This is a genomic window from Pseudomonas sp. LG1D9 (assembly GCF_002949995.1).
Taxonomy (GTDB): Bacteria; Pseudomonadota; Gammaproteobacteria; order Pseudomonadales; family Pseudomonadaceae; genus Aquipseudomonas; species Aquipseudomonas proteolytica.
This window is the reverse complement of the sequence record NZ_CP026881.1, coordinates 2223770-2278224: the sequence shown is the minus strand read 5'-3', so window position 1 is coordinate 2278224 and position 54455 is coordinate 2223770. Positions and strand designations below refer to the sequence as shown.

Annotated in this window: 58 protein-coding genes (2 of these 58 running past the window's edge); 31 read left to right on the top strand and 27 right to left on the bottom strand. The window is 62.4% G+C overall.

Annotated elements, in window-relative coordinates:
* A protein-coding gene (locus C5F71_RS11005; protein ID WP_104911131.1) for a coniferyl aldehyde dehydrogenase crosses the window boundary here: on the bottom strand, window positions 1-1221 show its 5' portion. The gene continues 207 nt to the left of window position 1, outside the view; only the first 1221 of its 1428 coding nucleotides appear in the window; it begins with the start codon at window positions 1219-1221; its stop codon lies beyond the left edge, outside the window.
* Between the two features lie 147 nt (window positions 1222-1368).
* Between C5F71_RS11005 and C5F71_RS11000 the strand changes: the two genes are divergently transcribed.
* Window positions 1369-2040 carry a TetR/AcrR family transcriptional regulator gene (locus tag C5F71_RS11000; RefSeq protein WP_029300622.1) on the top strand — a complete coding sequence of 224 codons (672 nt, stop codon included), beginning with the start codon at window positions 1369-1371 and terminating at the stop codon, window positions 2038-2040.
* Window positions 2041-2065: 25 nt separating this feature from the next.
* The gene (locus C5F71_RS10995) at window positions 2066-2920 is read left to right on the top strand and encodes a sulfurtransferase (RefSeq protein WP_104911130.1); all 855 of its coding nucleotides are present in this window, start codon (window positions 2066-2068) and stop codon (window positions 2918-2920) included.
* 51 nt (window positions 2921-2971) lie between these two features.
* Here the strand turns inward: C5F71_RS10995 and C5F71_RS10990 are convergent, their stop codons facing one another.
* From C5F71_RS10990 to C5F71_RS10975, 4 genes are all read right to left on the bottom strand, one after another.
* Window positions 2972-3967 (bottom strand): hydrolase, encoded by a 996-nt coding sequence (locus C5F71_RS10990; protein ID WP_104911129.1) that lies wholly within the window; start codon window positions 3965-3967, stop codon window positions 2972-2974.
* Between the two features lie 136 nt (window positions 3968-4103).
* Window positions 4104-4718 carry a 16S rRNA (guanine(966)-N(2))-methyltransferase RsmD gene (gene rsmD, locus C5F71_RS10985; RefSeq protein WP_070993981.1) on the bottom strand — a complete coding sequence of 205 codons (615 nt, stop codon included), beginning with the start codon at window positions 4716-4718 and terminating at the stop codon, window positions 4104-4106.
* A complete protein-coding gene (locus C5F71_RS10980) occupies window positions 4718-6208 on the bottom strand; it encodes a pitrilysin family protein (RefSeq protein WP_092231143.1) in 1491 nt (496 codons plus the stop codon). Before C5F71_RS10980 ends, rsmD begins: the two co-directional genes overlap by 1 nt.
* The gene (locus tag C5F71_RS10975) at window positions 6201-7556 is read right to left on the bottom strand and encodes a pitrilysin family protein (protein WP_029300738.1); all 1356 of its coding nucleotides are present in this window, start codon (window positions 7554-7556) and stop codon (window positions 6201-6203) included. Before C5F71_RS10975 ends, C5F71_RS10980 begins: the two co-directional genes overlap by 8 nt.
* Before the next feature lie 341 nt (window positions 7557-7897).
* On the opposite strand from C5F71_RS10975, the gene ftsY reads away from it, so the two are divergent.
* The 4 genes from ftsY (at window position 7898) to rpoH (ending at window position 11981) form a co-directional block, all read left to right on the top strand.
* Window positions 7898-9325 carry a signal recognition particle-docking protein FtsY gene (gene ftsY, locus C5F71_RS10970; protein WP_104911128.1) on the top strand — a complete coding sequence of 476 codons (1428 nt, stop codon included), beginning with the start codon at window positions 7898-7900 and terminating at the stop codon, window positions 9323-9325.
* Window positions 9322-9993 (top strand): cell division ATP-binding protein FtsE, encoded by a 672-nt coding sequence (gene ftsE / locus C5F71_RS10965; protein WP_003213784.1) that lies wholly within the window; start codon window positions 9322-9324, stop codon window positions 9991-9993. Before ftsY ends, ftsE begins: the two co-directional genes overlap by 4 nt.
* Window positions 9990-11012, top strand: a complete 1023-nt coding sequence (ftsX, locus tag C5F71_RS10960) for a permease-like cell division protein FtsX (protein WP_029300742.1) — start codon at window positions 9990-9992, stop codon at window positions 11010-11012. The genes ftsE and ftsX overlap by 4 nt, the downstream gene beginning before the upstream one ends.
* A 114-nt stretch (window positions 11013-11126) precedes the next feature.
* Window positions 11127-11981 carry an RNA polymerase sigma factor RpoH gene (gene rpoH, locus C5F71_RS10955; protein ID WP_003176698.1) on the top strand — a complete coding sequence of 285 codons (855 nt, stop codon included), beginning with the start codon at window positions 11127-11129 and terminating at the stop codon, window positions 11979-11981.
* A gap of 92 nt (window positions 11982-12073) precedes the next feature.
* Here rpoH and mtgA read toward each other — a convergent pair whose 3' ends face one another.
* Window positions 12074-12796, bottom strand: coding sequence for a monofunctional biosynthetic peptidoglycan transglycosylase (gene mtgA / locus C5F71_RS10950; protein ID WP_104911127.1), 723 nt, complete (start codon window positions 12794-12796; stop codon window positions 12074-12076).
* Between the two features lie 74 nt (window positions 12797-12870).
* On the opposite strand from mtgA, the gene C5F71_RS10945 reads away from it, so the two are divergent.
* From C5F71_RS10945 to trmB, 4 genes are all read left to right on the top strand, one after another.
* Window positions 12871-13251 carry a DUF423 domain-containing protein gene (locus C5F71_RS10945; RefSeq protein WP_029300746.1) on the top strand — a complete coding sequence of 127 codons (381 nt, stop codon included), beginning with the start codon at window positions 12871-12873 and terminating at the stop codon, window positions 13249-13251.
* Between the two features lie 71 nt (window positions 13252-13322).
* Window positions 13323-13523 carry a sulfur carrier protein ThiS gene (gene thiS, locus C5F71_RS10940; protein WP_029300748.1) on the top strand — a complete coding sequence of 67 codons (201 nt, stop codon included), beginning with the start codon at window positions 13323-13325 and terminating at the stop codon, window positions 13521-13523.
* Window positions 13524-13578: 55 nt separating this feature from the next.
* Window positions 13579-14373, top strand: a complete 795-nt coding sequence (locus tag C5F71_RS10935; RefSeq protein ID WP_017845016.1) for a thiazole synthase — start codon at window positions 13579-13581, stop codon at window positions 14371-14373.
* A 9-nt stretch (window positions 14374-14382) separates the two neighbouring features.
* Window positions 14383-15108 carry a tRNA (guanosine(46)-N7)-methyltransferase TrmB gene (trmB, locus tag C5F71_RS10930; protein WP_029300750.1) on the top strand — a complete coding sequence of 242 codons (726 nt, stop codon included), beginning with the start codon at window positions 14383-14385 and terminating at the stop codon, window positions 15106-15108.
* Window positions 15109-15260: 152 nt separating this feature from the next.
* On the opposite strand, the gene C5F71_RS10925 is transcribed toward trmB, so the two are convergent.
* The 9 genes from C5F71_RS10925 to C5F71_RS10885 form a co-directional block, all read right to left on the bottom strand.
* On the bottom strand, window positions 15261-15584 hold the full coding sequence (locus C5F71_RS10925; RefSeq protein WP_029300493.1) for a DUF3392 domain-containing protein: 324 nt from the start codon (window positions 15582-15584) through the stop codon (window positions 15261-15263).
* 18 nt (window positions 15585-15602) lie between these two features.
* Window positions 15603-16805: a radical SAM family heme chaperone HemW gene (gene hemW, locus C5F71_RS10920; RefSeq protein WP_029300492.1), complete on the bottom strand. Its 1203-nt coding sequence runs from the start codon at window positions 16803-16805 to the stop codon at window positions 15603-15605.
* Entirely contained in the window at window positions 16802-17398 is a 597-nt protein-coding gene (gene rdgB, locus C5F71_RS10915) for an RdgB/HAM1 family non-canonical purine NTP pyrophosphatase (RefSeq protein WP_029300489.1), read from the bottom strand. Before rdgB ends, hemW begins: the two co-directional genes overlap by 4 nt.
* Window positions 17395-17829: a DUF4426 domain-containing protein gene (locus tag C5F71_RS10910; RefSeq protein WP_029300487.1), complete on the bottom strand. Its 435-nt coding sequence runs from the start codon at window positions 17827-17829 to the stop codon at window positions 17395-17397. The genes rdgB and C5F71_RS10910 overlap by 4 nt, the downstream gene beginning before the upstream one ends.
* A gap of 21 nt (window positions 17830-17850) precedes the next feature.
* Window positions 17851-18471, bottom strand: a complete 621-nt coding sequence (gene metW, locus C5F71_RS10905; protein WP_029300485.1) for a methionine biosynthesis protein MetW — start codon at window positions 18469-18471, stop codon at window positions 17851-17853.
* A gap of 7 nt (window positions 18472-18478) precedes the next feature.
* Window positions 18479-19618, bottom strand: coding sequence for a homoserine O-acetyltransferase (locus C5F71_RS10900; RefSeq protein ID WP_092231136.1), 1140 nt, complete (start codon window positions 19616-19618; stop codon window positions 18479-18481).
* A 162-nt stretch (window positions 19619-19780) separates the two neighbouring features.
* Window positions 19781-20371: a YggT family protein gene (locus C5F71_RS10895; protein ID WP_029300481.1), complete on the bottom strand. Its 591-nt coding sequence runs from the start codon at window positions 20369-20371 to the stop codon at window positions 19781-19783.
* Window positions 20372-20380: 9 nt separating this feature from the next.
* Window positions 20381-21199 carry a pyrroline-5-carboxylate reductase gene (gene proC, locus C5F71_RS10890; RefSeq protein WP_029300480.1) on the bottom strand — a complete coding sequence of 273 codons (819 nt, stop codon included), beginning with the start codon at window positions 21197-21199 and terminating at the stop codon, window positions 20381-20383.
* Window positions 21200-21232: 33 nt separating this feature from the next.
* On the bottom strand, window positions 21233-21919 hold the full coding sequence (locus tag C5F71_RS10885; protein WP_029300479.1) for a YggS family pyridoxal phosphate-dependent enzyme: 687 nt from the start codon (window positions 21917-21919) through the stop codon (window positions 21233-21235).
* 57 nt (window positions 21920-21976) lie between these two features.
* Here C5F71_RS10885 and C5F71_RS10880 point away from each other — a divergent pair, with 57 nt between their 5' ends.
* Window positions 21977-23011 (top strand): type IV pilus twitching motility protein PilT, encoded by a 1035-nt coding sequence (locus C5F71_RS10880; protein ID WP_104911126.1) that lies wholly within the window; start codon window positions 21977-21979, stop codon window positions 23009-23011.
* Window positions 23012-23139: 128 nt separating this feature from the next.
* On the opposite strand, the gene C5F71_RS10870 is transcribed toward C5F71_RS10880, so the two are convergent.
* Complete coding sequence (locus tag C5F71_RS10870; RefSeq protein WP_029300475.1) at window positions 23140-23775, bottom strand: C40 family peptidase; 636 nt, start codon at window positions 23773-23775, stop codon at window positions 23140-23142.
* Between the two features lie 249 nt (window positions 23776-24024).
* Here C5F71_RS10870 and C5F71_RS10865 point away from each other — a divergent pair, with 249 nt between their 5' ends.
* Window positions 24025-24453, top strand: a complete 429-nt coding sequence (locus tag C5F71_RS10865) for a TM2 domain-containing protein (protein ID WP_104911124.1) — start codon at window positions 24025-24027, stop codon at window positions 24451-24453.
* 144 nt (window positions 24454-24597) lie between these two features.
* Here C5F71_RS10865 and C5F71_RS10860 read toward each other — a convergent pair whose 3' ends face one another.
* The 7 genes from C5F71_RS10860 to gshB form a co-directional block, all read right to left on the bottom strand.
* On the bottom strand, window positions 24598-25869 hold the full coding sequence (locus tag C5F71_RS10860) for a dihydroorotase (protein WP_104911123.1): 1272 nt from the start codon (window positions 25867-25869) through the stop codon (window positions 24598-24600).
* A complete protein-coding gene (locus C5F71_RS10855; protein WP_029300469.1) occupies window positions 25866-26870 on the bottom strand; it encodes an aspartate carbamoyltransferase catalytic subunit in 1005 nt (334 codons plus the stop codon). Before C5F71_RS10855 ends, C5F71_RS10860 begins: the two co-directional genes overlap by 4 nt.
* 24 nt (window positions 26871-26894) lie before the next feature.
* The gene (gene pyrR, locus C5F71_RS10850) at window positions 26895-27401 is read right to left on the bottom strand and encodes a bifunctional pyr operon transcriptional regulator/uracil phosphoribosyltransferase PyrR (RefSeq protein ID WP_029300467.1); all 507 of its coding nucleotides are present in this window, start codon (window positions 27399-27401) and stop codon (window positions 26895-26897) included.
* Window positions 27402-27483: 82 nt separating this feature from the next.
* On the bottom strand, window positions 27484-27921 hold the full coding sequence (gene ruvX, locus C5F71_RS10845; protein ID WP_005792259.1) for a Holliday junction resolvase RuvX: 438 nt from the start codon (window positions 27919-27921) through the stop codon (window positions 27484-27486).
* The gene (locus C5F71_RS10840) at window positions 27921-28490 is read right to left on the bottom strand and encodes a YqgE/AlgH family protein (protein WP_029300463.1); all 570 of its coding nucleotides are present in this window, start codon (window positions 28488-28490) and stop codon (window positions 27921-27923) included. Before C5F71_RS10840 ends, ruvX begins: the two co-directional genes overlap by 1 nt.
* Window positions 28491-28680: 190 nt before the next feature.
* A complete protein-coding gene (locus C5F71_RS10830; RefSeq protein ID WP_029300459.1) occupies window positions 28681-29580 on the bottom strand; it encodes an energy transducer TonB in 900 nt (299 codons plus the stop codon).
* A gap of 77 nt (window positions 29581-29657) precedes the next feature.
* Complete coding sequence (gshB, locus tag C5F71_RS10825) at window positions 29658-30611, bottom strand: glutathione synthase (RefSeq protein ID WP_076963168.1); 954 nt, start codon at window positions 30609-30611, stop codon at window positions 29658-29660.
* A gap of 239 nt (window positions 30612-30850) precedes the next feature.
* Between gshB and pilG the strand changes: the two genes are divergently transcribed.
* From pilG to C5F71_RS10795, 6 genes are all read left to right on the top strand, one after another.
* A complete protein-coding gene (gene pilG / locus C5F71_RS10820) occupies window positions 30851-31258 on the top strand; it encodes a twitching motility response regulator PilG (protein ID WP_029300456.1) in 408 nt (135 codons plus the stop codon).
* Window positions 31259-31302: 44 nt separating this feature from the next.
* Window positions 31303-31668: a twitching motility response regulator PilH gene (gene pilH / locus C5F71_RS10815; RefSeq protein WP_029300454.1), complete on the top strand. Its 366-nt coding sequence runs from the start codon at window positions 31303-31305 to the stop codon at window positions 31666-31668.
* A gap of 12 nt (window positions 31669-31680) precedes the next feature.
* A complete protein-coding gene (locus C5F71_RS10810; protein WP_029300451.1) occupies window positions 31681-32217 on the top strand; it encodes a chemotaxis protein CheW in 537 nt (178 codons plus the stop codon).
* Window positions 32214-34265, top strand: a complete 2052-nt coding sequence (locus C5F71_RS10805) for a methyl-accepting chemotaxis protein (RefSeq protein WP_029300448.1) — start codon at window positions 32214-32216, stop codon at window positions 34263-34265. Before C5F71_RS10810 ends, C5F71_RS10805 begins: the two co-directional genes overlap by 4 nt.
* A gap of 158 nt (window positions 34266-34423) precedes the next feature.
* Window positions 34424-40279, top strand: a complete 5856-nt coding sequence (locus C5F71_RS10800) for an Hpt domain-containing protein (protein ID WP_104911122.1) — start codon at window positions 34424-34426, stop codon at window positions 40277-40279.
* Window positions 40272-40727 carry a chemotaxis protein CheW gene (locus tag C5F71_RS10795; RefSeq protein ID WP_029300444.1) on the top strand — a complete coding sequence of 152 codons (456 nt, stop codon included), beginning with the start codon at window positions 40272-40274 and terminating at the stop codon, window positions 40725-40727. Before C5F71_RS10800 ends, C5F71_RS10795 begins: the two co-directional genes overlap by 8 nt.
* 174 nt (window positions 40728-40901) lie before the next feature.
* Here the strand turns inward: C5F71_RS10795 and C5F71_RS10785 are convergent, their stop codons facing one another.
* A complete protein-coding gene (locus tag C5F71_RS10785) occupies window positions 40902-41189 on the bottom strand; it encodes a HigA family addiction module antitoxin (protein WP_029300442.1) in 288 nt (95 codons plus the stop codon).
* Window positions 41190-41203: 14 nt separating this feature from the next.
* The gene (locus C5F71_RS10780; protein WP_256588156.1) at window positions 41204-41419 is read right to left on the bottom strand and encodes a type II toxin-antitoxin system RelE/ParE family toxin; all 216 of its coding nucleotides are present in this window, start codon (window positions 41417-41419) and stop codon (window positions 41204-41206) included.
* Between the two features lie 400 nt (window positions 41420-41819).
* Here C5F71_RS10780 and C5F71_RS10775 point away from each other — a divergent pair, with 400 nt between their 5' ends.
* The 11 genes from C5F71_RS10775 (at window position 41820) to madM (ending at window position 50784) form a co-directional block, all read left to right on the top strand.
* Window positions 41820-42449 (top strand): transcriptional regulator, encoded by a 630-nt coding sequence (locus tag C5F71_RS10775; RefSeq protein WP_104911119.1) that lies wholly within the window; start codon window positions 41820-41822, stop codon window positions 42447-42449.
* Between the two features lie 255 nt (window positions 42450-42704).
* Window positions 42705-43415, top strand: coding sequence for a hypothetical protein (locus C5F71_RS10765; RefSeq protein ID WP_104911118.1), 711 nt, complete (start codon window positions 42705-42707; stop codon window positions 43413-43415).
* Window positions 43416-43624: 209 nt separating this feature from the next.
* The gene (mdcA, locus tag C5F71_RS10760; RefSeq protein WP_104911117.1) at window positions 43625-45295 is read left to right on the top strand and encodes a malonate decarboxylase subunit alpha; all 1671 of its coding nucleotides are present in this window, start codon (window positions 43625-43627) and stop codon (window positions 45293-45295) included.
* On the top strand, window positions 45296-46153 hold the full coding sequence (locus tag C5F71_RS10755) for a triphosphoribosyl-dephospho-CoA synthase (protein WP_104911116.1): 858 nt from the start codon (window positions 45296-45298) through the stop codon (window positions 46151-46153).
* Window positions 46153-46452: a malonate decarboxylase subunit delta gene (locus C5F71_RS10750; RefSeq protein WP_029300430.1), complete on the top strand. Its 300-nt coding sequence runs from the start codon at window positions 46153-46155 to the stop codon at window positions 46450-46452. Before C5F71_RS10755 ends, C5F71_RS10750 begins: the two co-directional genes overlap by 1 nt.
* Window positions 46445-47287, top strand: coding sequence for a biotin-independent malonate decarboxylase subunit beta (locus tag C5F71_RS10745; protein WP_070993967.1), 843 nt, complete (start codon window positions 46445-46447; stop codon window positions 47285-47287). The genes C5F71_RS10750 and C5F71_RS10745 overlap by 8 nt, the downstream gene beginning before the upstream one ends.
* Window positions 47284-48063, top strand: a complete 780-nt coding sequence (gene mdcE, locus C5F71_RS10740; protein ID WP_104911115.1) for a biotin-independent malonate decarboxylase subunit gamma — start codon at window positions 47284-47286, stop codon at window positions 48061-48063. Before C5F71_RS10745 ends, mdcE begins: the two co-directional genes overlap by 4 nt.
* On the top strand, window positions 48057-48653 hold the full coding sequence (locus tag C5F71_RS10735; protein WP_104911114.1) for a malonate decarboxylase holo-ACP synthase: 597 nt from the start codon (window positions 48057-48059) through the stop codon (window positions 48651-48653). The genes mdcE and C5F71_RS10735 overlap by 7 nt, the downstream gene beginning before the upstream one ends.
* Entirely contained in the window at window positions 48650-49555 is a 906-nt protein-coding gene (gene mdcH, locus C5F71_RS10730; RefSeq protein WP_104911113.1) for a malonate decarboxylase subunit epsilon, read from the top strand. The genes C5F71_RS10735 and mdcH overlap by 4 nt, the downstream gene beginning before the upstream one ends.
* A gap of 66 nt (window positions 49556-49621) precedes the next feature.
* Window positions 49622-50014 carry a malonate transporter subunit MadL gene (gene madL / locus C5F71_RS10725; RefSeq protein WP_029300421.1) on the top strand — a complete coding sequence of 131 codons (393 nt, stop codon included), beginning with the start codon at window positions 49622-49624 and terminating at the stop codon, window positions 50012-50014.
* A gap of 5 nt (window positions 50015-50019) precedes the next feature.
* Window positions 50020-50784, top strand: a complete 765-nt coding sequence (gene madM / locus C5F71_RS10720; RefSeq protein WP_029300419.1) for a malonate transporter subunit MadM — start codon at window positions 50020-50022, stop codon at window positions 50782-50784.
* A 140-nt stretch (window positions 50785-50924) separates the two neighbouring features.
* On the opposite strand, the gene C5F71_RS10715 is transcribed toward madM, so the two are convergent.
* Window positions 50925-51839 carry a LysR substrate-binding domain-containing protein gene (locus C5F71_RS10715; RefSeq protein WP_029300417.1) on the bottom strand — a complete coding sequence of 305 codons (915 nt, stop codon included), beginning with the start codon at window positions 51837-51839 and terminating at the stop codon, window positions 50925-50927.
* 132 nt (window positions 51840-51971) lie between these two features.
* On the opposite strand from C5F71_RS10715, the gene C5F71_RS10710 reads away from it, so the two are divergent.
* Window positions 51972-52589, top strand: coding sequence for a hemolysin III family protein (locus C5F71_RS10710; RefSeq protein WP_029300416.1), 618 nt, complete (start codon window positions 51972-51974; stop codon window positions 52587-52589).
* A gap of 141 nt (window positions 52590-52730) precedes the next feature.
* Here C5F71_RS10710 and C5F71_RS10705 read toward each other — a convergent pair whose 3' ends face one another.
* Entirely contained in the window at window positions 52731-53633 is a 903-nt protein-coding gene (locus C5F71_RS10705) for a LysR family transcriptional regulator (protein WP_104911112.1), read from the bottom strand.
* A 106-nt stretch (window positions 53634-53739) separates the two neighbouring features.
* Here C5F71_RS10705 and C5F71_RS10700 point away from each other — a divergent pair, with 106 nt between their 5' ends.
* Window positions 53740-54455, top strand: partial view of a D-amino acid dehydrogenase gene (locus tag C5F71_RS10700; protein ID WP_104911111.1) — the 5' portion only. It continues 526 nt past the right edge of the window; 716 of the gene's 1242 nt are visible here — the first part of the coding sequence; the start codon lies at window positions 53740-53742; the stop codon falls past the right edge of the window.

Here is a 54455-nt window from a genome sequence, read left to right as displayed (position 1 = left end):
GTCGTTCAGGCACACGCCGCCGGAATGGGTTTCGTGGAGTACGCGATTCTGTTCGGCCTTGTTGTAGCCGAAGTAATACAGCGCCAGTGGGCGAGGGCGCTGGTTGATGTAGGCGAAGGCCTGGTCGATCCCGTGATAGGGCACGATGGGCAGCACCGGGCCGAAAATCTCGTCCTGCATCACGGTCATTTCATCGCTGACGTTCAGCAGCAGGCTATGGGCCATGCGCCGGGCCTGGCCCTGGTCATAGAGCGGAACCAGGGTCGCGCCCTTGTCGGTGGCGTCCTTGACGTAGGCATTTAGCCGGGCGAGTTGTCGCTCGTTGATGATGGCGGTGTAGTCCGGGTTATCAGCCAGGGTCGGATAAAACCCGCGTACCGCCTGGGTGTAGGCCGCGACGAAGCCATCCACCCGGTCCTCGGGGACCAGCACATAGTCCGGCGCCACACAGGTTTGCCCGGCATTCAATGCCTTGCCGAAGGCGATCCGTTCGGCGGCATCCTTGAGCGGCACATCGGCCGAAACAATCGCCGGGGATTTACCGCCCAGTTCCAGGGTGACCGGGGTCAGGTGCTCGGCGGCGGCGCGCATGACGTGCTTGCCGATGCTGGTGGCGCCGGTGAACAGCAGGTGATCAAAAGGCAGTTTGGAAAACGCCATGCCCACTTCGGCTTCGCCGAGCACCACGCACACCAGGTCTTCGGGGAAGATTTGCGCCAGCAGGTTCTTGAGCAACTGGCCAGTGGCCGGGGTGGATTCGCTGAGCTTGAGCATCACCCGGTTACCTGCCGCCAACGCACCGACCAGCGGGCCGATGGCCAGGTACAGCGGGTAGTTCCAGGGCACGATCACCCCGATGACCCCCAGGGGTTGATAGATCACTTTGGCAGATGCCGGTTGGAAAGCTATACCTACAGCGCGGCGCGACGGTTTCATCCAGCCCTTGAGGCGTTTGCTGGCGTAGTGGATGCCATGCAGGCTGGGCATCAGCTCGGCGAACAAGGTTTCGTCGGCACTGCGATGGCTGAAATCGTTGCTGATGGCCTCGATCAGCGCCTGGCGCTCATCGCTGAGCAGGTCGCGCAAGGCCTTGAGCCACTGCTGGCGCTGCGCCGCTGGTGGCATCGGGTTGGCTGCGTAGGCGCGGCGCTGGGCAGCGAACAGGTCCTGGAGTTGGTCCAGCGCCTGGGAATCTTGCAGGTAAGCAACGTTGGCAGACATGACGCAGTTCCCGATTGTTATTGGAATACCTGCGTTTTTAGAGTCATTACTCTATTTTGTCAAATGCCTTCGCTGCAACATGCAGTTTTATCCTGGCAAGGATAGACCGTAAGATGTTTGTATCAGGATTCAAGAAGCCGATCCCCTATGGCACCACGAGTAAAGACCAGCGAACGCATTGTGCAAACCAGCCTGGAGCTGTTCAACCAGCAGGGCGAGCGCAGCATCAGCACCAACCATATTGCCGCCCATATGGAAATATCCCCGGGCAACCTGTACTACCACTTCCCGAACAAGCAGGCGATTATCGCGGTGCTGTTTCGCGAGTATGAAGCTCTGGTGGACAGCTTCCTGCGCCCGCCCCAGGGGCGCGCCATGGTGGTCGAGGACAAGCGCTTCTACCTGCAGGCGGTGCTGGCGGGTATGTGGCGCTATCGTTTTCTGCACCGCGATCTTGAGCATCTGCTGGAAAGCGACCCGGAACTGGCCACCGGCTACCGGCGTTTCTCCCAGCGTTGCCTGATCCAGGGTGGCGCGATCTACCGGGGGTTTGTCGAAGCGGGGATCCTGAACATGGACCCGGTGCAGACCGAAGCCTTGACCCTCAACGCCTGGATTATCCTCACCTCCTGGGTGCGTTTTTTGTGCACCACCAACGAGAACTCCGCACACCTGAGTGCCGAGGCGATCAAGCGCGGGGTGTACCAAGTGCTGGTGCTGGAGGCGGGGTTTATCACGCCCCAGGCCAAAGAGGCCGTGGACGCGTTGTTCAAGGAGTTTTATGTGCCGTTGAGTCAGGCGCTGGAAGAAGTGAAGTAGGCCCTTTCCCGAACAGGAGTCCGTTATGCCGCTTGCGCAACTGATCAGCCCGCAACAACTGGCCGAACGCCAGAAGCACGCAGGCCTCGTCATCCTCGATTGCCGCTTTGCCCTGGAAGACCCGGACTACGGGCGTTGCAGCTATGCCGAGGGGCATATCGAGGGCGCGCAGTATGCGGACCTGGAGCGCCACCTCAGCGGGCCGGTGACCAAGGGCGTGACCGGTCGCCATCCGCTACCGGCGCCCCAGGCGCTGGTCCAGCAGTTGCAGGCCTGGGGCATCAATGCTGACAGCGAGATTGTGCTGTATGACGACGGCCCTGGCGCGTATGCCGCCCGTGCCTGGTGGCTGCTGGCGTGGCTGGGCAAGCGCGACGGCGTGTCGATCCTCGATGGTGGGCTGAAAGCCTGGCATGCCGCGGGTTTCCCCTTGAGCCTGGATGCGCCGAGCACCGAGCCTGGCACCTTCACCGGCAGCCCGGACAACCATTTGCTGCTGGATGCCGAACACCTGCAAAAACGCCTGGGCCAGCCGGGCCTGACCCTGATCGACGCCCGCGCCTTGCCGCGCTTTCGCGGCGAGGTGGAGCCGATTGATCCGATTGCCGGGCACATTCCCGGGGCGCAATGTGCAGCGTTCAACGAGAACCTGGGCAGTGATGGGCGTTTCTTGCCGGTGGAGCAGCTCAAGCAGCGGTTTGCCGACAAACTGCAAGGTCGTTCGCCGGATGAGTTGGTGGCGTATTGCGGTTCGGGCGTGACGGCGTGCCACAACCTGTTTGCCCTGAGCCTGGCGGGGTATCCGTTGGGCAAGTTGTATGCGGGATCGTGGAGTGAGTGGATCACTGATCCGCAGCGCGAAATTGCTACCGGCGATTAAGTGGGTAATCCCCGATCAAATGTAGGAGCGGGCTTGCCCGCTCCCACCTGATTAACCGTGTTTTACCCGTAACCATTGCGGTATCCGCCGCTCCAGGTAGTACCCAGGCTGTTTCAGCGAGCCGTCGACAAACCCCACATGCCCGCCCTTGGCCTGCAGTTCAAACTCGGTGCAGTCCGACAGTTCGCTGGCCAGGGGCAAGCTGTGGGCAAACACAAAAGGATCATCCGCCGCCTGGATGATCAGCGTCGGCGTGCGAATCGCCCCTAGAAAGTAACGGCTCGACGCCCGTCGGTAATAGTCCTCGGCACTCAGGTAGCCATGCAGCGGTGCGGTGACGCGGCCGTCAAAATCCCAGAAGGTGCGCATTTTCTCCAGCGAACCCAGTTCGGCCAGGGTCTTCAGCGCTTCTTCGCGTCCGTCCGCCAGGAACTGGCGCTGCTTGACCCGGATGTAGCCGAGCATCTCGCGCATGAAGTGCTTTTGATAGACCCGTGAAAACCCCAGGCCTATGCGGTCGGCGCACTGGTCCAGGCGAAACGGCACCGATACCGCCGCAGCACCCTGCAGGCCGGAGTTGTCGCCGGTTTCGCCCAGGTGTTTGAGCAGCACATTGCCGCCCAGGGAGTAACCCACGGCATACAGAGGCGCCAGTGGGCGCTTGGCCCGCAGGTGTGCAATGGCGGCCGCCAGGTCTTCACTGGCGCCTGAATGGTAACTGCGGGCTAGCAGGTTGGGTTCGCCGGAACAACCGCGCCAATTCAGGGCGACGCTGGCCCAGCCTTGGCTGGCCAAGGCTTTTTGCAGGCCGGCGACGTAGGGCGAGTTGGACGAGCCTGTCAGGCCATGCAGTACCAGCACCAGTGGTGCGTGCGGGTCATGGGGGCCATGCCAGTCGAGGTCGAGGAAGTCACCATCCTCCAGCCACAGGCGCTCGCGCTGGCGATCGAGGTGGGTGGTGGGGCGCCAGAGTGGGCCCCACAACGTTTGCAGGTGGGGGTTACCGAGGCCGAAAGCGGGAGTGAAGCGGTCTGAAGGTTTCGGCACGATGAGGGGTCTCGACACAACTCTTAAGGGGGGGTGTGGCCAGTGGGTTGTGGCGAGGGGGCTTGTCCCCCGTTGGGCTGCGCAGCAGCCCCAAAAACCTGCTATCTCGGTACACCTGAAAAAAGCAGTGGTCCTATTAAGCGGTCTGCAGCGTACGTTGCCACAGTGCGTAATACACCCGCCCGGACTTTTGCTCACGGTGCAGGCGCCAGTTGCCGGGCAGGCCCAGGGTCGACGGCGCGGTCTCGCTTTCGGTGTAGACCCAGGCGTCATCGGCCAGCCATTGGCGCTCTTCCAGCAGCGCGCAGACGGTTGGCAACAGGTTCTGGTTGAACGGCGGGTCGAGGAACACCACATCGAATGCACTGGCCGGCTGGGTTTCCAGGTAGCGCAGGGCATCGGCGGTCTGTACATGGCCGGTGGTGCAACGCAGTGTGCCCAGGTGCTCGCGCAGGCTGGAAACCGCCACGTTGCTCGCGTCCAGGGCCTGGCCCAGGGCGGCGCCACGGGACAGGGACTCGAGGAACAACGCGCCACTGCCAGCAAACGGGTCAAGTACCTTGGCCCCCTCGATGTACGGCGCGAGCCAATTGAACAAGGTCTCGCGGACCCGATCCGGGGTGGGGCGCAGGCCCACCACATCGGGGAAACTCAGCTTGCGGCTGCGCCATTGGCCGCCAATGATGCGCAGTTGGCCCACACCGTTATGAACGTTATGGACAGGTTTTTTAGGGCGCGATGGACTGGCCATTAATGCTCCGGAACCCCGAGCGGCTGCTCGGCAGGTTTATCAGTGGGGGGCGGTAGTGGCTTTTGCGCGGTGGTGGGACCAGCGGTCACGATCACCATTTTATCGCTGCTCAAGTGTTTGTTCATGGCGGCCTTGACCTGATCGACGGTCAGGGCCTGGGATTGCTGCATGAAATCTTCCAGGTAATTGAGCGGCAGGTTGTAGAACCCCATGGCGCCCAGTTGCCCGACGATATCGGCGTTGCTCGCGGTGGACAGCGGGAAGCTGCCGGCCAGTTCACGCTTGGCGTCATCCAGTTCTTTTTGCGTCGGCCCGGTCTTGAGGTAGTCGGCCAGCACTTGCTCCACCAGGCGCAAGGTGCCGCCGCTCATTTCGGCGCGGGTCTGCAGGTTGATCATGAAGGGGCCACGCACCTGCATCGGCGAGAAGCCCGAGTACACGCCATAAGTCAGGCCGCGCTTCTCACGCACTTCGCTCATCAGGCGGGTGCCAAAACCACCACCCCCCAGGATCTGGTTGCCCAGGGACAGGGCGGCGTAGTCCGGGTCGGCGCGGTTGATGCCCAGTTGTGCGAACAGCAGATGCGTCTGCTTGGATGGAAACTCGATATGCCCCAGGCCGGCCTTGGGTTCGGTTGGCTCGGCGATCTTCGCCAGCGCCGGGCCCTTGGGCAGGGATGCGGAGACCTTGGCCGCCATGGCCTCGGCGTCTGCGCGGGACAGGTCGCCGACCATCGCGATCACCGCGTTGCCGGCGGCGTAGGCCTTGGCATGGAATGCCTTCAGCTGTGCCTGGGTAATGGCCGGAACGCTTGCAGGGGTACCTTCGCTCGGGTGCGCATAGGGGTGGTCGCCGTACAGACGCTTGAACAGCTCGATACTCGCCAGCTTGCCCGGGTTCTGTTTCTGGTACTCGAAGCCGGCCAGCAGTTGGTTCTTGATCCGCGCCAGGGAGTCGGCGGGGAAGGTCGGCTGGCCGATCACCTGGTCAAACAGCGTGAGGGCGGCGTCGCGTTTGTCGGCGGCACTGAGGCTGCGCAGCGAGACCAGCGCCATGTCACGGTAGGCACCGTTGCTGAAATCGGCGCCCAGGCCTTCAAAACCGGCGGCAATCTGCCCCACATCCTTGCCCGGCACGCCTTCGTTGAGCATGGCGTTGGTCAGCAGGGCCAGGCCCGGCGTGTTGCCGTCCTGGCTGCTGCCGGCGGCGAACAGGATGCGCATGTCGAACATCGGCAGTTCGTGGGCCTCGACGAACAGCACCTTGGCGCCTTCGGCGGTATTCCAGGTCTGCACGTTGAGCTTGCGGTTGGTCGGGTTCTTGCCATCCAGCTCTGCCAGGGATTGCAGGGTCTTGCTGGACTTGGCCTGCTCCAGCGCCGGGCTGGCCACGGAGTCGTCCGGGCGGCCGATATACACCGCGACCGCCGCCACCAGGGTCACGACGATCAGGCCGGGCAGCACCAGGCGGTTGTTTTTGCGATCACTCATGGGTGGTCTCCTCGGGCAGGACATGGGCGATACTCAGGCGTTCGCGGGTGAAATACGTGCGCGCGGCCTTCTGGATGTCCTCGGGTGTCACGCTTTGCAGCTCGGCAAGCTCGGTGTCCATCAGCTTCCACGACAGGCCGACCGTCTCCAGGGAGCCAATGGCCGTGGCCTGGCTGGTGATGGAGTCGCGCTCGTAGACCACGCCGGCAATGACCTGGGCGCGGATGCGTTCCAGCTCCTCGGCGGTCGGTGGCTTGGCCTTGAGTTCGTCCAGCAGGCGCCAGAGCCCGGCTTCGGCTTGGGCCACGGTTTTCTTCTTCTGCTGGTTGGGCGTGGCGCTCAAGGTGAACAGGCTGTCGCCACGGGTGTAGGCGTCGTAGTTGGTCGAGGCCGCGGACACCAGTTCTTCACCGCGTTCCAGCTGGCTCGGGATGCGTGCGCTGTAGCCGCCATCGAGCAGCGCCGAGATCAGGCGCAGGGCGTTGACCGAACGTTTGTCTTCGGCGGTGGCCAGGCCCGGGACGTTGAAGCCCAGGATGACGCTCGGCAATTGGGTCTGCACATGCAGGGTCAGTTGGCGCTCGCCCGGCTCGGCCAGCTCCAGGGGCTTTTTCGCCGGTGGCACGTCGCGCTTGGGGATCGGGCCGAAGTAACGCTGGGCCAGGGTTTTCACCTCATCCGGAGTCACGTCGCCCACCACGACCAGGGTCGCGTTGTTGGGTACGTACCAGGATTGGTACCAGTGGCGCAGTTCCTCGACCTTCATGCGGTCCAGGTCGGCCATCCAGCCGATGGTCGGCGTGTGGTAGCCGCTGGCCGGGTAGGCCATCGCCTTGAAGCGTTCAAAGGCCTTGGACAGCGGGTTGTCATCGGTGCGCAGGCGGCGCTCTTCCTTGATGACTTCGATCTCGCGGCTGAATTCGTCGGCCGGCAGGCGCAGGGTGGCCATGCGGTCGGCCTCCAGTTCCAGGGCAACGCCCAGGCGATCGCGGGCCAGCACTTGGTAGTAGGCGGTGTAGTCGTCGCTGGTGAAGGCGTTTTCTTCGGCGCCCAGGTCGCGCAGGATCAACGAGGCTTCGCCGGGGCCGGTCTTGGAGCTGCCCTTGAACATCATATGTTCCAGGGCGTGGGACAAGCCGGTCTGGCCAGGGGTTTCATAGCTGGAGCCGACCTTGTACCAGACCTGCGAGACCACCACCGGGGCGCGATGGTCTTCGCGCACGACGACCTTGAGGCCGTTGTCCAGGGTGAATTCATGGGTGGGTTGTGGGTCGGCAGCCAAGGCTGAAAGGGGCAGACAAACTGTGCTGAGCAGCAGGCCTGCGGCGCGGCGGGCTAGAGCATTCATTCGTTTTTAAACCTGTTGGGCTGCCCGCTTGGTCTTAGCGTCGGCGGGCGAGGAGGTGCTAGGATACTGATCCGTATTAGCGGCGGCCACTGCGGCTGTCATATCGTTTCGGATCCAGTCGTCGTAAAGATGGAGTTATCGGTGGGTTTCCCCGGTTTTAATCCGCTTTTCGCCGATTTTGTCGCTTCAGTCCTATATTGAATCGATTTGTTGAGGCTGTATTAACGCCTCACAAAATGCTGCGCATGAACAAGCTGGCTAAAAAACAGTCTGTTGCGCATCGAATATTATTTACCGAGGCGCCACCTAGGCGCGTCGCTACCGTGAGATAGCCGTCCTCCATGTTTGGTTCCAACGACGACAAGAAGAGCCCAGCTGCGGCTGGCGAGAAAAAAGGCCTGTTCGGATGGCTGCGCAAAAAGCCGCAGGAAACCGTCGTCGAACAGCCGCAAGTCCAACCTGAGCCTGTGCCCGAGCCTGTTCTGCAGGCGGAACCTGCGATTGAGCCGGTGGCCGAGCCTGTCGTCGAGGCCCCGGTGGTGTTGCCTATGGCCGAGCCGGTGTTGCAGCCGGTGGTGGAGCCTGAGCCAGAGCCAGAGCACAAGCCATGGCCGTCATTGCCGGTGGCTGAAGAGCCCGTTGCGTTGGTGGAGGATGTGCAGGCCGAACATGCAGCGCCGCCGATTCCTGCCATTGTCGAGCCTGTCGAGCCGCTACCCGTCGTCGTTGAGCCGGCCCCGCTCGTAGTCGAGCCCGTTCCGCTGGTGATCGATGCTGCTCCCGCAGTCATCGAGGCTGTCGTAGTGCCTGTGCCTGCCGAGGCGCCTGCCGAAGCCAGCAAGACCGGCTTCTTCGCCCGCCTCAAGCAAGGCCTGAGCAAAACCAGCGCCAGCATCGGCGAAGGCATGGCGAGCCTGTTCCTCGGCAAGAAAATCATCGATGACGAGCTGCTCGAAGACATCGAGACCCGCCTGCTGACTGCTGACGTGGGCGTCGAAGCCACTGCCGTGATCATCCAGAGCCTGACCCAGAAGGTGGCGCGCAAGCAGCTCACTGACGCCGACGCGCTTTACAAGTCATTGCAGGCCGAACTGGCCGCCATGCTCAAGCCGGTGGAAGCGCCGCTGGTGATCACCGAGAAGAAACCCTTCGTGATCCTGGTGGTAGGCGTCAACGGCGCCGGCAAGACCACCACCATCGGCAAGCTGGCGAAGAAGCTGCAACTGGAAGGCAAGAAAGTCATGCTCGCCGCCGGTGACACCTTCCGCGCCGCTGCGGTGGAGCAATTGCAGGTGTGGGGCGAACGCAACAAGATCCCGGTTATCGCCCAGCACACCGGCGCCGACTCCGCTTCGGTAATCTTCGATGCCGTGCAGGCCGCCAAGGCCCGGAACATCGATGTACTGATCGCCGATACCGCCGGTCGCCTGCATACCAAAGACAACCTGATGGAAGAGTTGAAGAAAGTCCGCCGGGTGATGGGCAAGCTCGACGCCGACGCGCCGCACGAGGTGCTGTTGGTGCTGGACGCCGGCACCGGGCAGAACGCGATCAGCCAGGCCAAGCAATTCAACCAGACGGTACAGCTCACTGGCCTGGCATTGACTAAGCTCGATGGCACGGCCAAGGGTGGGGTTATTTTCGCTCTGGCTAAACAATTCGGGTTGCCGATTCGTTATATCGGTGTCGGCGAAGGTATTGATGACCTGCGCACCTTTGAGGCCGAACCCTTTGTCCAGGCACTGTTTGCCGAGCGGGAGCGTTCATGATTCGTTTTGAACAGGTGGGCAAGCGCTACGCCAACGGGCATGTCGGCTTGCATGAGCTGAGTTTCCGGGTGCGCCGTGGCGAGTTCTTGTTTGTCACCGGTCACTCCGGCGCCGGCAAAAGTACCTTGCTGCGCCTGTTGCTGGCCATGGAGCGCCCCACCACCGGCAAACTGCTGCTGGCGGGCCAGGACCTGGCCACCATCAGCAATGCACAGATCCCTTTCCTGCGTCGGCAGATCGGCGTGGTGTTCCAGAATCACCAGTTGCTGTTCGATCGCACGGTGTTCAACAACATCGCCTTGCCATTGCAGATTCTCGGCCTGTCCAAGGCCGAAATCGTCAAGCGTGTGGATTCGGCCCTGGAGCGCGTGGCGCTGTCGGACAAGACTGATTTGTACCCCGGCGACCTGTCCACCGGCCAGCAACAGCGCGTCGGCATTGCCCGCGCCATTGTCCACCGCCCGGCCTTGCTGCTGGCGGACGAACCCACCGGTAACCTTGACCCGCGCCTGGCCGCAGAGATCATGGGGGTTTTTGAAGACATCAACCGCCTGGGCACCAGCGTGCTGATTGCCAGTCACGACCTGGCATTGATCGCGCGCATGCGCCATCGCATGCTGACCCTGCAGCGCGGCCGCCTGATTGGTGACGGGGAGGCCGGCGTATGAGTGCCACACGCAGCCCTAAAGTCTCCGAGCGCGTCGCGCCGAAAGCGGCCGATCCGCAGCCGCAGAAAAAGAAACGCGACGAAGATGACGGTCCCGATTTCAGCACCCTGCTGCACGCCTGGATCGAAAGCCATCGCGCCAGCCTGGTGGATAGCCTGCGCCGCTTGGGCAAACAGCCGATTGGCAGCTTCTTTACCTGCCTGGTAATGGCTGTGGCGTTGAGCCTGCCGATGGGGTTGTCGTTGCTGCTTAATAATGTCGAGCGCCTTGGCGGCTCCTGGCAGCGTGCGGCGCAGATTTCCCTGTATCTGCAACTGGATGCCAGCGCCACTGAAGGCGAGGCCTTGCGCGAGCAGATCAAGAACCTGCCGGGCGTGGCGGATGCCGAGTACATCAGCCGCGACCAGGCCCTGGAAGAATTCCAGCAGCAATCGGGTCTGGGCGAGGCGCTCAAGGAGCTGCCGCAGAACCCGCTGCCGGGCGTGGTGCTGGTGACGCCAAATGAAATCGACAAGACGGCCCTTGAAGCATTAAGACAAAAATTGGCTGAACTGCCCAAGGTACAACAGGCGCAGCTTGATTTAGTCTGGGTCGAGCGTCTGGCGGCGATTCTCAAGCTGGGCGACCGGTTTGTCTTCGGCCTGACGGTGTTGCTGGTTTCTGCATTACTTTTGGTGATAGGCAATACCATTCGTCTTCATATTGAAAACCGTCGCACCGAGATAGAAGTGATTAAACTAGTCGGCGGCACAGACAGCTATGTGCGTCGTCCTTTTCTGTATATGGGCGCGCTTTATGGCTTCGGTGCCGGGATTCTGTCTTGGGGTGTATTGGCGTTTGGCCTGGATTGGCTGAACGACGCGGTAGTCGGCCTGGCCGGTTTGTATGGCAGTGACTTTGCCTTGGCTGGCGTACCCGCTGCCGATGGTCTATCGCTCTTGCTTGGCGCGGTGTTGTTGGGTTATATCGGTGCATGGATCGCAGTCGCACGCCATCTCAGGGAGCTGGCGCCGAAATAGTGTCTTTTTGCTTGTATTGACCTTTCAGCGTTTATAGGGAACTTGTCCTACGGTTTCCGGTCAATTTTCGCAGTGCTGAACTGCACGAGTTATGTGAGTCGGAGGTTTTTTCGTATGACCACTTCTTTGCAACCTGCTTATGCTCTGGTCCCAGGCGCGAACCTGGAAGCCTATGTGCACACGGTCAACAGCATTCCTTTGCTGACGCCCGAGCAGGAGCGTGAACTGGCCGAGAGTCTCTACTATGAGCAGGATTTGGGGGCGGCTCGGCAGATGGTGCTCGCCCACCTGCGTTTTGTCGTACATATCGCCCGTAGCTATAGCGGCTACGGCCTGGCCCAGGCTGACCTGATCCAGGAAGGCAACGTCGGCCTGATGAAGGCTGTAAAACGCTTCAACCCGGAAATGGGTGTGCGGTTGGTTTCGTTCGCCGTGCACTGGATCAAGGCGGAAATCCACGAGTTCATCCTGCGCAACTGGCGCATTGTGAAAGTGGCGACCACCAAGGCCCAGCGCAAGCTGTTCTTCAACCTGCGCAGCCAGAAGAAACGCCTGGCGTGGCTGAACAACGAGGAAGTCCACCGTGTGGCTGAAAGCCTCGGTGTGGAGCCTCGGGAAGTGCGCGAGATGGAAAGTCGCCTGACCGGCCATGACATGGCCTTCGACCCGGCCGCTGAAGCGGACGACGACAGCGCCTTCCAATCGCCGGCCAACTACCTGGAAGACCACCGGTACGACCCGGCGCGTCAACTGGAAGATGCCGATTGGAGCGACAACTCCAACCACAACCTGCACGAAGCACTGGAAGTGCTGGACGACCGCAGCCGTGACATCCTCTACCAGCGTTGGCTGGCAGAAGAAAAAGCGACCCTGCACGACCTGGCGCAAAAGTACAACGTGTCGGCCGAGCGGATTCGTCAGCTTGAGAAGAGCGCGATGAACAAGCTGAAACTGTCGATCGCCGCCTAACACGCAGCGAACGGCCAAAAAAATGCCCCGATCGAAAGATCGGGGCATTTTTGTTTGTGTCGCGCCCCTGTAGGAGCCGGCTTTGTGTGGCGTCAATTGGACCACGGCGCCTTTCGCGTGGTGTTCAGCTCATTCAAGTAGCCCGTGCCACCCAGCTGCCCCATCTGCTGGCGAATCCAAGCCGCCCGCCGCGCCACATACGCGGTTGGGTGGCTGGCACTCCAAGCCCGCGGATTAGGCAGCACTGCGGCCAGATAGCTGGCCTGCTGCCGCGAAAGCCCCTTGGCACTCACCCCGAAATGGTGTCGCGCTGCCGCCTCTGCGCCAAACACCCCCTCATCCCACTCCACGCTGTTCAAGTACACCTCAAGGATCCGTTGCTTGGGCCAGAGGATCTCGATCAATCCGGTAAACCAGGCCTCCAGGCCCTTGCGCAGATAACTGCGGCCTGCCCACAGGAACAGGTTCTTCGACACCTGCTGGCTCAACGTGCTGGCGCCACGCAGCGAGCCGCCGCGCTCGTTATGCAGCAGGGCGGCCTGGATCGCGCTAAAGTCAAAACCCCAATGCTGCGGGAAACGCTGGTCTTCGCCGGCCATGACCGCCAATTTCAGGTCATCGGAGATCTCGTCCCACGGCACCCAACTGCGTTGCAGGTCAATAGGCTCGCCGTCGACCCAGGATTCGATCTTGCGCTCGACCATCAGCGCGGTGAACGGTGGCGGGACGACACGAAACAGCAGCACCAGCAAAACACTGGCGATGACGAACCATTTCACGACTTTGAGAAAACGACTGAAGAGGACACGCAGCATAGAGATGGCTTGGCCGAACCCGTTGAGCGGGCCATTATACAGACCCGGCCCTTTGAGTCTGACTGGAGTTCCTCATGCTGCGTGGCTTTCTGATGTTGGCTGCCTTTTTCGGTTTTACCGGTGTTGCCCTCGGCGCGTTCGCTGCCCATGGCCTGAAAAAAAGCCTGAGTGCTGAATACCTGGCGATTTTCCATACCGGCGTGACTTACCAACTGGTGCATGCCCTGGCGTTGTTTGGCGTGGCCTTGCTGGCGGCGCATATTCCCGGGCGCCTGGTGATGTGGGCGGGGGTGTCGTTCAGCATCGGTATCCTGTTGTTCTCCGGCAGCCTGTATCTGCTGACTACCGTCGGCATCGGCAAACTGGGGATCATCACCCCGTTTGGCGGCCTGGCATTCCTGATTGGCTGGCTGTGCCTGGGGCTCGCCGCCTGGCGCCTGCAACTGACCGCCTGACGCTTGTAGCTGACCTTCAGGTCATGATCAGGCTAGAATGCTGGCCCCTAAAAACGATGGCGGCCCGTGGCATGCGCATTCAATTGAACGGCGAATCCTATGAACTGCCCGACGGTGAAACCGTCGCGGCCCTGCTGACCCGTCTGGAACTGACCGGACGTCGCGTCGCAGTGGAGCTCAACCAGGATATCGTGCCGCGCAGCCAGCACACCGAAACCGCCCTTGCCGAAGGCGACCAGGTCGAAGTAGTCCACGCCATCGGCGGCGGCTAGCCCTGGGGCAACTACCCGAATTCTGCAGAACCTCACCCCAACTCGAGGATTTCCCATGAGCATCGTTCGTAGCGACAAGCCCTTCGTCCTGGCCGGTCGTACCTACCAGTCGCGTTTGCTGGTAGGCACCGGTAAATACCGCGACATGGAAGAAACCCGCCTGGCTATCGAAGCCTCGGGCGCCGAGATCGTGACGGTGGCGGTGCGCCGCACCAACATCGGCCAGAACCCGGGCGAACCGAACTTGCTGGATATCCTGCCGCCGGATCGCTACACCATCCTGCCCAACACCGCCGGTTGCTACGACGCCATCGAAGCCGTGCGCACTTGCCGCCTGGCCCGTGAGCTGCTCGACGGCCACAACCTGGTGAAGCTGGAAGTGCTGGCTGATCAGAAAACCCTGTTCCCCAACGTGATCGAAACCCTCAAGGCCGCTGAAACCCTGGTCAAGGAAGGTTTTGACGTGATGGTCTACACCAGCGATGACCCGATCATCGCGCGCCAACTGGCCGAAATCGGCTGCATCGCGGTCATGCCGCTGGCCGGCCTGATCGGTACTGGCCTGGGGATCTGCAACCCGTACAACCTGCAGATCATCCTCGAAGAAGCGAAGATCCCGGTGCTGGTGGATGCCGGCGTCGGTACCGCGTCCGACGCCACTATCGCCATGGAGCTGGGCTGCGAGGCGGTGCTGATGAACTCCGCTATCGCCAACGCGCAACAGCCGATCATGATGGCCGAAGCCATGAAACACGCGATTGTCGCCGGCCGCCTGGCGTACCTCGCCGGGCGTATGCCGAAAAAACTTTACGCCAGCGCCTCCTCGCCGCTGGATGGTCTGATCAAGTAAGAGCCATTGATGACTGAATCAAACGAAACGCCGAACCCCGTGGAAGAAGGCGACGAGTCCAAGCACCGCCGCATCAAAAGCTTTGTGATGCGTGCCGGGCGCATGACCGAAGGCCAGCAAAAGGGCCTGGACCAGGGCACGCCGTTGTTCGTCCTGCCCCTGGCCGATGCGCCGGTGGACTTCGACCAGGTGTTTGGCCGTTCGGCCCCGCGTTCCCTGGAAATCGGCTTCGGCATGGGCCATTCCCTGCTGGAAATGGCCGCCGCGTCGCCCGAGCAAGATTTTATCGGCGTGGAAGTCCACCGTCCGGGCGTAGGTGCATTGCTTAACGGCGTGCTGACTCAGGGCCTGAAAAACCTGCGTGTCTACGACTGCGACGCGATCGAAGTGCTCAACCGCTGCATTGCCGACAACAGCCTCGACCGCCTGATGCTGTTTTTCCCGGATCCATGGCACAAGAGCCGCCACCACAAGCGCCGCATCGTCCAGGCCTCCTTCGCGGAACTGGTACGCAGCAAGCTGAAAGTGGGCGGCATCCTGCACATGGCCACCGACTGGGAACCTTACGCGGAGTACATGCTGGAAGTGATGAACGTCGCCCCTGGCTACCGCAACCTGGCCGAAGACGGTCAATGCGTGCCACGCCCGGCCGAGCGCCCGATCACCAAGTTCGAACGCCGTGGCGAGCGATTGGGGCATGGGGTTTGGGATTTGAAGTTCGAAAAGCTGGCTTGACCAGCTAGAAGACTGAAATGCGATCAACTGTAGGAGCGAGCTTGCTCGCGAAAAACGGACAGGCGACGCGGGTTACCTGATAGCTCGGCGTTATCGTTGACGTTCTTCGCGAGCAAGCTCGCTCCTACAGTTTTTTGGTGGTGTGCTTTTAGTCAGCGGCGGTCGGCAACCACGCCAATCAACACCAGCACCACCAGCAACACCGGCGCCAAACTGTAGTTATTGAACTGGCTCAACCCCCGCACAATCCACGGCGTGGCGTAGATCAGCGCGGCACCGCTGCCGATCATGCACAACAGGGCCATCAACGGTACGCGCAAGGCGCCGGCGATGTTGCCCAGGCGCGCTTCGACCCAGCCCTTGATGTCGGCGCCGAACAGCACCAGCAAGCAGCCGACAAGCGCCAGGGATATTTCTGACAGGTTACTGCGGCTCCAGCGGGATACGGTGGCAAGCAGGTCGAGTACCAGATCCATGGGATTTCCTTAGAGCGATCAGCTCAAAAACTTCTGCAGCAGGTCATTGAGAAAGAGTTGCCCACGGTCGGTGGCCGCCAGGCGTGACGGTTCGACCTGCAATAAGCCACTTTGTTCTGCCTCGCGCCGGGCCTCATCCAGGCTGGCCAGGTCCAGGCCCGTGCGTTCGGCGTAAAGCCTGGCTTCAACGCCGTCGGTAAGGCGCAGGGCGTTCATCAGGAACTCGAAAGGCAACTCTTCGTTGGTCAGCTCTTTCATGCCTGCCTGAAAGCTTTTGGCCGGGTTGAGGTAGTCCTTTGGTGCGCGAGTCTTCCAGGTGCGCACGATGCGCCCGTCAGGATGGCTGAGCTTGCCGTGGGCGCCGGCACCGATGCCAATAAAGTCGCCAAAGCTCCAGTAGTTGAGGTTATGCCGTGCGGGGCGACCCGGCTGGGCATAGGCCGAAACTTCGTACTGGGCGTATCCGTGGGCGGCGAGCAGGGCTTGGCCGGCTTCCTGGATATCCCACAGGGTGTCGTCTTCCGGCAGCGTCGGCGGCTGGTTCCAGAACACTGTGTTGGGTTCCAGGGTCAGCTGGTACCACGACAGGTGGGTCGGCTTGAGGGCGATGGCCTGGCGCAGGTCGCTCAAGGCATCGTCCAGGGATTGATCGGGCAAACCGTGCATCAGGTCCAGGTTGAAGTTATCGAACCCGGCCTGGCGCGCCATGCCGGCGGCGCGCACGGCTTCGTCGCCGTTGTGAATGCGGCCCAGGGCCTTGAGCTTTTCCTGCTGGAAGCTCTGGATGCCGATGGACAGGCGATTGATCCCCAGCTTGCGGTAGGCGACGAACTTCTCTTGCTCGAAGGTGCCGGGGTTGGCTTCCAGGGTGATCTCGATGTCGCGGGCAAACGGTATGCGTTGCTCCACGCCCTCCAGCAATCGACCCAGCGCCGCAGCACTGAACAGGCTTGGCGTGCCGCCGCCAAAGAAGATCGAGCTCAACTCGCGGCCATACACCGCGTGCAGATCCTGATCCAGGTCCGCCAGCAACGCATCGACATACTCTTGCTCCGGCAGCACCTTGCTGGCGGTGTGGGAGTTGAAGTCGCAATAGGGGCATTTACGCACGCACCACGGGATGTGGATGTACAGCGCCAGGGGCGGCAGCACTGGCAGGGCCGCCCGAGGTGTTTGCGCGCCACCGAGGATCAGTGGCTGCGCGGAGGTGTTCTGGGTCATTTCAAGCCCAGACGCTGGCGCAGCAAAGCCATTGCGCGGGCGCGGTGGCTGATCTGGTTCTTGTCGGCCGGGCTCAGTTCGGCGCTGGAGACATTGCGCTCCGGCACCCAGAACAGCGGGTCATAGCCAAACCCATGCTCGCCACTGGCGGCATGCAGGATGCGCCCATGCCACAGGCCTTCGCAGAGAATTGGCAGCGGGTCATCGGCATGCCGCACCAGGGCCAGCACGCACACAAACTGCGCGCCACGCATCGCGTCCGGTACATCCTTGAGCGCGTCCAGCAACTTGGCATTGTTCGCCGCGTCGCCTTTGCCGTCGGCATACCGCGCCGAATAGATGCCAGGGGCGCCGCCGAGGAAGTCCACGGCCAGGCCAGAATCGTCGGCCAGTGCCGGCAGACCGGAAATGCGCGCGGCATTGCGGGCCTTGAGGATGGCGTTTTCGACGAACGACAGGCCGGTTTCTTCGGGTTCCACCTGGCTGAACTCGCCAATCGAGCGCAATTGCACCGATTCGCCGAGCATGGCCTGGAGTTCCTTGAGTTTGCCGGCGTTGTGGCTGGCCAGTACGAGTTGTGTCAGGTTCATTATTCGGCCGGGAACAGTTCTTGGGTGAAACTGAAACCGTGGGCCTTGCCGCCGGTTTCAACATTGATGGTAAAGGTGCGGAATTCCTGCTGCGGTACCGAGTAGGGGGCGAGGTAGTAGATCGCGCCTTTTTCGGTGATCTGCTTGAACGTCAGCATTTCACTCTTGCCGGTCAAGTCCTTGATCGTGCCGGTCACTTGCGCCGCCACAGGCTCCACGCCCTTGATCACCGAGACATTGATCATGCCCTTGTTCTTGCTGCGCACCACGCCCACGGCCTGGGCCGTCTCGGGTTGCAGGAAGCTGGAGGTGAAGGTGCTGTAGTGCACGGTGATATCACCAAACGCCTTCTGCCGGTTACTGTCGATAGGGCCGGCGGCCATGGCGCTGGCGCCCAGGCAGGCGGTGAGTAGAAAAATAGCCAGGCGACTCATGATCGTCCTCCTCGAAAATGGTTAGACGGCAATCTGATGATCGGTCAGGCCAGGACTGCTGACCCGATAAATTCCGATTTCACCCAAAAGATTAGGCCATAGCTTACTCGCCCAGCCGTGGCGATGCTGTTGATCGACGGCAAGGCGGTTGATGACCTTGGCTTCACGCCCACTGCACAACGCCTCGAAATCTTCGAAGGTGCAGAAGTGAATGTTCGGCGTGTTGTACCAGGTGTACGGCAGGAAATCCGATACCGGCATCCGGCCCTTGGTGGCCAGGTACCAGCGGCAGCGCCAGTGGCCGAAATTGGGGAAGGTGATGATGCATTGGCGGCCGACGCGCAACATCTCGTCGAGAATCCGATCCGGGTAGTGCACGGCCTGCAGGGCCTGGGTCATCACCACGATATCGAAGCTGTTGCTGGCAAAGTTGCCAAGGCCCTTGTCCAGGTCCTGCTCGATCACGTTGATGCCCTTGGCCACGCACTGGGCGATGTTGTCCGGGTCGTTTTCCAGGCCGTAGCCGGTGACTTGCTTGTTGTCGCGCAGCCAGCTCAGCAGTTCGCCATCGCCGCAACCCAGGTCGAGCACGCGGCTGCCGGCGGGGATCCAGTCTTGGATGATTTCCAGGTCGGCTCTCATGGCTTTCTCACAATGTAATGCGGTTCATGTAGTTGCTGAACGCCTGCAGGTAGCGCGGGATCGGGATCAGGAAGGCGTCGTGGCCTTGCGGTGCATCGATCTCCAGGTAGCACACGTCTTTGCGGGCGGCCATCAGCGCATCCACCAGTTCCCGCGAGCGGGCCGGGGAGAAGCGCCAGTCGGTGGTGAACGACATCACGCAGAACTTGGCGGTGGCACCCTCGAAGGTCTTCGCCAGGTCGTCATCAAAGTTTGCCGCCGGGTCGAAGTAGTCCAGGGCCTTGGTCATCAGCAGGTAGGTGTTGGCGTCAAAACGCCCGGAGAACTCCTCGCCCTGGTAACGCAGGTAGCTTTCGACCTGGAATTCGACGCTGTGGAAGTCGTAGTTGAGCTTCTCGCTCTTGAGCCCGCGGCCGAATTTCTCGCCCATGGAGTCATCCGACAGGTAGGTGATATGCCCGACCATCCGCGCCAGCATCAAGCCGCGCTTGGGGATCACCCCGGCTTCCTGGAACGAACCACCGTGGAACTCGGGGTCGGTGAGGATTGCCTGGCGCGCCACTTCGTTGAACGCGATGTTCTGCGCCGACAACTTGGGGGCCGAGGCGATGGCCAGGCAATGGCGCACGCGGTCGGGGTAAGTGATGGTCCATTGCAGCGCCTGCATGCCGCCCAGGCTGCCGCCGATCACCGCTGCCCATTGGCTTATGCCGAGCAGGTCGGCCAGGCGCGCCTGGCTGTGCACCCAGTCTTCCACGGTCAGCACCGGGAAGTCGGCGCCGAACGGCTTGCCGGTCTCCGGGTTGAGGCTGCTGGGGCCGGTGGAGCCGTTGCAGCCGCCGAGGTTGTTCAGGCTGACCACAAAGAACTTATTGGTGTCGATGGGCTTGCCGGGGCCGATGCAACTGTCCCACCAGCCGGGCTTGCGCTCGTCGGCGCTGTGGTAGCCGGCGGCGTGGTGATGGCCAGAAAGGGCGTGGCAGATCAGCACGGCATTGCTCGCCGTGGCGTTCAACTGGCCGTAGGTTTCATAGATCAGGTCATAGGCCGGCAGCGATCGACCGCAGGCCAGGGCCAGGGGTTCGCTGAAGTGCGCCACTTGGGGCACGACCAGTCCAACAGAATCGGGGGGGAAGGCAGCTGGCATCGACCCTGCTCTCGTTTAAATGAGGCGTAAGTCTAAAGAGCGGGGGGGCCAGCGGCAAGCGAACCTTGTCCTGGCTGATGACGGCTTGTTTCTGTGGGAGCCGGCTTGCCGGCGATGGCGTTTTCGCGGGTGCCATCGCCGGCAAGCCGGCTCCTGCAAAGGTCAGATCAGCAGGCGCAGGATGTCCGGCATCATGGTCATCGCCGCCAGGTTGTTGATCACCAGCATGTCCAGGAGCTTGAGCACCATGAACGCGAGGATCGGCGAGATATCCAGGCCGCCCAGGTTCGGCAGGATCTTGCGGAACGGCGCCAGGGCCGGCTCGCAGATCTGGTTGACCAGCTCGGCGCCAGGGTTATGGCTGCCCGGTGCGACCCAGGACAGGATCACGCTGATGATCAGGGCGAAGAAGAAAATCTTCAGGAACAGCGCGGTCACGCCGATCAAGGCCCAGACCAGCAGTTGCAGGAAGTTGCCGGTGGTGCCGTAGGTCAGCAGCAGCGTCAGGGCCATCAGCGCCAGTTGGACCAGGATCGCCAGGACCAGCGACGACATGTCCAGGCCGAACAGGCTCGGGATCACCCGGCGCAAGGGCTTGAGCAGCGGCTGGGTGGCCTTCACGGCGAATTGGCAGAGCGGGTTATAGAAGTTGGCGCGTACCAGTTGCAGGACAAAACGCAACAGTACGATCAGCAGATACAGGCTGCCGAGGGTTTGCAGCACGTAGACGGCTGCGGTGTTCAAACCAATCATATTGGCTCCTTATTGACCCAGTTGTTCGGCCAGTTCGGCCGAGCGGTGCGCGGCGGCACCCAGTGCTTTTTCGACCAGGGCTTCAAAGCCCCCGGCCTGGAACGATTCGATGGCAGCCTGCGTGGTGCCATTGGGCGAGGTCACGCGACGACGCAACTCGGCCGCGTCCACATCGCTGGACACCACCATATGCGCGGCGCCGAGGGCGGTTTGCTGAGTCAGTTGCTCGGCGATTTCCCGTGGCAGGCCCAGCTTCACGCCAGCCGCGGTCATGGCTTCGACTAGCAAGAAGAAATACGCCGGGCCACTGCCGGACACGGCGGTGACGGCGTCCAGTTGCTGTTCTTCGTCCAGCCACAGGGCCACACCCACGGCCGACAACAGCTCCTGGGCCTGCTCACGTTGCTCGGCGCTCACTTGGGTGGTGGCGTACAGGCCGCTGACGCCTTGGCGCAGCAGTGATGGCGTGTTGGGCATGCAACGTACGATGGGCTGGGCGCCGAGCCAGTTGTTCATGCTGGCGCAATTGATGCCGGCGGCAATCGACACCACCAGTTGTTGCGGTGCCAGGCTTGGGCGCAACGCTTCGCACACGGCTTTCATGGCCTGTGGCTTGACCGCCAGCACAATCACGTCGACGCCCTGGATGGCTTCGGCGTTGTCGGCAAAGGTTTCGATACCGTGCTCGGCGCTCACCCGGGCGCGGGTCTCGGCGCCCGGATCGCTGGCGCGAATCTGCGAAGCGTCCAGGCCCTTGGCCCGCAGGCCGCCGATCAGGCTGGCCGCCATGTTACCGGCGCCGATAAAGGCTATACGCGTGCTGCTCATGACAGGTCCTTACTCAGATGGAAGTCAGCCATTTCATGGCTGGCCGTAGTCGCGGGCACCAAACAGGGCGGTACCGATCCGCACCCACGTGGCCCCTTGGGCAATGGCCGACTCAAGGTCATGGCTCATGCCCATGGAAAGTGTGTCGAGCCCCAGGTTCAGGCTCGCTTGCAAGTCACGCACCTTCGCAAACGCCGCATCTTGCTGCGCACGGTCGTCGGTGGGCTCGGGGATCGCCATCAGGCCACGCAGCTTCAAGCGCGGCAGGGCCTGGATCGCCTCGGCCAGCGCTGGCAAATCGGCGGGTGTACAGCCGGACTTGCTGGCTTCGCCACTGACATTGACCTGAACGCAGATATTGAGCGGCGGCAGGTCGGCCGGGCGTTGCTCCGACAGGCGTTGGGCGATTTTCAGGCGGTCCACGGAATGCACCCAAGCGAAGTTCTCGGCGATAGCGCGCGTCTTGTTCGATTGAATGGGGCCGATGAAGTGCCAACTCAAGGGCAGGTCGGTTAATTCGGCTTGTTTGCCGAGGGCTTCCTGCAAGTAGTTTTCACCGAAGTCATGCATCCCGGCGGCATAGGCTTCGCGCACGGCTTGCGCGGGCTTGGTCTTGCTGACCGCCAGCAAATGCACGCTGGATTCATCGCGCTGCACGGCCTGGGCCGCAGCACGGATCCGCTGACTAACCAGGCCAATATTGTCTGCTATGGTCGACATTCAAGTTGCGCCCGTGGATATGGAGTCCGCGGCATTCTACTGGAAATGGATAGCCCTATGGACATCACTGAACTGCTGACCGCCTGCGTCAGCCGGGGCGCCTCCGACCTGCATCTGTCGGCAGGGTTGGCGCCGAGGATGCGAGTCGATGGCGAGGTTGTGCCACTCGACTGGCCCCCATTGAGTGCTACGCAAGTAGCGGACTTACTCAGCCCGATCATGAATAAACACCAGCAAAAGGATTTCGAAACATCTCTTGAAACGGATTTTTCCTTCGAGTTGCCCGGTGTGGCGCGCTTTCGCGCCAATGTGTTCCAGCAGCACCGAGGGATGGGCGCGGTGTTTCGCGCGATTCCCTCCCGGGTACAGAGCCTGGAAAGCCTGGGGCTGGGCGACGTGTTCCGGCGCATCGCCGAACTGCCTCGGGGGCTGGTGCTGGTGACCGGGGCCACGGGCTCGGGCAAGTCCACCACCCTGGCGGCGATGATCGATTACCTCAACAACACCCGCCAGCAGCACATCCTGACCCTTGAAGACCCTATCGAATTTGTCCATGAACCGCGCACGGCGCTGATCAGCCAGCGCCAGGTGCATCGCGATACCCACAGTTTCTCCGCCGCCCTGCGTTCTGCGCTGCGCGAAGACCCGGATGTGATCCTGGTCGGCGAGTTGCGCGACCTGGAAACCATCCGCCTGGCCCTGACGGCGGCTGAAACCGGGCACCTGGTGTTTGGCACCCTGCACACCAGTTCGGCGGCAAAGACCGTGGACCGGCTGGTGGATGTGTTCCCCTCGGGGGAAAAGGCCATGGTCCGCTCGATGCTCTCGGAGTCGCTGCAGGCGGTGGTTTCCCAGATGTTGCTGAAAAAAGTCGGCGGCGGGCGCGTGGCGGCCCATGAAATCATGCTCGGTACACCGGCGATCCGTAACCTGATCCGCGAGGACAAGGTGGCGCAGTTGTACTCGGCGATCCAGACGGGAGGGGCGTTGGGGATGAAGACGTTGGATATGAGCTTGAAGGGGCTGGTGAGTCAGGGGCTGGTCAGCCGCGAAGAGGCCCGGGAGCAGGCACGGGTGCCCGCAGAGTTATGACCTGTGGGAGCTGGCTTGCCTGCGATACAGGCAGCGCGGTGTGTCATTCACACTGAGGTGATGCAATCGCAGGCAAGCCAGCTCCCACACAAGCCAGCTCCCATGCCAGCCTGCATTCCCATTCAATGTCAGCGTTGCACAATGCGCAGGTTGTTCTGCTCTTTAGGCAGCACGCGCTTGGCAATCACGTAGTTCTTGTTCCAGAACGGCTTTTTCAGGGTGTCGATGCTGACCGACTTGCCACGGCGCGGCGCGTGGATAAAACGGTCGTTGCCCAGGTAGATGGCTACATGGTTGACCTGGCGGCTCTTGAGCTTGAAGAACAACAGGTCGCCGGGCTTCAAATCCTTGCGATCAACCTTCTGCCCGTGGCCACTGGCCATGGCATTGGAGGTGCGTGGCAAATCCACCGCAGCCACATCATTGAAGGCGTATTTCACCAGGCCGCTGCAATCAAAGCCTTTACTTGGGCTGCTGCCGCCCCAACGATAAGGAGTACCCAGCACGTTTACGGCACGGCTGAGGACTTTGCTGCTTTGCTGGTTATTGCTCGCTACCAGGCCGGAAACTGCTTTACCGTGGGCCTTGCTCACTTGAGTCGGGCGCTTGACGGTGAGTTTTACCGATTTGGCAGAGCTGGTAGTGGCGTGAACTTTAGGGGTGAAACCATTAACGTTCGGAAGTCGTTGCTCACGATTGGTGGCGTGGGCGGCCAGTGGCATTAATAGGCAAATGGTTAGCCATGTCTTTAAAAATGGTCGCATAAGGCAGGCTCTTGTTGGTTTGCGCGCAACTTTATAACAGCTTTTAGTGTCTTTCTCAGGCCGTTTGTCGACTGAACCTTGACGTCAAAATCAGGAAAACCGCGACGAACTGTCGCAATTGTCCTACACAAGTCAGGCGGCATAAGGCTTTGAGGGGAGCGACGATATCATTTGCCGTACGTCGGGTGCCTGTAAAAAAGTCACAAAGAAACCAGAAATATTTATCTATCGAGGCAAAAGAGGTCATTCATGAACACCTATCGACAGGGCGTTTCGCAACAGGACACCCACAGCAAGATGATCGGTTACCTGCTGTGGATCTTCGGATTCACCGGGGCGCACCGCTTTTATTACGGCAAACCGGTGACCGGGACGATCTGGTTCTTCACCTTTGGTTTGCTGGGTATTGGCTGGTTGATCGACCTGTTTCTGATCCCGGCAATGGACCGCGAAGCCGACTTGCGTTTTACCGCTGGGCCCATTGAATACAACGTGGCCTGGATTCTGTTGGCGTTTCTTGGGGTGTTTGGCTTGCACCGCATGTATCAGGGCAAATGGCTCACCGGCCTGTTGTACCTGGTGACCGGTGGCTTGTTCCTGATTGGCGTGCTGTATGACTTCTGGACGCTGAACACGCAGATCTCGATCCGCAATGCCGAGCGGTTGGGCGGGCGCTGATCAGCTCCAGCCTTGTGAGGATCTAATTGTGGGAGCGGGCTTGCTCGCGAAAGCGGTGCATCAGTCGACCTATTTGTTAACTGATATACCGCTTTCGCGAGCAAGCCCGCTCCCACATTTGATTGTGCCCGCTTCAGTTCTGGATCAAGCCTGGTAGCTGATCCGCCCATCCACCAGGGTGTAACGCACATTCGCCGGCAAGCTATGCCCGATGAATGGGCAGTTTTCACCCCTGGACAACCATTGCTCGCCGGCGACAGTGGAACTGGCCGGATCAAACAGCACCAGATCCGCCGCCGAACCCACCGCCAGCTTGCCCGCCGGCAGGCGCAGCGCTTGCGCCGGGCCTGAGCTCAGGCGTGCGAGCAACGTTGGCAAGTCCAGCAAACCATCCTCCACCAGCGTCATCGCCAATGGCAGCAGCAGTTCGACGCTGCTGATCCCAGGCTCTGTCGCGCCAAACGGTGCCAGCTTGGCATCCCGTTCGTGGGGTTGGTGATGGCTGGAGATCGCCGAAACCACCCCCGACTTCACCGCCGCACGCAAACCATCACGGTCGGCGCGGGTGCGCAGGGGTGGTTGTACGTGGTACAGGCTGGAGAAGTCGATCAGCGCCTCATCCGTCAGGATCAGCTGGTACAACGCTACATCGGCGGTCACCGGCAAGCCACGGGCCTGGGCCTGGGCAATCAGGGCCACGCCACGGGCGCTGGTCAGTTGGCTGAAGTGCGCGCGTACGCCGCTTTGTTCCACCAACAGCAGGTCACGGGCCAGGGCCACGGTTTCTGCGGTTTCCGGGATGCCCGCAAGGCCGAGGAAGCTGGCGGTGGGGCCTTCGTGGGCCAGGCCGCCTTCGGCCAGGTCGTGGTCCTGGGAGTGGAAGATCACGGTCAGATCGAAGGTGGCGGCGTATTCCAGGGCCCGGCACAGGGTGCGGGTGCTGCGAAAACTCTCCAGGCCATTGCCGAAGGCTACGCAGCCGGCGTCACGCAGGGCAATCAGCTCGGCCAGTTGCTCGCCATCCAGGCCTTTGCTCAGGGCGCCGATGGGGAACACTTTGCAATTGCCGGCCTCGCGGGCGCGGTCGAGGATCAACTCGGCCACGGCCGAGGTGTCCAGCACCGGTTTGGTTTGCGGTGGGCAGCACAGGCTAGTGACACCGCCTGCAGCCGCGGCGCGGGTTTCGCTGGCGATGCTGCCTTTGCGGCTGTAGCCCGGCTCGCGCAGGGCGACGTTCAGGTCTACCAGGCCGGGCGCGGCGACCAGGCCTTTGGCGTCGATGCTCTCGACCGGGCTGAAACCACTGGGGGCGGCGCCGATGGCAATGATCTTGCCGGCTTCCAGGTGCAGATCGGTGACTTGATCCAGGCCGCTGGCCGGATCGATGACTCGGGCGCCGAGAATGCTGAGCTTCACTGGGCCTTCTCCTGCTCGAATTGACGTTGGGCAGTTTGCCCGCTCATGGCCATGGACAGTACGGCCATGCGTACCGCGATGCCGTAGGTGACCTGGTTGAGAATCACCGAGTGCGGGCCGTCGGCCACCGCCGACTCAATCTCCACCCCACGGTTGATCGGGCCAGGGTGCATGACAATCGCATCCGGCTTGGCGCCTGCCAGGCGCGCGGTGGTCAGGCCGAACAGGCGATAGAACTCACCTTCGCTGGGCAGCAGGCCACCGGCCATGCGCTCGCGTTGCAGGCGCAGCATGATCACCACATCCACGTCCTTCAGGCCTTCGGTCATGTCGGTGTAGACCTTGACCCCGTATTGCTCGATGCCGATAGGCAGCAGGGTTTTCGGCGCGATCACGCGGATATCCGGGCAGCCGAGGGTTTTCAGGGCCAGCATGTTCGAGCGCGCCACCCGCGAGTGCAGGATGTCGCCAACGATGGCCACCGAGAGGTTTTCGAAGCCACCCTTGTGCCGACGGATGGTGAGCATGTCGAGCATGCCCTGGGTCGGGTGGGCGTGACGGCCATCGCCGCCGTTGATGATCGCCACCTGTGGGCACACGTGCTCGGCAATAAAGTGCGCCGCGCCCGAGTCGCCATGGCGCACCACGAACATGTCGGCCGCCATGGCCTCCAGGTTGCGCAGGGTGTCGAGCAGGGTTTCGCCCTTGCTTGCCGACGAGGTGGAGACGTTCAGGGTGATCACGTCGGCTGACAGGCGTTGGGCCGCCAGCTCGAAGGTGGTGCGGGTGCGTGTCGAGTTCTCGAAGAACACGTTGCAAATGGTTTTGCCGCGCAGCAGCGGGACTTTCTTCACCGCCCGGCCGCCGACTTCAAGGAACGAGTCGGCAGTGTCGAGGATTTCGGTGAGCAATTCGCGGGGCAGGCCGTCGAGGGACAGGAAGTGTTGCAGCTGGCCCTGAGCGTTGAGCTGCAGCGGGCGCTTGGCATCTAGAGGCGTCATCGCGGGGACTCTTTACAAGGCGGTTTAAAGGGCGAGGTCTTGCAGTTCGAGTTCGAGCGGCGTGGGACCGGACAATTTTACCCGCTGTTGGGCTGAAAGCGACAGGGTGGCACCCACCACATCCGGGCTGATCGGCAGTTCGCCAGCCTCGAGGTCGAGCAGGCAGACCAGGGTGATACTGGCCGGGCGGCCGTAGTCGAACAGCTCGTTCATGGCTGCACGGATGGTACGCCCGCTCATCAGCACGTCATCGATCAGTACCAGGTGCTGGCCTTCGATTTCAAAGGGCAGCGCAGACGGGCGCACTTGCGGGTGCAGGCCGTTCTGGCTGAAGTCATCGCGGTAGAAGGACACATCCAGGGTGCCCAGGGGCGAGTCACTGCCCAGCTCTTGCAGCAACGCCTGGGCGACCCACACGCCACCGGTACGGATACCGATGAAACGCGGCTCGCTGATGGCGCGGTGTTGCAGATGGGTCGTGAGGCTCGTCGCCATCTGACGGATCAGTTCGGCGGGATTGGGCAGGCTCATGGTGGCTCCTTCAAGGGCTCGGGCAGCGTGACGCTGGCAAAGTCCGGGCTCAAACGTAAGAAGACGCGGCAAGCCGCGTCAGTCAGGATTCAAATAAAGCGGTGTTTTCATCCAGCCAGCCCTGCAGCAGCAAGGCGGCGGCAATGGCGTCGACCGGGTTGTCGCGGTAGCTGCCTTTCTGCCCGCCACGGTCGCGACGCTCACCCTTGGCCTCAAAGGTCGTCAGGCGCTCATCGTGGGTATAGAAGGGCAGGTTGTAGCGGCCGTTGAGGCGGCGGGCGAACTTTTCGGCGCGCAAGCACATGTCGCTGGGGGTGCCGTCCATGTTCAGCGGCAGGCCGACCACCACCGCGTCGGGCTTCCACTCCTTGATCAGGGCTTCGACCTGATTCCAGTCCGGGATGCCGTTCTGCGCCTTCAAGGTACACAGCTCGCGGGCCTGGCCGGTGATGACCTGGCCCACGGCAACGCCAATCTGCTTGGTGCCGTAGTCAAACCCGAGGATCAGTCGCAGGGCCATCAGGCGTGCCCCGCCTGGCTGGTCAGCAGGTTGAGGTTGATCCCCAGTTGCTTTGCAGCGGCATTGAGGCGCAGCTCGCTGGCGGTATTGAACAGAATGTCGGCATCGAAGGGGCACGTCAGCCAGGCATTGTTGGCCAACTCTTCTTCCAGTTGCCCGGCTTCCCACCCGGCGTAACCCAGGGTGATCAGGCTCTGCTGCGGGCCGGCGCCATCAGCGATGGCAAACAGCACGTCCTGGGAGGTGGACAAGGACACGCCATCGAGGTCGACGGTTGCCTGGAACGTCGGGCCGCTGGGGTGCAGGACAAAGCCCCGGTCAGTCTGCACCGGGCCACCGAAATAGATCGGCACCGCCTGGCAACTGGCGGGTGGGTCGATCTCCGGGCGCAGTTGCTCAAGGATATCGGCCAGGTTCAGGTCCTGCGGGCGGTTGACCACCAACCCCATGGCGCCATTGGCCGTGTGCTCGACGATATAGGTCAAGGTGTGCGCAAAGTTCGGGTCGGCCATATGGGGCATGGCGATCAGGAATTGGTGCTTGAGGTAAGTCGGGCTGACATTTTTCATGTCCGCTAGTGTGGCGTTGGAGGGGCGAACTGACAAGCTGGGGATGTGTAGGAAATCGGTTGGCGGGTTTGTTTGGGCTGTAGGAGCGAGCTTGCTCGCGAAGATCGTCAACGATAACGCGGGCAGTCAGAATGCACGCGGTGGCCTCAGGTTCTTCGCGAGCAAGCTCGCTCCTGCACCGCTGGGCTGATCAGTTGCTGGAAAGGCGGTCGCCCTTGGCAAAGCGCCAGGTGCGGATGATTTCCAGGCGGTCGATATCATTCAGGTCGCCGGTAAACGGGGCGAACGGTGCGGCCAGGCGCACGATGCGTTGCGCCGCCTGGTCCAGCAAGGGCTGGCCGGACGACTCCAGCACCAGCACTTCATATAAGGAGCCGTCGCGGTTGATCGACACCAGCAGGCGCAGGTTGCCGTAGATCTGCTGGCGCCGGGCCTCGTCCGGGTAGTTCAGGTTGCCGATGCGCTCGACCTTCTTGCGCCATTCGTCCTTATACCAGGCGCCTTTGTCGCGCATGGTGGAGGCGGCGTTGAGCCGGTAGATGCGCGGGCGCTTGGCATACAGCTGCTGCTCGTTGGCCAGTTCGGCCTCCAGGCTGGAGATTTCGCTGGAAAGTTGCGAGCTGTCGAAAGTCGGTGCGGGTTTGCTTGGCGCAGGCTCAGTCTTCACGGCTTCGCGCTGGGTCGCGGCCTTCTGGGGTTTTGGCGCAATGGTGGCGACGGCGGCCTTGGGCGCGGCCTGCTTGACCTCGGGCTTGGCCACCGGAGGCGGCGTGACCTTATTGATCTTGTTGTCCTGGAAGGGCGCCACTTCGGTGGTCTTGGGCACTGCCTTTTTGTCCAGGGTGCCGCTGCCCTGCTGATTGTCCTGGGCCAGGAAGTCAGCCTTTTCGGGCTTCTTCTCACTTTTGAAGGTGGCGAGGGTGATTTCCAGGGTCTTGCTGATTTGCTGGGGTTCGACGAACGTGAAGCCCAGGCCGAGGATCAACGCCAAATGAATCAGCGCTGCCAGAAATAGGGTAAATCCGAGCCGATCAGCCGGGCGTACGCCGCTGTGGCTGAATTCGGGGGGCAGGTCGGACGGAAGCGTCATAACAGGAAAACCAACATCGCGCGTTTCACAGGTGGGGCATGATAGCGCAATGTTGGCTGACCTCCGGCTGTTCTATGTCACTTGGCTTGTAGCTTGTCGGCAATCGCTGCCATGAGCATTTCGCCGATGTTGGTGCCGAACGCGTTGTCTATTTCACGGATACAGGTCGGGCTGGTGACGTTGATTTCCGTGAGGTGCTCACCAATTACGTCAAGTCCTACGAACAGCAGGCCTTTCTCCCGCAGGGTCGGGCCAACCTGGGCGGCGATCCAGCGGTCCTTGTCGCTCAGCGGACGGGCCTCGCCACGCCCACCCGCCGCGAGGTTGCCACGGGTCTCGCCGGCCGCGGGGATACGTGCGAGGCAGTAATCCACCGGCTCGCCGTCGATCATCAGGATGCGCTTGTCGCCATCCTTGATCGCCGGCAGGTAGGCCTGGCCCATGATCTGCTGGGTGCCCAGGGCCGTCAGGGTCTCAAGGATCACCGACAGATTGGGGTCGCCTGCGCGGTGACGGAAGATCGAGGTGCCGCCCATGCCGTCCAGCGGCTTGAGGATCACATCGCCGTGCTTGGCGGCAAATTCACGCAGCACGTCGGCGCGGCGGCTGACCACGGTGGGCGGCGTGCACTGCGGGAATAGCGTGGCGAACAACTTCTCGTTGCAGTCGCGCAGGCTCTGGGGCTTGTTGACGATCAGCACACCGGCACGCTCGGCCTGCTCCAGCAGGTAGGTGGAGTAGACGAACTCCATGTCGAACGGCGGATCCTTGCGCATCAGGATCACGTCCAGGTCGCTCAGGGGGCTGTCGACCTCGTCTTGCAGTTCAAACCACTTTTCAGGGTTGGCGAACACCTGCAGGGGACGCATCCGCGCCCGCGCTTCGCCGTCGCCCTGGTAAAGGTCGCGCTGTTCCATATAGAACAGGGTCCAGCCGCGGGCCTGGGCGGCCAGCAGCATGGCCAGCGAGCTATCCTTTTTATAGGAAATGCTGGCGATAGGGTCCATGACAATGCCGACGCGAACGCTCATGGGGGATTTCCTCTAGCAAATAAGGGCGCATAAAAGTGGCGTCAGAGTGGCGCTGCGGCTGTTGTGGGTCAAGGAAAAACCACCTTGCCGGTCGGCCGATAGATTGCCTCCCCAGTCTGTGCTAAAAAGGCTGCCATGGCGTGTCGGCCCTTGCACGGCAAGGGTTTTGGCGCTCGTCCCAGGCAGCACCCGGCAGTACACACCGAAAACCGATTCGCTGTGGCGATGGTAGAGCAGATATGGAACAGCATTCCAACGCCTTGAAAGTGATGGTGATCGACGATTCGAAAACGATTCGCCGCACCGCTGAAACGCTGTTGAAGAACGTAGGGTGCGAAGTCATCACGGCCATCGACGGTTTTGATGCTCTGGCCAGGATCGTTGACCATCACCCGCACATCATCTTTGTCGACATCATGATGCCGCGCCTGGATGGCTATCAGACCTGCGCCCTGGTCAAGAACAACCCGGCGTTCAAGGACATCCCGGTGATCATGCTGTCGTCCAGGGATGGCCTGTTCGACAAGGCCAAGGGGCGCATCGTCGGCGTCGATCAATTTTTGACCAAGCCTTTCAGCAAGGAAGAACTGCTGAGTGCGATCAAGGCCTATGTGCCGGGTTTCGCCGCAGTAGAACAAGCACATTGACCCAGCCCCCAGGGCTTGCGTCAACCAATGTAGTGGGGAAAACCATGGCACGCGTTCTGATCGTCGACGATTCGCCGACTGAAATGTACAAACTGACCGGCATGCTGGAAAAGCACGGGCACCAGGTCCTCAAGGCCGAAAATGGCGCCGACGGCGTGGCCCTGGCCCGCCAGGAAAAACCCGATGCGGTGTTGATGGACATCGTCATGCCCGGCCTCAATGGCTTCCAGGCCACGCGCCAGTTGTCCAAGGAGCCGGAAACCAACGGCATCCCGATCATCATCGTCACCACCAAGGACCAGGAAACCGACAAGATCTGGGGCGCACGCCAGGGCGCCAAGGCGTACCTGACCAAGCCGGTGGAAGAAGACAAGCTGATCGAAGTCCTGAACTCGGTGCTCAAACCCTGACGGCACGCTCCCATGACCGAGTCGCAAACCGCCTTTGAGCTGCTGCTGGACATCGACCGCCGCTGCCGCCTGCTGGCCGCTGACCTGCCGTCCCAGGAAACCCGCTCGCACAGCTGGAGCGGCATCGGCTTTCGCCTGGGCGGGCATTGGTATGTAGCGCCCATGGGCGAAGTTGCCGAAGTGCTGCATGAGCCGCGTTGCACCCTGATGCCCGGGGTCAAGCCTTGGGTCCGGGGCGTGGCCAACCTGCGCGGGCGCTTGCTGCCGGTGATCAACCTGTGCGGGTTTTTCGGCTATGAGCTGTCGACCGCACGCAAGCAGCGCCGGGTGCTGGTGATTGAACACGAAGACACCTTTGTCGGCCTGTTGGTGGATGAAGTGGTCGGCCTGCAGCATTTTGCCCAGGACCTGTTGCGCCCGGTATCCGCCAGTGTGCCCGCCGCCAGCGCTGCATTTATCCAAGGCCAGTTCAGCGGCGAGCCGCTGTGGCAGGTCTTCAGCCCTTTCGCCCTGGCCCAGGCCCCGGGCTTTCTGGATGTTGCCGCATGAGCACCGCCACGCCCGTCAAACCGCAGGAAGCCTCTCGTAGCCGTTCGCAGATCATCGTGCTGTTTATTGCGCTGATCATCTTCATCATGCTGCTGTTCGCCAACTTCGCGTACCTCAACACCCAGTCCACCTATGACAAGCAGTACATCGGCCACGCCGGCGAGCTGCGGGTGCTGTCCCAGCGCATTGCCAAGAACGCCACCGAGGCGGCGGCCGGCAAGGCCGCTGCGTTCAGGCTGTTGAGCGAGGCGCGCAATGATTTTGCCCAGCGCTGGGGCTACCTGAAAAAAGGCGACCCGGCCACCGGCCTGCCCGCCGCGCCCAGTGCCGTGCGCAGCGAAATGCGCGCCGTGCAGCATGATTGGGAAGCCTTGCTGAAGAACACCGATGTGATCCTGGCCAGTGAGCAGACGGTGCTGTCCCTGCATCAAGTGGCGGCGACCCTGGCCGAAACCGTGCCGCAATTGCAGCTCGAGTCGGAAAAGGTAGTCGAGATCCTGCTGCAGCGCGGTGCACCCGCCAGCCAGGTGGCCGTGGCCCAGCGCCAATCGTTGTTGGCCGAGCGCATCCTGGGAGCAGTCAACACGGTGCTGGCCGGGGATGACACGGCGGTCAAGGCCGCCGACGCCTTTGGCCGCGATGCCAACCGTTTTGGCCAGGTCCTGGCCGGTATGCTCCAGGGTAGCGCTGGCCTGAAGATCAGCGAGGTGCAAGACCCCGACGCCCGTGCGCGCCTGGCGGAGATTGCCGAGCTGTTCGAGTTTGTCTCGGGCTCCGTGGATGAAATCCTCGAAACATCGCCGCAACTGTTCCAGGTGCGCGCCTCGGCGAGCAATATCTTCAGCCTCTCGCAGACCCTGCTCGATGAGGCTTCGCACCTGGCCACCGGTTTTGAAAACCTGGCGGGCGGGCGCACCCTCGACACTATCGGTGGCTATGTCCTGGGCTTGCTGGCGTTGGCGTCAATCATCCTGATCGGCCTGGTGATGGTGCGCGAAACCAATCGCCAACTGCGTGAAACCGCCGAGAAAAACGAACGCAACCAGAACGCGATCATGCGCCTGCTGGACGAAATCGAAGACCTGGCCGACGGCGACCTCACCGTGACCGCCTCGGTGACTGAAGACTTCACCGGCACCATCGCCGATTCCATCAACTATTCGGTGGACCAGTTGCGCGACCTGGTGGCGACCATCAACCTCACAGCCGGTGAAGTGGCCGGCGCCGTGCAGGAAACCCAGGCTACCGCCATGCACCTGGCCCAGGCCTCGGAACACCAGGCCCAGCAGATCGCCGAAGCCTCCACCGCGATCAATCAGATGGCCCAATCCATCGACCAGGTGTCGGCCAATGCCGCCGAGTCCTCGGCCGTGGCCGAACGTTCGGTGGAGATCGCCAACAAGGGCAACGAGGTGGTGCACAACACCATCCACGGCATGGACAACATTCGCGAACAGATCCAGGACACCGCCAAGCGCATCAAACGCCTGGGCGAGTCATCCCAGGAGATTGGCGATATCGTCAGCCTGATCGACGACATTGCCGAGCAGACCAACATCCTCGCCCTCAACGCCGCGATCCAGGCGAGCATGGCCGGCGATGCCGGGCGCGGCTTTGCAGTGGTGGCCGATGAAGTGCAACGCCTGGCCGAACGCTCGTCGGCGGCCACCCGGCAGATCGAGAACCTGGTGCGGGCGATCCAGACCGATACCAACGAAGCCGTGATCTCCATGGAGCAGACCACCACCGAAGTGGTGCGTGGCGCGCGGCTGGCCCAGGACGCCGGGGTGGCCCTGGAAGAAATCGAAGGGGTGTCCAAGACCCTGGCCGCGCTGATCCAGAGCATCTCCAACGCCGCGCAGCAGCAAACCTCGTCGGCGGGGCAGATCTCCCTGACCATGAACGTGATCCAGCAGATCACCAGCCAGACCTCATCGGGCTCCACGGCCACCGCCGAGAGCATCGGCAACCTGGCCAAAATGGCCAGCCAGTTGCGGCGTTCGGTATCGGGTTTCACCTTGCCGCCCGTGCGCAAGACCAATGAATGACATGCCCACCCAAAACCACCGCAATCTAAATGTGGGAGCGGGCTTGCTCGCGAAAGCGCTGGGTCAGTCACCTAATGTGCCGACTGCCCCAGCGCTTTCGCGAGCAAGCCCGCTCCCACATGGATTCTCACTTTTCACCCATTCAGACGGGAGTCGTTATGGTTGACCGGCACGACTACGTCGCCCTCGAATGGGTCAAGGGCGAGATCGCCGACACCCTGAAACAGGCCCGTGCGGCGCTGGACGCCTACACCGACGACTCCAGCGCCGCGCCCCTCGCGCAGTGCCTTGCGGGCATTCACCAGGTCCACGGCGCCCTGCAGATGGTCGAGTTCTACGGCGCGGCACTGCTCGCCGAAGAAATGGAGCACCTGGCCCAGGCCCTGCAAGCGGGGCGGGTCAGCCAGCGTGAAGAAGGCATTCGTTTGCTGCAACAGGCGCTCGGGCAGCTTCCGTTGTACCTGGACCGTGTGCACAGCGCGCGGCGCGACCTGCCGCTGGTGGTGTTGCCGCTGCTCAATGACCTGCGCAGCGTGCACGGCAAAAGCCTGCTCTCGGAAACCAGCCTGTTCAGCCCGCAACTGCTGGTGATCGCGCCGTTGCCCGAGGATGCCCTGGCCCAGCGTGCGCCGGCCGATTTTGCCGAGCAACTGCAGCAGTGGCGGCAAATGCTGCAACAAGGGTTGGCCGGGCTGCTGCGTGAGGACCATGGCCCCAGCAACCTGGAAGACATGGCGCGGGTCTTTGCCCAACTCGAAGCGCTGTGCCATGGCGCGCCGTTGCTGGCGTTGTGGCAAGTCACCTCGGCCTTGGCCGAAGGCATGCTCACCGGCGTTATCGCCAATAGCCCGGCGTTGCGCAGCCTGCTCAAGAGCTGCGACAAGGTACTCAAGCGCCTGCAGATCCAGGGCATCGACGGGATCAACACCCCGGCGCCGGATCAACTGCTCAAGAGCCTGCTGTTTTACATCGCCAAAGTCACCCGGCCGACGCCGCGCATGCAAAGCCTCAAGGAACGCTACGGCCTGGATGAAGCCTTGCCCGACAGCACCGTGGTCGATGCCGAGCGCGCGCGCCTGGCCGGCCCGGACCGCAACGCCATGGGCTCGGTGCTCGGCGCGCTGTGTGAAGAGTTGGTGCGGGTCAAGGAACGCCTGGACCTGTTTGTGCGCAGCGACCGCCAGCACATCTCTGCCCTGGACAGCCTGCTGGCGCCGTTGCGCCAGATCGCCGATACCCTGGCGGTATTGGGGTTTGGCCAGCCGCGCAAAGTGATCATCGACCAGCTGGCGGTGGTCCAGGGCCTGGCCCAGGGGCAGCGCGAACCCAATGATGCGGTGCTGATGGATGTGGCCGGGGCGTTGCTCTATGTCGAAGCGACCCTGGCCGGGATGGTGGGCACCGTCGAACCGCAAAACCGTGAAGACAGCCGCCTGCCCACCACCGACCTGACCCAGATCCACCAGTTGGTGATCAAGGAGTCATGCCAGTGCCTCAAGCAGGCGCGGGAGTTGGTCATCGATTGCCTGGAGGCGCAGTGGGATACGCAGCGCCTGGAATCCCTGCCGCAACTGCTGACCCAGGTGCGCGGTGCCCTGGCGATGATCCCGCTGCCGCGCGCGGCGGGCCTGGTGCGTGGCTTCAAGATTTACGTCGATCAACAGTGGATGGGCCATGACACGGCGCCGCCGGCGGCGCAGCTTGAACATTGCGCGGATGTGCTCACCAGCCTGGAACATTACCTGGAGCGCATGCTGCAGGACCCGGACGCCCCGGGCGAGCGGGTGCTGGACATCGCCTTTGAAGGGCTCGCGGCCCTGGGTTACGCACCCGTGCCAGCGCAGCAAGCCTGGCGCCAGGAACGCTCGGCACCACACGATGAGTTGCCGGCCGATTCCCAGACACTGGCGCAGGCCCTGGCCAGCCCGACCCCACGTCTCAACCCGCCGGCCCTGCAGCGCCCGGGCAGCCTGTTGCCGCCGCCGGCCGACGAAGAGTCGGTGGACGATGAACTGCGCGAAGTGTTCCTCGAAGAAACCGCCGAAGTGCTGGAAGTGCTGCAGCGCCTTATACCCCAAGGCGCCGTCAGCCTCGAAGACAAGAGCGCCCTGAGCGACATGCGCCGCGCCTTCCATACCCTCAAGGGCAGCGGGCGCATGGTGCGTGCCCTGGTGTTGGCGGAACTGGCGTGGGCCGTGGAAAACCTGCTTAACCGCGTGCTGGAGCGGGTGGTCGCGCCGGGCGCCGAAGTCCAGGCCGTATTGGATGATGTATTGCTGCTGCTGCCGGCATTGATTGCCGAGTTCGCCGCCGATGCCCAACGCCAGCGCGATGATGTCGACCTGCTTGCCGCACGCGCCCATGCCCTGGCCAGTGGCGCGCCGTTACCGCCTGCCGTGGAACCGGAGGACAGCACGCTCGACCCGCTGCTGCTGGAGATCTTCCGCAACGAAGCGTTGAGCCACCTGGACAGCCTCAATCGGTTTTTGCACCAGGCCACCGAACAGATGCCGCTGCACGTCAGCGATGAACTGCAACGTGCGTTGCATACCCTCAAGGGCAGCGCCTACATGGCGGGCGTCCTGCCCATCGCCGAGCTGGCGCGGCCGTTGGACCATCTGACCCGTGAGTACAAGGCCCATCGCCTGGCGCTGGACCTGGATGAAATCGACCTGCTGCTGGAGGGTGAAGCCCTGTTCCAGCGCGGCTTGCGCCAGTTGGACAGTGATCCCTTGGCACCCATCGACGGCGCGCAGTCGTTGATCGAACGCACCCAGGCGCGTCTCGACAGCCAGCTTGAAGCCTTCCTCAACGCCCCGAGCGAGGGCCTGCGGGTCAAGCGCGACCCACAGTTGATCAGCAATTTCCTGGCCCAGGGCATGGACATCCTGCTGGACGCCGAAAGCCTGCTGCGGCGCTGGCAGCAACACCCCGGCGAGCGCCAGGAACTCAGCGCATTGCTGGACGAGTTGACCACCCTGGGCGAGGGCGCGCACCTGGCCGACCTGCACCCGATGGATGAGCTGTGCGAAGCGTTGCTTGACCTGTATGGCGCGGTGGAAGAGAGCAGCCTGGCAGTCAGCGAGCGGTTTTTCCATGAAGCCGAGCTGGCCCATGAAGCCCTGATCAACATGCTCGACCAACTGGCCGCCGGCCAGGAAGTCAGCCCGGCGCCGGCGCGCATGCAAGCCTTGCGCGAGCTGCTCGATGAAGGGCTCGACCCCAGCGCCACCGGCCTGATCAAAAGTGATGGCAGTCGCGCCCTGAGCATTGCCGAACTGGGCGCGGCCACCACACAGTTGCAACAGGACTGGGCGGTGGACGATGAGATCGTCGAGATCTTCCTTGAGGAAGCGGTCGATATCCTCGACAGCGCCGGGCAGTCCCTCAAGCGCTGGTTGCTGGACCCCGACGGCGTGGCACCGCTGTCCTCCCTGCAGCGTGACCTGCACACCCTGCGCGGCGGCGCGCGCATGGCCGAAATCGGCCCGGTGGGCGATCTGGCCCAGGAACTGGAAAGCCTTTACGAAGGCCTGGTGGACCGGCGCTACAGCTACTCCGCGCAAATGGCCCAAGTGTTGATGGACAGCCATGAACACCTGGCCTTGCAACTGGAGCAGTTGCAAGAGCAGCAACCGTTGAGTGACTCCAGCGCCTTGATCAACCGTTTGCGCGATGTGCGCCAGAACGCGGCGCCAGTAACTGTGCCCGTAGCGCCTGAGGCGCAGGGTGCAGGCAGCGATCCCGAACTGCTGGATATTTTCCTTGAAGAAGCGGCCGATATCCTCGACAGCTCCGGCGCGGCGCTGTTGCGTTGGCAGGCCGAGCCGCAGAACCGCCAGGAGGTCGAGACCTTGCTGCGCGACCTGCATACCCTCAAGGGCGGCGCGCGTATGGTCGAAATTGCGCCCATCGGCGACCTGGCCCACGAACTGGAATTTCTCTACGAAGGCCTTTCGGCGGGGCTGCTGGCACCCACGCCTGAGCTGTTTGCATTGTTGCAAGGCTGCCATGACCGCCTGGCACAGATGGTCGAGGCGGTGGCAGCGGGGTTGCCGGTCGGCTCGGTAGAGCGTCTGATCGAGCGTATCAAGAGCCTGGTCCAGCCCACCGAAACCCAGGCTGCCCCGGTCGCGATGCCCACCGGCAAACCCGAAGCGCCGGCGGCCAGCGAGCCGGGCGCGGACATGGTGAAAATATCCGCCGAGCTGCTGGATGACCTAGTCAACCTCGCCGGTGAAACCTCGATTTTCCGGGGGCGTATCGAGCAGCAGGTCAACGACGCCCGCAGCGCCCTCACCGAGGTGCAAACCACCATCGAGCGCATGCGTGACCAACTGCGTCGCCTCGAAACCGAGACCCAGGGGCGGCTCGTCAGCCGCCAGCACGCCGAAACCGAGCGCCTGGGCTACGAAGAGTTCGACCCGCTGGAAATGGATCGCCATTCCCAGTTGCAACAGTTGTCCCGCGCGTTGTCCGAGTCGGCCTCGGACTTGCTGGACCTCAAGGAAACCCTCGACCAGCGTAACCAGGACGCGCAGAACCTGTTGCAGCAACAGGCGCGCATCAACACCGAGTTGCAAGAAGGCCTGATGCGCACGCGCATGGTGCCGTTCGAACGCATGCTGCCGCGCCTCAAGCGCATCGTGCGGCAGGTGGCCGGTGAGCTGGGCAAGGATGTGGAATTCGTCGTCGGCAATGCCGAGGGCGAGATGGACCGCAACGTGCTGGAGCGCATGGCCGCGCCCCTGGAGCATATGCTGCGCAACGCCGTCGACCATGGCCTGGAGTCGCGGGATGCACGGCTGTTGGCGGGCAAGCCGGAGAAGGGCCGGATAACCCTGGACCTGAGCCACGAAGGCGGCGACATCATCTTCGATATGCGCGACGACGGCGCCGGCGTGCCACTGGATGCAGTGCGGCGCAAGGCGATCAAGCGCGGCCTGCTGGACCCGGAAATGGAGATCAGCGACCGCGATGTGTTGCAGTTCATCTTGCAGCCGGGGTTCTCCACCGCCGAAAAAATCACCCAGATTTCCGGGCGTGGCGTGGGCATGGACGTGGTGCACGAAGAAGTGCGCCAACTGGGCGGCAGCATGTTCATTGACTCTACGCCGGGCGTGGGCGTGCATTTTCGTATTCGCCTGCCGTTTACCGTGTCGGTCAACCGGGCGTTGATGGTGCAGTGTGCGGAGGACCAGTACGCGATTCCGCTGAACACCATCCAGGGCCTGGTGCGCGTATTGCCCAATGAGCTGGAGGGGCACTACCAACTGGATCCGCCGGTGTATGAATACGCGGGCCAGCGCTACGAGCTGTATTACCTGGGCGAGTTGCTGCACACCGTGGCCCGGCCCAAGCTGCTGGGGCAAAACCAGCCGCTGCCGGTGCTGCTGATGCAATGCAACGAGCGGCACATTGCGGTGCAGGTGGACGACATGGCCGGCACCCGCGAAATCGTGGTCAAGGGCCTGGGCCCGCAGTTTGCGGCGGTGCAAGGGCTGTCCGGGGCGACCATTCTTGGCGATGGCCGGGTGGTGTTGATCATCGACTTGCTGGCGCATATCCGCGTCCTGGCCCCGGCCTTGCCGGCCCAGGCGGCGGACAGCGTGCTGGCCGTCAACGAGCCGCAGAAAAAGCAGCGCTTGCTGGTGCTGGTGGTGGACGACTCGGTGACCGTGCGCAAAGTCACCAGCCGCTTGCTGGAGCGCAATGGCATGAACGTGCTGACCGCCAAGGACGGCATCGACGCCATCGCCTTGCTCGAGGAACACACCCCGGACCTGATGTTGCTGGATATCGAAATGCCGCGCATGGATGGTTTTGAAGTGGCGATCCAGGTGCGCAACGACCCGCGGCTCAAGCGCCTGCCGATCATCATGATCACCTCCCGCACCGGCCAGAAACACCGCGACCGAGCCATGGCGATCGGCGTCAACGACTACCTCGGCAAGCCCTATCAAGAGTCGGTGTTGCTCGAGAGCATCGCCTACTGGAGCCCGAAACATGCTTGACCACCGCACCAGTCAACTCACCGGCTTGCTGCTGCCCCTGGCCGACCGCCACCTGTTACTACCCAACGTCGCGGTGGCCGAGCTGATCGACTTCCAGCGCGGCGAACCGGCCAGCGACGCACCACCGTGGTACCTGCGACAAGTGACCTGGCGCGACCAGCACCTGCCGCTGATCAGCTTTGAAGCGGCCTGCGGTGGCACCAGTATTGTCAGCGAGCGCGCGCGGATCGTCGTGCTCAACGCCCTGGGCGGGCGGCCCACATTGAAGTTCATTGCCCTGGTGATCCAGGGCATTCCCCGGTCCTACAAGCTCGACAGCCAGTTGAGCTACGTGGACGTGCCTCTATCGCCGCTGGAACTGGCGGCGGTACAGGTCGGCGAGCATGTGGCGAAAGTGCCGGACCTGATGGGATTGGAAGCGCTGCTGGTCGAGGCTGGCCTGGCCTGAACACCCGTTCTCAGCACCTCTGAAGATCCAGTGTGGGAGCTGGCTTGTGTGGGAGCTGGCTTGCCTGCGATGCAGACGCTTCGGTGTGTCAGTTAAACCAAGGTGATGCTATCGCAGGCAAGCCAGCTCCCACACAAGCCAGCTCCCACATTGGATTGTGCTTGGCGCCTAGCCCTACTCAATCTGCGCAAAACGCTCAATCACCGGTTGTTCACGGTGCTCCGCTTGCCAAAGATCATAGGTGCTTTGCATCGACAGCCATAACCGCGCTTTGCTGATGCCTGCCCGCTCCAGCCTCACGGCAAGGTCCGGGCTGACTGGCGCGTGACCATGCAGGATCCTGGAGAATGTTTCCCTGGCAAAGCCGAGCCGCCGGGCCATTTCGGTAATGGTGATACCCAGGCTGGGCATCACATCCTCAAGCAGGATTTCGCCGGGATGTGGTGGGTTGTGCATACCCATGTGCGTGCCCCTGTTCAGTGGTAGTCAAGGTAATCAACCAGTTCGACGTGATCATCCAGCATACGAAAAATGATGCGCCAGTTGCCGCTGATGCTGACGGAACAGTAGTCGAGCAGATCGCCTTTGAGACGATGAAAGCGCCATCCTGGGAGATTCAATTCGTTCGGGTGTCCTGCGCTATCCAGAATCAGCAGCACACGACGCAAGCGTTTCGCATGACCCGCGTTGATACCTTTGGTTGATCCTGTTTCATAAAAATGCTGGAGCCCTTGTGTTTCCAGCTGACGATCATGGATGGATTGTGATGTGATACATCACGCTCTGCAATGGCCTTGTATCGGGTTTCAGGGTCAGATTCATGATGTTCTGCTGGTGAGATGATTCAAATCCCAAAGGCTAGTGAGGCGACATCCGAGCAACAACCCTAAAAGGTTGTAGGAATGATTGATGGGGATGCAGTCTTCAGATTTTTCCCGCGAAATTTTCGCGCCATCCCACAAATGATTGAGCGGGGCCAACTGCTGATCGAGCACGCGCTGGAGCAGATATCGCCGGCGCCCGCTGCGTAAAACTTGATCAGTCCCAGAAAGGGACCTATCGTTCCCTTTTTGGGACTCTTTGGTCGTCGCCATGCAAACCCTGCCCCTCAGCACAGCCCTGTTTACCGTGACCCAGCAAAAAGTCCTGGGCCTGCTTTTTGGCAAACCTGACCAGAGCTTTTTCACCAATGAAATAGCCCGCTGGGCCCAAGTGGGCAAGGGCAGCCTGACCCGTGAGTTGGAGCGCCTGCAACGGGCGGGTGTCTTGAGCATGACCCGTCAGGGCAACCAGACCCACTACCAAGCCAACCCGCAATGCCCGATTTACGCTGAGTTGCTGAACATCGTGCGCAAGACCCTGAGCCTGGATGAACCTCTGCGCAACGCATTGGCGCCATTCGCCAAGCAGTTGAGCTGGGCCTTTATCTACGGCTCGATTGCCAAGGGGCAGGCGCACTCATCCAATGACATTGATCTGATGCTGATCGGTGAAAGCCTCGACTACAGTGAAGTCATGGCGCAGCTCATGCCGCTGGAAGAACAATTGGGCCGCACCATCAACCCAACGCTCTACACCCCTGAGGACTGGATTGGCAAATGGACTGCCGGGAACAGTTTTGTGCGGCGGGTCGCGGAGCAAGACAAGATCAATCTCATTGGGGTGAACCCCGTGGAGTCCAAGGATGGACAGCAAAACCAATCTGGAGAATCTGCTCCGTAGTGGTGGCTTGAAGGCCGAGCCGCCGGATTGCACGGGATGTGAAGGTTCGACTGTTTGCGTTGTGTCATGAGCGGCGAAACCTGGCGGAATACGAAGGGTATATGGATGAGGACGAGGCGCTGCTAAGGCAACTTATCGACAGTACACAAGCGTTGTTGAGTAATGTGGATGCGCAGCTCAAATGCTTTCTCGGATAAAGCCCCACGCAAACCCGCCGATAACTCCAAGGAGTCTTTCGGTGGAAGCAACAACACAATGTGGTTATTTGACGTATTTGTCCGGTTGTACAACTCCAGCCCGTTTAATGGTGCCTTGCTGTTGTGGGTCGTGGTGTTGGCGCTCACTGCCAGCGTGACGATGAATTTCCCGACCCGGCGCGGCAAGTTCGCAGGCTTCGTGATCTCGTCGGTGGGCGCGGTGTTTATCTTGGGGTATCTGGAAACCCTCAGTGACGAATACAAAGAACCCAAGGTCGTTGTGACCAATCTGGTGGTCATGAGCCTGGGCGGCTTGGGCTCGGGCCTGCTGGCGGTGGCTATCTCGCGACGGCCGAGCAAGGCCGACATTCAACAGACCCGCACCTTCATCCATGGCTGGGGCCTGAGGATCTTTGAATACCTGTTGGTGTTTATCCTCATGTGCTCACTCGCCTTGTCTGCGCTCTGCCTGCTCTTTTGGTTCTTCGGTTGGCCTGTGGTGACGGGGCATACGGTGTTGGGCCTGTTGGTGGTGTTCTCGGTCGCGGCGATGGGTTGCTTGTTCATTTCCTGCTTGCGTCGGTTAATGAAGTGGGAGCAGTGGGGCGTGGGCCTGTTGTGTGGGTTGTTGCTGTTTTTGCTGCCGGTGTATGTGCAGGCGATCGGGGGGCTGGTGAGCTGGAGCCAGGCGGCGGTGCTGGGATTTCATACGGTGGCAGGCATCGCCATGGGCTGGACCGTGTGGCGCCAGCGTATGGAATGGCTGTAGGAGGTAGGAGCGAGCTTGCTCGCGAAGGACGCATAGGCGCCGCGCGTTACCTGATAGCGCTGCATTATCGTTGACGTTTTTCGCGAGCAAGCTCGCTCCCACAGAATTGATCGTTACTCCAGCCGTAACGGTTCGCCGCCGAGCTTGATTGATACCCCCCCGATTCACTCCTATGGTGAGCCCCACGACAGCGAACCCGTGGAGCGATCATGACAACAACAATAACCCCCGACTCGCGCTGGACGCGGCGACGCGATGAGAAACAGCGGCGCCTGGCGCGGGTGGCATCCCTGGCCGATGGTGTGGTGTTACCCACCGAACGCATTGTCGAGGCCCTGCAAGCCCTGATCCTGCCCGGCGACCGTGTGGTGCTGGAAGGCAATAACCAGAAGCAGGCCGACTTTCTCTCGCGCTCCCTGGCCAAGGCCGACCCGGCCGTGCTCCATGACTTGCACATGATCATGCCCAGCGTCGGGCGCTCCGAGCACCTGGACCTGTTTGAAAAGGGCATCGCGCGCAAGCTCGACTTTTCCTTCGCCGGCACCCAATCCCTGCGCATCAGCCAGTTGCTCGAAGACGGCCTGCTGGAAGTCGGCGCGATCCACACCTACATCGAATTGTATGCACGGCTGGTTGTCGACCTGATCCCCAACGTGGTGCTGTCCGCCGGCTTTATGGCTGACCGCGCCGGCAACATCTACACCGGCCCCAGTACCGAAGACACCCCGGCGCTGATCGAACCGGCGGCGTTCAGCGATGGCATCGTCATCGTCCAGGTCAACCAGTTGGTGGACGACGTCAGCGACTTGCCCCGCGTAGACATCCCGGCCAGTTGGGTGGATTTTGTGGTGGTGGCCGACAAGCCCTTCTACATCGAACCGCTGTTCACCCGCGACCCCCGGCATATCAAGCCGGTGCATGTGTTGATGGCGATGATGGCGATCCGTGGCATCTACGAAAAACACAACGTGCAGTCGCTGAACCATGGCATTGGTTTCAACACCGCCGCCATTGAACTGATCCTGCCGACCTACGGCGAGTCCCTGGGCCTCAAAGGCAAGATCTGCCGCAACTGGACCCTCAACCCGCACCCGACGCTGATTCCCGCCATCGAAAGCGGCTGGGTCGAAAGCGTGCATTGCTTCGGTACCGAGTTGGGCATGGAAAACTACATCGCCGCCCGCCCGGATGTGTTCTTCACCGGCCGCGACGGCTCATTACGTTCCAACCGCATGTTCTGCCAACTGGCGGGCCAATACGCGGTGGACCTGTTTATCGGCGCCACCTTGCAGGTAGATGGCGACGGTCATTCCTCCACCGTGACCCGTGGCCGGCTGGCCGGGTTTGGTGGCGCGCCGAACATGGGCCACGACCCGCGCGGGCGCCGTCACGGCACCCCGGCCTGGCTCGATATGCGCCACGACGATGCCCCCGAAGCCCTGCTGGAACGCGGCAAAAAACTCGTCGTGCAAATGGTCGAGACCTTCCAGGAGGGCGGCAAACCGACCTTCGTCGACACCCTGGATGCGGTGGAAGTGGCGCGCAAAAGCGGCATGCCCCTGGCGCCGATCATGATCTACGGCGACGACGTGACCCACCTGCTCACCGAAGAAGGCATCGCCTACCTGTACAAGGCGCGCTCCCTGGAAGAGCGCCAGGCGATGATCGCGGCGGTGGCCGGGGTGACCGCCATAGGCCTGCGCCACAACCCCAAGGACACCGCGCGCATGCGCCGCGAAGGCCTGATCGCCTTGCCCGAAGACCTCGGCATCCGCCGCACCGACGCCACCCGCGAACTGCTGGCGGCCAAAAGCGTGGCCGACCTGGTGGACTGGTCCGGTGGCCTGTACAACCCGCCCGCCAAGTTCAGGAGCTGGTAAATGCACGCACTCAAACTGCACACACTGACCCTGGCCGAGCAACTGGCGGACCTGGCGGTCGACGCGCTGATCGACGAAGCGGACCTGTCGCCCAAGCCGGCGTTGGTGGACCGGCGCGGCAACGGCGCTCACAACGATCTGCACCTGGGCCTGATGCATGCCTCGGCGCTGTCCCTGTGGCCGGCGTTCAAGGAAATGGCCGAGGCGGCGATCGAGTCAGGTGAAATCGGCCTGCCACTGCGCGAAGCCCTGGGCCGTATCGGGCGCGAGGGTGAGCAAGCGATGCTGATCACCACCCAAGGCGTGAACACCCATCGCGGCGCGATCTGGGCCCTCGGCCTGCTGGTGGCTGCCACCGCGCTGGATCCCACCTCCCGCAATGCCAGTGCCGTGAGCCTGCGCGCCGCGCGCCTGGCCTTGCTCAACGACCGCTATGCGCCGCAACCGTTGAGCCATGGCGTACAAGTCGCCCAACGCTACGGCGCACGCGGCGCCCGCGAAGAAGCGCAACTGGGCTTCCCCGCGGTGCTGCAACGTGGCCTGCCGCAACTGCACGCAAGCCGCGCGCAACAACACGGCGAGCAGAACGCACGCCTCGATGCGCTGCTGGCGATCATGACCCAACTGGCCGATACCTGCGTGCTGTACCGCGCCGGCACCGATGGCCTGCAGACCATGCAACTGGGGGCCCAGGCCGTGCTGGACGCAGGCGGCAGTGCAAGCCTGGCCGGGCGGCGGCGCCTCAATGAATTGGACCAACAACTGCTGGCACTCAATGCCTCCCCCGGTGGCGCCGCCGACCTGTTGGCCGCCTGCCTGTTTATCGACCGCATCGAGTCTTGCGACGGAGCGTTTTGATGGAAACCCTATCCTTTGAATTCCCCGCCGGGCAGCCGCCCAAAGGCCGTGCGCTGGTGGGTTGCGTCGGTTCCGGCGACCTTGAAGTGCTGCTGGAACCGGGCACGGCGGGCACCTTGAGCATCCAGGTGCAAACCTCGGTCAACGGCGCCGAGCAACGCTGGCAACACCTGTTCCAGCGGCTTTTCCAGGAACAGACACCGCCGGCCTTGAACATTCAGATCCACGATTTTGGCGCCACCCCCGGCGTGGTGCGCTTGCGTCTGGAGCAAGGTTTCGAGGAGCTTGGCCATGACTGACTTACTCAACCGACACAGCTTCGTCGAGCTCGGCGCCCGTCAGCGGGCCAAGGCGTTGCTGGATGCCGGCAGCTATCGGGAACTGATCGACCCGTTCCAGCGCGTAATGTCGCCGTGGCTGAGCCGCCAGGGTGTGGTCCCGCAGGCCGACGATGGCGTGGTGATCGCCAAGGGCACCCTCGACGGCCTGCCGCTGGTGATCGCCGCTATCGAAGGCAATTTCCAGGGCGGCAGCCTCGGTGAAGTCGGCGGGGCAAAAATCGCCGGGGCCCTGGAACTGGCCGCCGAGGACAACCGCAACGGCGTCCCCACCCGCGCTGTGCTGCTATTGGAAACCGGCGGTGTGCGCTTGCAGGAGGCCAACCTCGGGCTGGCGGCGATTGCCGATATCCACGCCGCAATTGTCGACCTGCGCCAGTACCAGCCAGTGATCGGCGTGGTGGCCGGCAGTGTTGGCTGCTTTGGCGGCATGTCGATTGCCGCTGGCCTGTGCAGTTACCTGCTGGTAACCCGCGAAGCCCGCTTGGGCTTGAACGGCCCGCAAGTGATCGAACAGGAAGCCGGCCTTGAAGAATACGACTCCCGTGACCGGCCCTTCATCTGGAGCCTGACCGGCGGCGAGCAGCGCTTCAACAGTGGCCTGGCCGACCGCTATGTGGCGGACGACGTGGCGCAGATCCGCCAACAGATCAGTGAACTGTTGCAGCAAGGTTTACCGGCCTCGCAACGCAGCCGCCAGGCCGACTATTACCTGGCGCGTCTGGCTGCGCTGGACGCCGCACCGCAGATCGAGCCGGCCACGGTTCGTGACCTGTATCAGGGAGAACGCCCATGAGAGGCTTGCAGTGGTTCAACGCATTGAGCGCCGGTGCGGCGCCGGTAGCAGGTCTGCCGGCTTCGTTGAAAGTGGCGGATGGCGTGCTTGGCGAGCAAGCCGTACGGTTTATCGCGGTGGTGCCGGATGCCGCCAACCGCTTCCCAAGGGCGCGCCAGGGTGAGGTGGGTTTGCTGGAAGGCTGGGGTTTGGCCAAGGCGGTGGATGAAGCCATCGCCAGCGGCGATCAACGCCCGATCATTGCCATCGTCGACGTACCGAGCCAGGCCTACGGCCGCCGCGAAGAAGCGTTGGGGATTCATCAAGCCCTGGCGGCAGCGGCGGACAGTTATGCCCGTGCGCGCCTGGCCGGGCACCCGGTGATCGGGTTGCTGGTGGGCAAGGCCATGTCCGGGGCGTTTCTTGCCCATGGCTACCAAGCCAATCGCCTGATTGCCCTGCGCGACCCTGGGGTGATGGTGCACGCCATGGGCAAGGCGTCGGCGGCGCGGGTCACCTTGCGCAGTGTCGAAGAACTGGAGGCCCTGGCCGCCAGCGTGCCGCCCATGGCCTACGACATCGACAGCTATGCCAGCCTCGGTCTGCTCTGGGAAACCCTCACGGTCAACCAGATCGAACACCCCACGGCCGATGACCTGGCGCGGGTCAGCGATTGCCTGCAGCAGGCGATCAAGGACGTACAGAGCAGCGGCGTGCGGGATTTGCGCGGGCGCCTGGGCGCCGTCAACCGTGCGGCGTCCAGCCGTGTACGCGAGCTGCTGCGGGAGCAATGGTGAACGCTCACGACTTGCTCTGGGGCATGACCCCGGCGCATCTGCCGGCTGACGCACCGGCCTGGGCACTGGCGGTGATCGGTGCCGGGCAGCCGGTGGTGGTGCGCCGGGCGCTGGCCGAACCGGGCTATGTGGCGGTGGGTGTGCGCGGGCGTCTGCGTGAGCAGCGCTTTGGCGCCGTGATGCCGCTTGCAGCCGTGCAGCGGCGGGTGGTGCCCGAGGCGCTGTGCGAAGTGATTTCGCCCCGCGATCTGCCGGCGCTGCGGGCACTCGCGCAACTGCGGCCAGTGCTGGCGAAGGCGGTCTGGGGCATTACGGGCAGCGCGGGTTTCGAGTTGGCCACCGGCATTGAAGCGCTGCATGCCCAGAGCGATCTGGATTTGTTGTTGCGCACTTTCGAGCCTCTTGATCGCGGCGATGCCAAGGATCTGCTGGCGCTGCTGGACACCGCGCCGTGTGCCGTGGATCTGCAACTGCAAACCCCGTATGGCGCGGTGGCCTTGCGCGAATGGGCCGGTCCTTCACAGCGGGTGCTACTGAAAAGCGCCAGCGGCGCGCACCTGGTCAGTGACCCTTGGCAGGCGGTGGTATGAGCAGCCTTTTGGTGTTCCCAGGGCAAGGCGCCCAGCGCCCGGGCATGCTCCAGCAGTTGCCCGCCAGCGTCCTCGACGAAGCCAGCGAGGCCTTGGCGCAAGATGTGCGCCAGCTCGATTCGGCGCAGGCCCTGGCCAGTACCCGCGCCGTGCAACTGTGCTTGCTGATTGCAGGCGTGGCCCACGCTCGTCAGTTGCAGCACACGCCGGACTACGTGGCGGGCCTGTCCATTGGCGCTTACCCGGCGGCGGTGATCGCCGGCGCCCTGGGGTTTGCCGATGCGCTGCGCCTGGTCAGCCTGCGCGGTGAGCTGATGCAGCGCGCTTATCCACAGGGCTACGGCATGACCGCGCTGATCGGCCTGGAGTTATCCACCGTCGAAAATGTGCTGGCCGAAGTCCATGGCCCCGATTCACCGGTGTACCTGGCCAATATCAATGCCGACAACCAGTGCGTGATTGCCGGCAGCGACGCAGCCATGCAACGGGTCGCGGATCGCGTCAAAGGCCAGGGCGTGGCCAAGCGCCTGGCCGTCAGCGTGCCGTCCCATTGCGCGCTGTTGGACACGCCTGCGCAAACACTGGCCGAGGCGTTCGCCAAGGTCACGCTCAAGGCGCCGGCCATCAGCTACCTGAGCAGCACGCGGGCGCGGCCGATTCGTGATCCCGCGCAACTGCGCGACGACCTGACCTTCAACATGTGCCGCATCGTCGATTGGCGCGGCACCGTGCAAAGCGCCTATGAGCGTGGTGTGCGCCTGCAGATCGAACTGCCACCGGGCGCGGTGCTTACCGGCCTGGCGCGGCGGGTGTTTGAACAGGGCACCGTGATCGCCTTCGAAGGCGCCCGCCTGGACACCTTGCAGGCCCTGTTGGAGCAGGAGGGCCGCCATCACCGATAAAGCATGACCTTGGCTTTCGAAGCACAAAAACAACAATTTCGATCAAGCATCAAGAGGACTACCAGCATGATTATTTACGGTGTGGCGTTTCTGGCCTTGTGTACCCTGGCGGGCCTGTTTGTCGGCGAGCTGCTGGGCCAATGGATGGGCATCCCGGCCAACGTCGGCGGGGTAGGCATCGCGATGTTGCTGCTGATCGGCCTGGGCAGTTACCTGGGCAAGCGTGGCCTGTTTACCGGCAAGTCGGAGCAGGGTGTGAGCTTCTGGGCGGCGGTGTACATCCCGATTGTGGTGGCCATGGCGGCCCAGCAAAACGTCTATGGCGCTATCAGTGGCGGCCCCATGGCGATTCTCGCCGGCACCTGCGCGGTAGTGGTGGCATTTGCCCTGGTGCCGGTGCTGGTACGCCTCGGCAACCGTGAGCCGGATGCCGTCATCCCTACCAAGACGGCAGGGTGAGCGCCATGTACGAATCCTTGATGAAAGTCATCACCGGCTACGGCCTGATCAGTGGTTTTGCGGTGATCGGCCTGACCATGTGGGTGTCCTACTGGATCAGCGACACCTTCACCAAAGGCCGCTTGCATGGGTCGGCCATCGCGATCCTGCTGGGGCTGGTGCTGTCCTATGTGGGCGGTGCGTTTACCGGCGGGGCCAAGGGCGTGGTGGATATCCCGCTGCTGTCGGGCATCGGCCTGCTGGGCGGGGCGATGCTGCGCGACTTTGCCATTGTGGCGACCGCGTTTGGGGTGAGCGTCGATGAGCTCAAGCGTGCCGGATACGTGGGGGTGCTTGCACTGTTTGTGGGCGTCGGCTCGTCATTTGTCGCAGGCGTTGGGGTGGCCATGGCGTTTGGCTACACCGATGCGGTGAGCCTGACCACCATCGGTGCCGGGGCGGTGACCTATATCGTCGGGCCCGTGACCGGGGCGGCGATTGGCGCCAGTTCCGAGGTGATGGCGTTGTCCATTGCTGCGGGGTTGATCAAGGCCATTTTGGTGATGGTGATGACCCCGTTCGTGGCGCCGTTGATTGGCCTGAACAGCCCGCGCAGTGCGGTGATCTTCGGCGGCCTGATGGGCACCTCCAGCGGCGTGGCCGGCGGGTTGGCGGCGACCGATCCGAAGCTGGTGCCCTATGGCTGCCTGACGGCGGCGTTTTATACGGCGCTGGGGTGTCTGTTGGGGCCTTCGTTGTTGTTTTTGCTGATGCGGGGGTTGGTGGGCTGATTCGCTAATCTCGATTGAATGTTCGGGCCTCATCGCAGGCAAGTCGAATCGTCGCACCGCAGCTCCCACACTTTGATTTGTGAACACATTCAAATGTGGGAGCTGGGGTGCGACGATTCGACTTGCCTGCGATGGCGGTTTCAATCCTGCCGATTGGCATACATCCGACACTCTGCCAACAACGCCAGCAAATTCGGATCGCGCTCCTTGGCCTTCAAGAACACCACGCCAATGTGCTGCTGTAGCCGGTAGCGCGCCTGCAATGGAATCAGCTTCACCCGGTTCTCATACACCGCCGCAATCCTTCCCGGCAGCAATGCATATCCCACCCCCGAGCTGACCATGCTCAGCAGGGTGAAGATGTCGTTGACCTGCATCGCCACCTTCGGCTCGAACCCCGCCTGCTTGAATACCCGTGCGCCGTCCTGGTGGGTGGCGAAGCCCTGGGTCAGGGTGATGAAGGTGGCGTCGCGCACCTGGGCCAGGTCGATTTCCTGTTCGCGGTCCAGGGGCGAGTCGGCGGGGGTGGCGAGGAAGATGTCATCGGAAAACAGCTGGATCTGCGCGCAGTCCGGCTCCATCACCTGGTCGTCGAGGGAGATCAGGATCGCGTCGACTTCCATGTTCTTGAGCTTGTACATCAGGTCGACGTTGGAGCCCAGGATCAGGTCGATATTGAGCTCGCTGCGGCGGATTTTCAGGCCCATGATCAGTTGCGGCACGGTCTTGACCGTCAGCGAATACAGGGCGCCGAGCTTGAAGCGTTCGGCGGAAAAGCCAGCGGCTTCGCGGGTCAGGCGCACGCTGTCGACCACGTCCTGCACCAGTTTTTGCGCGCGCTCTTCGAGCACGTAGGCGCTTTCCAGTGGGGTGAGGTTGCGCCCTTCGTGCTTGAACAGCGGGCAGCGCAGGGCATTCTCCAGGGAGTGGATGGCCCGGTGCACGCTGACATTGCTGGTCTGCAACTCGGCGGCGGCGCGGGCCAGGTTGCCGGTGCGCATGAAGGCCAGGAAGATTTCCAGCTTCTTGAGGGTGAACTCTTCGTCGATCAGCATGGCGATGGCTCTTATTCGAATGCGCTCGATTGTGCCCTTAAAGCGCCGCAACCGTCATAACGGTCTTGCACTCTGGCCTGTCAGGCCTGAGCCTTACGGGGTCGATGCAGCAGTTTTGGAGGTTGGCGACACATGTATCACGGAGAACGATTCAACGCCTGGAGTCATTTGCTCGGCGCCGTGGCGGCCTTTATCGGCGCGGTGTGGATGCTGGTGGTGGCGAGTATGGACGGCAGCCCGTGGAAAATCGTCAGTGTGGCGATCTACGGCTTTACCCTGCTGGTGCTGTACAGCGCCTCGACGGTGTATCACAGCGTGCGCGGGCGCAAAAAAGAAATCATGCAGAAGGTCGATCACTTCTCGATCTACCTGCTGATCGCCGGCAGCTACACCCCGTTTTGCCTGGTGACGCTGAACGGGCCCTGGGGCTGGACGTTGTTCGGGATTGTCTGGGGCCTGGCGGTGATCGGAATCCTGCAGGAGATCAAGCCGCGCTCCGAGGCGCGTATTTTGTCGATTGTGATCTATGCGGTGATGGGTTGGATTGTGTTGGTGGCGGTCAAGCCATTGATTGGCGCGTTGGGTATGGACGGGTTTATCTGGCTGGCGTCGGGCGGGGTGTTGTACACGGTGGGGATTATCTTCTTCGCCCTGGAACACCGGCTGCGGCACTCCCATGGGATCTGGCATCTGTTCGTGATCGGCGGCAGCCTGCTGCACTTTGTGGCGATCATGGGCTACGTGCTCTGACAGACCACATGGCGCTGGTTTTGTGTGGGAGCCGGCTTGCCTGCGATAGCATCACTGGGGTGTGACTGATGGACCGAGGTGTCTGCATCGCAGGCAAGCCAGCTCCCACACAAGCCAGCTCCTACAGGGTTCTGCGGTGTTTTAGAGGCGGTCTAGCTGCTCCTGGGCACGGCTGCCAAAGATCTCCAGCAGGCTCGCCAACATATGCGGCGGCGGTTCATCCGCGCGGGTCAGGGCGTACAGGGTGATGGGCAGCGGCGGGGCCAGGGGGCGGATGCAGGTGCTGTCGGTGGATGCGCCCAGGGCGGTGAAGGGGTCGATCACCGCCAGGCCGGCGCCGGACTCCACCATGGCCCGGGCCAGGGAATAGGTCTGCACCGAGATCTGCACCTTGGGCGGCGGCTCGACCGCTTCAAGGTAGCTGTCGAGCCGCGCCGACAGCGGGTCGGCACTGGACAGGCCAATCAACGGCGCGCCTGCCAGGGCCATCAACGGCAAAGGTTTGCCCAGCTCCGTCGCAGGCCAGAAGCCCCGAGGCGCCAGGGCCACCAGTACGCCGTGGGCTAACGCCTGGGCCTTGAGCCCGGGATGGTCCGGGGACTTGAGCGTCAGCGCCACATCCATCTCGCGCATCAACAGGTTCTGCACCAGCTCACGGCTGTGGGCGCTGGACAGTTCGCAGGCAATGTCCGGATAGCGCTGGGTCCACTCGCCAATTGCCGGCGGCAACAATGACAAGGCCAGGGCCGGCGTGGCGCCGATGCGCAGGCTTTGGCCGGGCGCGCGCCGCAGGTTCTGGGCCAGGCGCCGCACGCCTTGCAGGCTTTCGCTGACCTTATCGACTTCACGCTCCAGGGCCAGGGCTTCCGGAGTGGGCTGCAGCTTGCCGCGTATGCGCAGGAACAGCGGGAAGCCCAGTTGCAGTTCGGCGTGTTGCAACACTTTGGTCACCGCCGGTTGCGAGACGTGCAGCAACTGCGCGGCGGCGCTGACGGAGCCGGTCTGGCGGATGGCCTGGAAAATTTCGATATGACGCAAGCGCATGACGAGTCCATAACCTTTGTTTATAGGTGGCCCATCTTTATTCATTGTCCGGCGCCTGTCACCTGCCCCTAACCTTGGACGCTCATTACAACGCTCGGGAATCGACATGGCTCAGCAGGTTTGCATCATTGGCGGTGGGGTCATCGGTCTGGCGAGCGCCTATGCCCTGGTGCGCGCCGGTATGGACGTGACGGTGGTCGAGGCCCGCGACAGCCTGGGCAGCGAGACCAGTTTTGCCAATGGCGGCCAGTTGTCCTACCGCTACGTCGCGCCGCTGGCGGACAAGGGCGTGCCGTTGCAAGCCATTGGCTGGCTGCTGCGCGGTGATTCGCCGTTGAAGCTGCGGCCGCGCCTGGACCCCGCGCAATGGCGCTGGATGGCCGCGTTCCTCGGTGCTTGCCGGGCCTCGGTGAACAAGCGCAACGCCGGCCACCTGTTGCGCCTGGCCACGTTGAGCCAAGGCATCTTGCAGCAATGGCGCGAAGAGGATGGGCTGGACGGTTTCGACTGGCAGCGCAACGGCAAGCTGGTGACATTTCGCAGCCATCACACCTTTGAACACGCTCGCAATAAGGTGCTGGATCGCCTGCAGCAACAGGTGCTGTCGGCGGCCGATTGCACGCGCCTGGAACCGACCCTGGGCGCGAAGGATTTTGTCGGCGGGATCTACACGCCCAATGAAGAAGTGGCGGACTGTCACCGCTTCTGCCAGCAACTGGCGGCGCGCCTTGAAGCGTCGGGCCGTTGCCGGTTTGTGCTGGGGCGCAAGGTCACGGGTATCCGGCATGCCAACGGCACGGTGCAGGCGATTGAGTTGGGCAG

Excerpts from the sequence above, each read along its gene's own strand:
- C5F71_RS10900 (WP_092231136.1), bottom strand. The coding sequence starts at position 19,618 with ATGCCAGCTGCCTTCCCCCCCGATTCTGTTGGACTGGTCGTGCCCCAA.
- hemW (WP_029300492.1), bottom strand. The coding sequence starts at position 16,805 with ATGACCCAGAACACCTCCGCGCAGCCACTGATCCTCGGTGGCGCGCAA.
- C5F71_RS10805 (WP_029300448.1), top strand. The coding sequence starts at position 32,214 with ATGAGCACCGCCACGCCCGTCAAACCGCAGGAAGCCTCTCGTAGCCGT.
- mtgA (WP_104911127.1), bottom strand. The coding sequence starts at position 12,796 with ATGCTGCGTGTCCTCTTCAGTCGTTTTCTCAAAGTCGTGAAATGGTTC.
- C5F71_RS11000 (WP_029300622.1), top strand. The coding sequence starts at position 1,369 with ATGGCACCACGAGTAAAGACCAGCGAACGCATTGTGCAAACCAGCCTG.
- C5F71_RS10795 (WP_029300444.1), top strand. The coding sequence starts at position 40,272 with ATGCTTGACCACCGCACCAGTCAACTCACCGGCTTGCTGCTGCCCCTG.
- ftsY (WP_104911128.1), top strand. The coding sequence starts at position 7,898 with ATGTTTGGTTCCAACGACGACAAGAAGAGCCCAGCTGCGGCTGGCGAG.
- gshB (WP_076963168.1), bottom strand. The coding sequence starts at position 30,611 with ATGAGCGTTCGCGTCGGCATTGTCATGGACCCTATCGCCAGCATTTCC.
- C5F71_RS10925 (WP_029300493.1), bottom strand. The coding sequence starts at position 15,584 with ATGGATCTGGTACTCGACCTGCTTGCCACCGTATCCCGCTGGAGCCGC.
- C5F71_RS10765 (WP_104911118.1), top strand. The coding sequence starts at position 42,705 with ATGTGGTTATTTGACGTATTTGTCCGGTTGTACAACTCCAGCCCGTTT.
- C5F71_RS10975 (WP_029300738.1), bottom strand. The coding sequence starts at position 7,556 with ATGAATGCTCTAGCCCGCCGCGCCGCAGGCCTGCTGCTCAGCACAGTT.
- mdcA (WP_104911117.1), top strand. The coding sequence starts at position 43,625 with ATGACAACAACAATAACCCCCGACTCGCGCTGGACGCGGCGACGCGAT.
- rpoH (WP_003176698.1), top strand. The coding sequence starts at position 11,127 with ATGACCACTTCTTTGCAACCTGCTTATGCTCTGGTCCCAGGCGCGAAC.
- mdcE (WP_104911115.1), top strand. The coding sequence starts at position 47,284 with ATGAGAGGCTTGCAGTGGTTCAACGCATTGAGCGCCGGTGCGGCGCCG.
- C5F71_RS10935 (WP_017845016.1), top strand. The coding sequence starts at position 13,579 with ATGAGCATCGTTCGTAGCGACAAGCCCTTCGTCCTGGCCGGTCGTACC.
- C5F71_RS10800 (WP_104911122.1), top strand. The coding sequence starts at position 34,424 with ATGGTTGACCGGCACGACTACGTCGCCCTCGAATGGGTCAAGGGCGAG.
- C5F71_RS10885 (WP_029300479.1), bottom strand. The coding sequence starts at position 21,919 with ATGTCGACCATAGCAGACAATATTGGCCTGGTTAGTCAGCGGATCCGT.
- mdcH (WP_104911113.1), top strand. The coding sequence starts at position 48,650 with ATGAGCAGCCTTTTGGTGTTCCCAGGGCAAGGCGCCCAGCGCCCGGGC.
- C5F71_RS10755 (WP_104911116.1), top strand. The coding sequence starts at position 45,296 with ATGCACGCACTCAAACTGCACACACTGACCCTGGCCGAGCAACTGGCG.
- C5F71_RS10895 (WP_029300481.1), bottom strand. The coding sequence starts at position 20,371 with ATGATTGGTTTGAACACCGCAGCCGTCTACGTGCTGCAAACCCTCGGC.
- C5F71_RS10865 (WP_104911124.1), top strand. The coding sequence starts at position 24,025 with ATGAACACCTATCGACAGGGCGTTTCGCAACAGGACACCCACAGCAAG.
- C5F71_RS10870 (WP_029300475.1), bottom strand. The coding sequence starts at position 23,775 with ATGCGACCATTTTTAAAGACATGGCTAACCATTTGCCTATTAATGCCA.
- C5F71_RS10715 (WP_029300417.1), bottom strand. The coding sequence starts at position 51,839 with ATGCTGATCGACGAAGAGTTCACCCTCAAGAAGCTGGAAATCTTCCTG.
- C5F71_RS10880 (WP_104911126.1), top strand. The coding sequence starts at position 21,977 with ATGGACATCACTGAACTGCTGACCGCCTGCGTCAGCCGGGGCGCCTCC.
- C5F71_RS10745 (WP_070993967.1), top strand. The coding sequence starts at position 46,445 with ATGACTGACTTACTCAACCGACACAGCTTCGTCGAGCTCGGCGCCCGT.
- proC (WP_029300480.1), bottom strand. The coding sequence starts at position 21,199 with ATGAGCAGCACGCGTATAGCCTTTATCGGCGCCGGTAACATGGCGGCC.
- madM (WP_029300419.1), top strand. The coding sequence starts at position 50,020 with ATGTACGAATCCTTGATGAAAGTCATCACCGGCTACGGCCTGATCAGT.
- C5F71_RS10945 (WP_029300746.1), top strand. The coding sequence starts at position 12,871 with ATGCTGCGTGGCTTTCTGATGTTGGCTGCCTTTTTCGGTTTTACCGGT.
- thiS (WP_029300748.1), top strand. The coding sequence starts at position 13,323 with ATGCGCATTCAATTGAACGGCGAATCCTATGAACTGCCCGACGGTGAA.
- pyrR (WP_029300467.1), bottom strand. The coding sequence starts at position 27,401 with ATGAGCCTGCCCAATCCCGCCGAACTGATCCGTCAGATGGCGACGAGC.
- C5F71_RS10980 (WP_092231143.1), bottom strand. The coding sequence starts at position 6,208 with ATGAGTGATCGCAAAAACAACCGCCTGGTGCTGCCCGGCCTGATCGTC.
- madL (WP_029300421.1), top strand. The coding sequence starts at position 49,622 with ATGATTATTTACGGTGTGGCGTTTCTGGCCTTGTGTACCCTGGCGGGC.
- rsmD (WP_070993981.1), bottom strand. The coding sequence starts at position 4,718 with ATGGCCAGTCCATCGCGCCCTAAAAAACCTGTCCATAACGTTCATAAC.
- C5F71_RS10775 (WP_104911119.1), top strand. The coding sequence starts at position 41,820 with ATGCAAACCCTGCCCCTCAGCACAGCCCTGTTTACCGTGACCCAGCAA.
- metW (WP_029300485.1), bottom strand. The coding sequence starts at position 18,471 with ATGAGAGCCGACCTGGAAATCATCCAAGACTGGATCCCCGCCGGCAGC.
- C5F71_RS10785 (WP_029300442.1), bottom strand. The coding sequence starts at position 41,189 with ATGGGTATGCACAACCCACCACATCCCGGCGAAATCCTGCTTGAGGAT.
- C5F71_RS10910 (WP_029300487.1), bottom strand. The coding sequence starts at position 17,829 with ATGAGTCGCCTGGCTATTTTTCTACTCACCGCCTGCCTGGGCGCCAGC.
- pilH (WP_029300454.1), top strand. The coding sequence starts at position 31,303 with ATGGCACGCGTTCTGATCGTCGACGATTCGCCGACTGAAATGTACAAA.
- C5F71_RS10810 (WP_029300451.1), top strand. The coding sequence starts at position 31,681 with ATGACCGAGTCGCAAACCGCCTTTGAGCTGCTGCTGGACATCGACCGC.
- C5F71_RS10710 (WP_029300416.1), top strand. The coding sequence starts at position 51,972 with ATGTATCACGGAGAACGATTCAACGCCTGGAGTCATTTGCTCGGCGCC.
- trmB (WP_029300750.1), top strand. The coding sequence starts at position 14,383 with ATGACTGAATCAAACGAAACGCCGAACCCCGTGGAAGAAGGCGACGAG.
- C5F71_RS10840 (WP_029300463.1), bottom strand. The coding sequence starts at position 28,490 with ATGAAAAATGTCAGCCCGACTTACCTCAAGCACCAATTCCTGATCGCC.
- C5F71_RS10830 (WP_029300459.1), bottom strand. The coding sequence starts at position 29,580 with ATGACGCTTCCGTCCGACCTGCCCCCCGAATTCAGCCACAGCGGCGTA.
- ftsX (WP_029300742.1), top strand. The coding sequence starts at position 9,990 with ATGAGTGCCACACGCAGCCCTAAAGTCTCCGAGCGCGTCGCGCCGAAA.
- pilG (WP_029300456.1), top strand. The coding sequence starts at position 30,851 with ATGGAACAGCATTCCAACGCCTTGAAAGTGATGGTGATCGACGATTCG.
- C5F71_RS10705 (WP_104911112.1), bottom strand. The coding sequence starts at position 53,633 with ATGCGCTTGCGTCATATCGAAATTTTCCAGGCCATCCGCCAGACCGGC.
- ruvX (WP_005792259.1), bottom strand. The coding sequence starts at position 27,921 with ATGGCCCTGCGACTGATCCTCGGGTTTGACTACGGCACCAAGCAGATT.
- C5F71_RS10995 (WP_104911130.1), top strand. The coding sequence starts at position 2,066 with ATGCCGCTTGCGCAACTGATCAGCCCGCAACAACTGGCCGAACGCCAG.
- C5F71_RS10855 (WP_029300469.1), bottom strand. The coding sequence starts at position 26,870 with ATGACGCCTCTAGATGCCAAGCGCCCGCTGCAGCTCAACGCTCAGGGC.
- C5F71_RS10750 (WP_029300430.1), top strand. The coding sequence starts at position 46,153 with ATGGAAACCCTATCCTTTGAATTCCCCGCCGGGCAGCCGCCCAAAGGC.
- C5F71_RS10735 (WP_104911114.1), top strand. The coding sequence starts at position 48,057 with ATGGTGAACGCTCACGACTTGCTCTGGGGCATGACCCCGGCGCATCTG.
- ftsE (WP_003213784.1), top strand. The coding sequence starts at position 9,322 with ATGATTCGTTTTGAACAGGTGGGCAAGCGCTACGCCAACGGGCATGTC.